Source organism: Sporosarcina koreensis, assembly GCF_042655825.1.
GTDB lineage: Bacteria > Bacillota > Bacilli > Bacillales_A > Planococcaceae > Sporosarcina > Sporosarcina koreensis.
The window spans coordinates 172353-227807 of the sequence record NZ_JBHSNP010000010.1; the positions used below are offsets into that span (position 1 = coordinate 172353).

At 43.6% G+C, this 55455-nt stretch carries 71 protein-coding genes (2 of these 71 running past the window's edge); 51 read left to right on the forward strand and 20 right to left on the reverse strand.

From position 1 onward, the window contains the following. Both ACFPTP_RS05975 and ACFPTP_RS05980 read left to right on the forward strand, forming a co-directional pair. Positions 1–348: the 3' end of a BCCT family transporter gene (locus ACFPTP_RS05975; RefSeq protein WP_381443120.1), read on the forward strand. It extends 1128 nt beyond the left edge of the window; only the last 348 of its 1476 coding nucleotides appear in the window; the start codon falls outside the window, past its left edge; the stop codon is at positions 346–348. A gap of 53 nt (positions 349–401) precedes the next feature. Further along, positions 402–1058, forward strand: a complete 657-nt coding sequence (locus ACFPTP_RS05980) for a hypothetical protein (RefSeq protein WP_381442956.1) — start codon at positions 402–404, stop codon at positions 1056–1058. Positions 1059–1140: 82 nt separating this feature from the next. On the opposite strand, the gene ACFPTP_RS05985 is transcribed toward ACFPTP_RS05980, so the two are convergent. Further along, complete coding sequence (locus ACFPTP_RS05985) at positions 1141–1908, reverse strand: YheC/YheD family protein (protein WP_381442957.1); 768 nt, start codon at positions 1906–1908, stop codon at positions 1141–1143. A gap of 152 nt (positions 1909–2060) precedes the next feature. Here ACFPTP_RS05985 and ACFPTP_RS05990 point away from each other — a divergent pair, with 152 nt between their 5' ends. Then, positions 2061–2834 (forward strand): APH(3') family aminoglycoside O-phosphotransferase, encoded by a 774-nt coding sequence (locus ACFPTP_RS05990; protein WP_381442959.1) that lies wholly within the window; start codon positions 2061–2063, stop codon positions 2832–2834. Between the two features lie 126 nt (positions 2835–2960). Then, a complete protein-coding gene (gene uvsE / locus ACFPTP_RS05995; protein WP_381442960.1) occupies positions 2961–3926 on the forward strand; it encodes a UV DNA damage repair endonuclease UvsE in 966 nt (321 codons plus the stop codon). A 214-nt stretch (positions 3927–4140) separates the two neighbouring features. Here the strand turns inward: uvsE and ACFPTP_RS06000 are convergent, their stop codons facing one another. Then, complete coding sequence (locus ACFPTP_RS06000) at positions 4141–4887, reverse strand: class I SAM-dependent methyltransferase (RefSeq protein ID WP_381442962.1); 747 nt, start codon at positions 4885–4887, stop codon at positions 4141–4143. A gap of 251 nt (positions 4888–5138) precedes the next feature. Here ACFPTP_RS06000 and ACFPTP_RS06005 point away from each other — a divergent pair, with 251 nt between their 5' ends. Next, positions 5139–5912, forward strand: a complete 774-nt coding sequence (locus ACFPTP_RS06005) for a DUF2935 domain-containing protein (protein WP_381442963.1) — start codon at positions 5139–5141, stop codon at positions 5910–5912. Between the two features lie 52 nt (positions 5913–5964). Here ACFPTP_RS06005 and ACFPTP_RS06010 read toward each other — a convergent pair whose 3' ends face one another. After that, complete coding sequence (locus tag ACFPTP_RS06010; RefSeq protein WP_381442965.1) at positions 5965–6414, reverse strand: hypothetical protein; 450 nt, start codon at positions 6412–6414, stop codon at positions 5965–5967. Positions 6415–6569: 155 nt separating this feature from the next. Here ACFPTP_RS06010 and ACFPTP_RS06015 point away from each other — a divergent pair, with 155 nt between their 5' ends. From ACFPTP_RS06015 to ACFPTP_RS06095, 17 genes are all read left to right on the forward strand, one after another. Then, positions 6570–6950 carry an SET domain-containing protein gene (locus ACFPTP_RS06015; RefSeq protein ID WP_381442966.1) on the forward strand — a complete coding sequence of 127 codons (381 nt, stop codon included), beginning with the start codon at positions 6570–6572 and terminating at the stop codon, positions 6948–6950. A 312-nt stretch (positions 6951–7262) separates the two neighbouring features. Continuing rightward, positions 7263–8219 (forward strand): threonine ammonia-lyase, encoded by a 957-nt coding sequence (locus ACFPTP_RS06020; RefSeq protein ID WP_381442968.1) that lies wholly within the window; start codon positions 7263–7265, stop codon positions 8217–8219. A gap of 30 nt (positions 8220–8249) precedes the next feature. Next, positions 8250–8846: a hypothetical protein gene (locus ACFPTP_RS06025; protein ID WP_381442969.1), complete on the forward strand. Its 597-nt coding sequence runs from the start codon at positions 8250–8252 to the stop codon at positions 8844–8846. A gap of 169 nt (positions 8847–9015) precedes the next feature. After that, positions 9016–9615: a hypothetical protein gene (locus ACFPTP_RS06030; RefSeq protein ID WP_381442970.1), complete on the forward strand. Its 600-nt coding sequence runs from the start codon at positions 9016–9018 to the stop codon at positions 9613–9615. A 95-nt stretch (positions 9616–9710) separates the two neighbouring features. Beyond that, entirely contained in the window at positions 9711–9869 is a 159-nt protein-coding gene (locus ACFPTP_RS06035; protein WP_381442971.1) for a hypothetical protein, read from the forward strand. A 120-nt stretch (positions 9870–9989) separates the two neighbouring features. Next, a complete protein-coding gene (locus ACFPTP_RS06040) occupies positions 9990–10529 on the forward strand; it encodes a hypothetical protein (protein WP_381442973.1) in 540 nt (179 codons plus the stop codon). A gap of 72 nt (positions 10530–10601) precedes the next feature. Then, entirely contained in the window at positions 10602–11012 is a 411-nt protein-coding gene (locus ACFPTP_RS06045) for a DUF6843 domain-containing protein (RefSeq protein WP_381442975.1), read from the forward strand. Between the two features lie 406 nt (positions 11013–11418). Beyond that, entirely contained in the window at positions 11419–11820 is a 402-nt protein-coding gene (locus ACFPTP_RS06050; protein ID WP_381442976.1) for a hypothetical protein, read from the forward strand. A 152-nt stretch (positions 11821–11972) separates the two neighbouring features. Beyond that, positions 11973–12263 (forward strand): DUF5316 domain-containing protein, encoded by a 291-nt coding sequence (locus tag ACFPTP_RS06055; RefSeq protein ID WP_381442978.1) that lies wholly within the window; start codon positions 11973–11975, stop codon positions 12261–12263. 94 nt (positions 12264–12357) lie between these two features. Then, positions 12358–12843 (forward strand): hypothetical protein, encoded by a 486-nt coding sequence (locus ACFPTP_RS06060; RefSeq protein ID WP_381442979.1) that lies wholly within the window; start codon positions 12358–12360, stop codon positions 12841–12843. Between the two features lie 150 nt (positions 12844–12993). After that, positions 12994–13344, forward strand: a complete 351-nt coding sequence (locus ACFPTP_RS06065) for a DUF1428 family protein (protein WP_381442981.1) — start codon at positions 12994–12996, stop codon at positions 13342–13344. Between the two features lie 109 nt (positions 13345–13453). After that, positions 13454–13912, forward strand: coding sequence for a hypothetical protein (locus tag ACFPTP_RS06070; protein WP_381442982.1), 459 nt, complete (start codon positions 13454–13456; stop codon positions 13910–13912). 67 nt (positions 13913–13979) lie between these two features. Further along, positions 13980–14420, forward strand: coding sequence for a hypothetical protein (locus ACFPTP_RS06075; protein ID WP_381442983.1), 441 nt, complete (start codon positions 13980–13982; stop codon positions 14418–14420). 161 nt (positions 14421–14581) lie between these two features. Further along, positions 14582–14779: a hypothetical protein gene (locus tag ACFPTP_RS06080; RefSeq protein ID WP_381442984.1), complete on the forward strand. Its 198-nt coding sequence runs from the start codon at positions 14582–14584 to the stop codon at positions 14777–14779. A 695-nt stretch (positions 14780–15474) separates the two neighbouring features. Continuing rightward, positions 15475–15789: a hypothetical protein gene (locus ACFPTP_RS06085; RefSeq protein WP_381442985.1), complete on the forward strand. Its 315-nt coding sequence runs from the start codon at positions 15475–15477 to the stop codon at positions 15787–15789. A 78-nt stretch (positions 15790–15867) separates the two neighbouring features. Next, on the forward strand, positions 15868–16059 hold the full coding sequence (locus ACFPTP_RS06090; protein ID WP_381442986.1) for a DUF6366 family protein: 192 nt from the start codon (positions 15868–15870) through the stop codon (positions 16057–16059). A 230-nt stretch (positions 16060–16289) separates the two neighbouring features. Next, on the forward strand, positions 16290–16628 hold the full coding sequence (locus ACFPTP_RS06095) for a hypothetical protein (RefSeq protein WP_381442987.1): 339 nt from the start codon (positions 16290–16292) through the stop codon (positions 16626–16628). Between the two features lie 125 nt (positions 16629–16753). On the opposite strand, the gene ACFPTP_RS06100 is transcribed toward ACFPTP_RS06095, so the two are convergent. From ACFPTP_RS06100 to ACFPTP_RS06115, 4 genes are all read right to left on the reverse strand, one after another. Next, positions 16754–17284 (reverse strand): GNAT family N-acetyltransferase, encoded by a 531-nt coding sequence (locus tag ACFPTP_RS06100; RefSeq protein WP_381443121.1) that lies wholly within the window; start codon positions 17282–17284, stop codon positions 16754–16756. Between the two features lie 395 nt (positions 17285–17679). Further along, positions 17680–18084, reverse strand: a complete 405-nt coding sequence (locus tag ACFPTP_RS06105; RefSeq protein ID WP_381442988.1) for a YuzC family spore coat inner layer protein — start codon at positions 18082–18084, stop codon at positions 17680–17682. A 65-nt stretch (positions 18085–18149) separates the two neighbouring features. Continuing rightward, entirely contained in the window at positions 18150–19349 is a 1200-nt protein-coding gene (locus ACFPTP_RS06110) for an iron-containing alcohol dehydrogenase (protein ID WP_381442989.1), read from the reverse strand. Between the two features lie 236 nt (positions 19350–19585). Then, the gene (locus tag ACFPTP_RS06115; RefSeq protein WP_381442990.1) at positions 19586–19834 is read right to left on the reverse strand and encodes a hexameric tyrosine-coordinated heme protein; all 249 of its coding nucleotides are present in this window, start codon (positions 19832–19834) and stop codon (positions 19586–19588) included. A gap of 142 nt (positions 19835–19976) precedes the next feature. Here ACFPTP_RS06115 and ACFPTP_RS06120 point away from each other — a divergent pair, with 142 nt between their 5' ends. Both ACFPTP_RS06120 and ACFPTP_RS06125 read left to right on the forward strand, forming a co-directional pair. Further along, entirely contained in the window at positions 19977–20375 is a 399-nt protein-coding gene (locus ACFPTP_RS06120; RefSeq protein ID WP_381442991.1) for a VOC family protein, read from the forward strand. A gap of 121 nt (positions 20376–20496) precedes the next feature. Further along, a complete protein-coding gene (locus ACFPTP_RS06125; protein ID WP_381442992.1) occupies positions 20497–20946 on the forward strand; it encodes a DUF4362 domain-containing protein in 450 nt (149 codons plus the stop codon). Positions 20947–20996: 50 nt separating this feature from the next. Here the strand turns inward: ACFPTP_RS06125 and ACFPTP_RS06130 are convergent, their stop codons facing one another. Further along, complete coding sequence (locus ACFPTP_RS06130; RefSeq protein ID WP_381442993.1) at positions 20997–21629, reverse strand: CPBP family intramembrane glutamic endopeptidase; 633 nt, start codon at positions 21627–21629, stop codon at positions 20997–20999. A gap of 172 nt (positions 21630–21801) precedes the next feature. Here ACFPTP_RS06130 and ACFPTP_RS06135 point away from each other — a divergent pair, with 172 nt between their 5' ends. Further along, positions 21802–22104 (forward strand): hypothetical protein, encoded by a 303-nt coding sequence (locus tag ACFPTP_RS06135; protein ID WP_381442994.1) that lies wholly within the window; start codon positions 21802–21804, stop codon positions 22102–22104. Positions 22105–22157: 53 nt separating this feature from the next. Here ACFPTP_RS06135 and ACFPTP_RS06140 read toward each other — a convergent pair whose 3' ends face one another. Then, the gene (locus ACFPTP_RS06140; RefSeq protein WP_381442995.1) at positions 22158–22694 is read right to left on the reverse strand and encodes a hypothetical protein; all 537 of its coding nucleotides are present in this window, start codon (positions 22692–22694) and stop codon (positions 22158–22160) included. A 114-nt stretch (positions 22695–22808) separates the two neighbouring features. Here ACFPTP_RS06140 and ACFPTP_RS06145 point away from each other — a divergent pair, with 114 nt between their 5' ends. The 10 genes from ACFPTP_RS06145 (at position 22809) to ACFPTP_RS06190 (ending at position 28753) form a co-directional block, all read left to right on the forward strand. Further along, on the forward strand, positions 22809–23312 hold the full coding sequence (locus tag ACFPTP_RS06145) for a GNAT family N-acetyltransferase (RefSeq protein ID WP_381442996.1): 504 nt from the start codon (positions 22809–22811) through the stop codon (positions 23310–23312). A gap of 36 nt (positions 23313–23348) precedes the next feature. After that, a complete protein-coding gene (locus ACFPTP_RS06150) occupies positions 23349–23579 on the forward strand; it encodes a hypothetical protein (protein WP_381442998.1) in 231 nt (76 codons plus the stop codon). Between the two features lie 38 nt (positions 23580–23617). Further along, positions 23618–24130 (forward strand): hypothetical protein, encoded by a 513-nt coding sequence (locus ACFPTP_RS06155; RefSeq protein WP_381442999.1) that lies wholly within the window; start codon positions 23618–23620, stop codon positions 24128–24130. 455 nt (positions 24131–24585) lie between these two features. After that, positions 24586–24969: a hypothetical protein gene (locus ACFPTP_RS06160; protein ID WP_381443000.1), complete on the forward strand. Its 384-nt coding sequence runs from the start codon at positions 24586–24588 to the stop codon at positions 24967–24969. A gap of 26 nt (positions 24970–24995) precedes the next feature. After that, on the forward strand, positions 24996–25250 hold the full coding sequence (locus ACFPTP_RS06165; RefSeq protein WP_381443002.1) for a hypothetical protein: 255 nt from the start codon (positions 24996–24998) through the stop codon (positions 25248–25250). A 60-nt stretch (positions 25251–25310) separates the two neighbouring features. Continuing rightward, a complete protein-coding gene (locus ACFPTP_RS06170; protein ID WP_381443003.1) occupies positions 25311–25598 on the forward strand; it encodes a hypothetical protein in 288 nt (95 codons plus the stop codon). 133 nt (positions 25599–25731) lie between these two features. Continuing rightward, complete coding sequence (locus ACFPTP_RS06175) at positions 25732–26187, forward strand: hypothetical protein (RefSeq protein ID WP_381443004.1); 456 nt, start codon at positions 25732–25734, stop codon at positions 26185–26187. A gap of 58 nt (positions 26188–26245) precedes the next feature. Continuing rightward, positions 26246–26926, forward strand: coding sequence for a DNA alkylation repair protein (locus ACFPTP_RS06180; RefSeq protein ID WP_381443005.1), 681 nt, complete (start codon positions 26246–26248; stop codon positions 26924–26926). A gap of 116 nt (positions 26927–27042) precedes the next feature. Beyond that, positions 27043–28074, forward strand: coding sequence for an ABC transporter permease (locus ACFPTP_RS06185; protein WP_381443007.1), 1032 nt, complete (start codon positions 27043–27045; stop codon positions 28072–28074). 1 nt (position 28075) lies between these two features. Further along, a complete protein-coding gene (locus tag ACFPTP_RS06190; protein WP_381443008.1) occupies positions 28076–28753 on the forward strand; it encodes an ABC transporter ATP-binding protein in 678 nt (225 codons plus the stop codon). An 89-nt stretch (positions 28754–28842) separates the two neighbouring features. Here the strand turns inward: ACFPTP_RS06190 and opuFB are convergent, their stop codons facing one another. After that, positions 28843–30360 (reverse strand): osmoprotectant update ABC transporter permease/substrate-binding subunit OpuFB, encoded by a 1518-nt coding sequence (gene opuFB, locus ACFPTP_RS06195; RefSeq protein WP_381443010.1) that lies wholly within the window; start codon positions 30358–30360, stop codon positions 28843–28845. Next, positions 30353–31303 carry an ABC transporter ATP-binding protein gene (locus ACFPTP_RS06200; protein ID WP_381443011.1) on the reverse strand — a complete coding sequence of 317 codons (951 nt, stop codon included), beginning with the start codon at positions 31301–31303 and terminating at the stop codon, positions 30353–30355. Before ACFPTP_RS06200 ends, opuFB begins: the two co-directional genes overlap by 8 nt. A 186-nt stretch (positions 31304–31489) precedes the next feature. Here ACFPTP_RS06200 and ACFPTP_RS06205 point away from each other — a divergent pair, with 186 nt between their 5' ends. The 3 genes from ACFPTP_RS06205 to ACFPTP_RS06215 all read left to right on the forward strand — a co-directional run bounded on the left by ACFPTP_RS06205 (position 31490) and on the right by ACFPTP_RS06215 (position 33948). Next, the gene (locus ACFPTP_RS06205) at positions 31490–31963 is read left to right on the forward strand and encodes an S-ribosylhomocysteine lyase (RefSeq protein WP_381443012.1); all 474 of its coding nucleotides are present in this window, start codon (positions 31490–31492) and stop codon (positions 31961–31963) included. Positions 31964–32133: 170 nt separating this feature from the next. Continuing rightward, complete coding sequence (gene aspA / locus ACFPTP_RS06210) at positions 32134–33549, forward strand: aspartate ammonia-lyase (protein WP_381443014.1); 1416 nt, start codon at positions 32134–32136, stop codon at positions 33547–33549. A gap of 147 nt (positions 33550–33696) precedes the next feature. Beyond that, the gene (locus ACFPTP_RS06215) at positions 33697–33948 is read left to right on the forward strand and encodes a hypothetical protein (RefSeq protein ID WP_381443015.1); all 252 of its coding nucleotides are present in this window, start codon (positions 33697–33699) and stop codon (positions 33946–33948) included. Positions 33949–34036: 88 nt separating this feature from the next. Here the strand turns inward: ACFPTP_RS06215 and ACFPTP_RS06220 are convergent, their stop codons facing one another. The 4 genes from ACFPTP_RS06220 to ACFPTP_RS06235 form a co-directional block, all read right to left on the reverse strand. Beyond that, positions 34037–35584 (reverse strand): solute symporter family protein, encoded by a 1548-nt coding sequence (locus ACFPTP_RS06220; RefSeq protein WP_381443016.1) that lies wholly within the window; start codon positions 35582–35584, stop codon positions 34037–34039. A gap of 14 nt (positions 35585–35598) precedes the next feature. Continuing rightward, positions 35599–35961 (reverse strand): DUF485 domain-containing protein, encoded by a 363-nt coding sequence (locus tag ACFPTP_RS06225; RefSeq protein ID WP_381443018.1) that lies wholly within the window; start codon positions 35959–35961, stop codon positions 35599–35601. A gap of 431 nt (positions 35962–36392) precedes the next feature. Next, positions 36393–36767: a DUF2500 domain-containing protein gene (locus ACFPTP_RS06230; protein ID WP_381443020.1), complete on the reverse strand. Its 375-nt coding sequence runs from the start codon at positions 36765–36767 to the stop codon at positions 36393–36395. A gap of 78 nt (positions 36768–36845) precedes the next feature. Next, positions 36846–37226: a VOC family protein gene (locus tag ACFPTP_RS06235; RefSeq protein ID WP_381443021.1), complete on the reverse strand. Its 381-nt coding sequence runs from the start codon at positions 37224–37226 to the stop codon at positions 36846–36848. A gap of 107 nt (positions 37227–37333) precedes the next feature. Here ACFPTP_RS06235 and ACFPTP_RS06240 point away from each other — a divergent pair, with 107 nt between their 5' ends. The 4 genes from ACFPTP_RS06240 (at position 37334) to ACFPTP_RS06255 (ending at position 41696) form a co-directional block, all read left to right on the forward strand. After that, entirely contained in the window at positions 37334–38875 is a 1542-nt protein-coding gene (locus ACFPTP_RS06240) for a DEAD/DEAH box helicase (protein ID WP_381443023.1), read from the forward strand. A gap of 17 nt (positions 38876–38892) precedes the next feature. Continuing rightward, positions 38893–39681: a YqhG family protein gene (locus tag ACFPTP_RS06245; protein WP_381443025.1), complete on the forward strand. Its 789-nt coding sequence runs from the start codon at positions 38893–38895 to the stop codon at positions 39679–39681. 139 nt (positions 39682–39820) lie between these two features. After that, on the forward strand, positions 39821–40447 hold the full coding sequence (locus ACFPTP_RS06250; RefSeq protein ID WP_381443026.1) for a hypothetical protein: 627 nt from the start codon (positions 39821–39823) through the stop codon (positions 40445–40447). A gap of 40 nt (positions 40448–40487) precedes the next feature. Further along, positions 40488–41696, forward strand: coding sequence for an RtcB family protein (locus tag ACFPTP_RS06255; RefSeq protein WP_381443027.1), 1209 nt, complete (start codon positions 40488–40490; stop codon positions 41694–41696). A 179-nt stretch (positions 41697–41875) separates the two neighbouring features. Here the strand turns inward: ACFPTP_RS06255 and ACFPTP_RS06260 are convergent, their stop codons facing one another. Both ACFPTP_RS06260 and ACFPTP_RS06265 read right to left on the reverse strand, forming a co-directional pair. Further along, positions 41876–43528, reverse strand: a complete 1653-nt coding sequence (locus tag ACFPTP_RS06260; protein WP_381443029.1) for an alkaline phosphatase — start codon at positions 43526–43528, stop codon at positions 41876–41878. Positions 43529–43811: 283 nt separating this feature from the next. After that, positions 43812–44156 carry an ATPase gene (locus ACFPTP_RS06265; protein WP_381443031.1) on the reverse strand — a complete coding sequence of 115 codons (345 nt, stop codon included), beginning with the start codon at positions 44154–44156 and terminating at the stop codon, positions 43812–43814. 187 nt (positions 44157–44343) lie between these two features. Between ACFPTP_RS06265 and ACFPTP_RS06270 the strand changes: the two genes are divergently transcribed. The 5 genes from ACFPTP_RS06270 to ACFPTP_RS06290 all read left to right on the forward strand — a co-directional run bounded on the left by ACFPTP_RS06270 (position 44344) and on the right by ACFPTP_RS06290 (position 49545). Continuing rightward, entirely contained in the window at positions 44344–44715 is a 372-nt protein-coding gene (locus ACFPTP_RS06270; protein ID WP_381443032.1) for a nuclear transport factor 2 family protein, read from the forward strand. A gap of 12 nt (positions 44716–44727) precedes the next feature. Then, entirely contained in the window at positions 44728–45696 is a 969-nt protein-coding gene (locus ACFPTP_RS06275; protein WP_381443033.1) for a phosphotransferase enzyme family protein, read from the forward strand. Positions 45697–46292: 596 nt separating this feature from the next. After that, positions 46293–47711, forward strand: a complete 1419-nt coding sequence (nhaC, locus tag ACFPTP_RS06280) for a Na+/H+ antiporter NhaC (RefSeq protein WP_381443035.1) — start codon at positions 46293–46295, stop codon at positions 47709–47711. Continuing rightward, positions 47708–48574: an MBL fold metallo-hydrolase gene (locus ACFPTP_RS06285; RefSeq protein ID WP_381443036.1), complete on the forward strand. Its 867-nt coding sequence runs from the start codon at positions 47708–47710 to the stop codon at positions 48572–48574. The genes nhaC and ACFPTP_RS06285 overlap by 4 nt, the downstream gene beginning before the upstream one ends. A 68-nt stretch (positions 48575–48642) precedes the next feature. Further along, a complete protein-coding gene (locus tag ACFPTP_RS06290; protein WP_381443038.1) occupies positions 48643–49545 on the forward strand; it encodes an acetamidase/formamidase family protein in 903 nt (300 codons plus the stop codon). A gap of 289 nt (positions 49546–49834) precedes the next feature. Here ACFPTP_RS06290 and ACFPTP_RS06295 read toward each other — a convergent pair whose 3' ends face one another. Further along, complete coding sequence (locus ACFPTP_RS06295) at positions 49835–50011, reverse strand: hypothetical protein (RefSeq protein ID WP_381443039.1); 177 nt, start codon at positions 50009–50011, stop codon at positions 49835–49837. A gap of 171 nt (positions 50012–50182) precedes the next feature. Here ACFPTP_RS06295 and ACFPTP_RS06300 point away from each other — a divergent pair, with 171 nt between their 5' ends. Next, entirely contained in the window at positions 50183–51829 is a 1647-nt protein-coding gene (locus ACFPTP_RS06300) for an FAD-binding dehydrogenase (RefSeq protein ID WP_381443040.1), read from the forward strand. 63 nt (positions 51830–51892) lie between these two features. After that, the gene (locus tag ACFPTP_RS06305; RefSeq protein ID WP_381443042.1) at positions 51893–53479 is read left to right on the forward strand and encodes a M2 family metallopeptidase; all 1587 of its coding nucleotides are present in this window, start codon (positions 51893–51895) and stop codon (positions 53477–53479) included. Positions 53480–53524: 45 nt separating this feature from the next. On the opposite strand, the gene ACFPTP_RS06310 is transcribed toward ACFPTP_RS06305, so the two are convergent. After that, positions 53525–53749 carry a hypothetical protein gene (locus tag ACFPTP_RS06310; RefSeq protein ID WP_381443043.1) on the reverse strand — a complete coding sequence of 75 codons (225 nt, stop codon included), beginning with the start codon at positions 53747–53749 and terminating at the stop codon, positions 53525–53527. A gap of 132 nt (positions 53750–53881) precedes the next feature. Here ACFPTP_RS06310 and ACFPTP_RS06315 point away from each other — a divergent pair, with 132 nt between their 5' ends. Together ACFPTP_RS06315 and ACFPTP_RS06320 are read left to right on the forward strand one after the other, a co-directional pair. Further along, positions 53882–54337 (forward strand): DIP1984 family protein, encoded by a 456-nt coding sequence (locus ACFPTP_RS06315; RefSeq protein WP_381443044.1) that lies wholly within the window; start codon positions 53882–53884, stop codon positions 54335–54337. Between the two features lie 478 nt (positions 54338–54815). Continuing rightward, positions 54816–55016 (forward strand): cold-shock protein, encoded by a 201-nt coding sequence (locus ACFPTP_RS06320; RefSeq protein ID WP_252501850.1) that lies wholly within the window; start codon positions 54816–54818, stop codon positions 55014–55016. 65 nt (positions 55017–55081) lie between these two features. On the opposite strand, the gene ACFPTP_RS06325 is transcribed toward ACFPTP_RS06320, so the two are convergent. Further along, positions 55082–55455 carry the end of an MBL fold metallo-hydrolase gene (locus ACFPTP_RS06325; RefSeq protein WP_381443046.1) on the reverse strand. 442 nt of this gene lie beyond the right edge of the window, so the window shows 374 of its 816 coding nt (coding positions 443–816); the start codon falls outside the window, past its right edge — the gene reads right to left on this strand; it ends in the stop codon at positions 55082–55084.

Here is a 55455-nt window from a genome sequence, read left to right on the forward strand (position 1 = left end):
CTGTCCGCATTAGTGACAGAAACGGTGACATTCGGCATGTTTGAACATTATCCGCTTGGAACAGCCCTATCCTTCATTACCGTGTTTGTCATTGCCATATTTTTCGTAACATCCGCGGATTCGGCAACATTTGTACTTGGCATGTTCAGTACGGGGGGACAATTGAATCCTTCAAATGTTGTCAAAATCGTTTGGGGGCTTGCATTAGCTGCCATGGCCGCCATTGTCATGTACTCCGGTGGCATAAAAGGCTTTCAAAATATGCTTATCATATCGGCGTTGCCTCTCTCCCTTATTATCATTTTAATGGTCGCATCGTTTTATAAAATCATTCAGCAAAAAGAGTGATGCGCTACTGCAAGGTGACAGCAAATTAGAAAAAATCATAAGGTGGGGTCGTAGTGAACCTATTAAACGTTAGAAGAGGACAATTTGTTTATTACCATAATAAACTGCATAAAGTATACTCTGTAAATCCATTTTTCAGGAAGTCTGTGCATCTTATTCGGCTTGAGGATTTGGAGCAGCGGCTCGTAACTGCGAAAGAAATTACATTGTACAGACCGAAGCATTTGGATAGTTTCACGTTCAATTATCAGCGATACACGCTTCATAAAGAAGTGAAAGCAAAAGTCGGTGATTATATTTTAATTATTAATCCTAAACCTGATTCCATTGACCATCACCATCTTCACGCGATTGAAACTGTCTCTTCAATAGAAGCGAACGGTGTCATTAGCAATAAATCGAATGGAATCAGACATAGCGAGTATTGGGTAATGGTGCCGGGGCTGGAAGAGGGTGCGACCATCATTGACCGTGCATTGCCTGACGGGGATGAACCAAACGAGCAAGCGAAGGGGCAGGAACCCCAACCTCCAGTTCATATCCCTAAAATCGGCGATGTTTATCAAAAAAATAATAGTGATCCCGTCGTTCAGGCGATGGTCGTTGCAATTAAAGGGGAGACTGTCTATTTAGGTGGGGATATTGAAGTTCATATGGATAAATTGACGAAGAGTGGTGTGTGGAGCTTACATACACAGGTGCATTTGTAAGGTGTTTAGGAGGTATGGGGTTGATTAAAAAGAGGAATGCACGTATGAGTGATGTGCATTCCTCTTTTCGTCAAGCATGTGCTCAGGGCTCCCTTTGCATTTTCCGTATCGCAACAATCCGTCGCCAAATTGCTTTATCCTCCATTTGCGCAAACCCGCCGATGCCTGGTGTTGTGTTCACTTCAAATAAAATAGGTATCCCTTCCCGATTGATCCCGACGTCCATCCCATATTCTCTGTTCGGCAATACGGAATAGATGGTTTGTGCAGCCGCCAATGCAATGTCTTCTATTTTGTTAACTATTTTCTTTTGATTCCTGACTTTCGTCTGTGATAAAACCTCGGGAACCGTCATGACAACAGCGCCTCTGTGGAGATTCACAATCCCGCTTTCTGACACGGGACCTATTGCGGTCGTCCCGTACATCCCGCCGATCACCCAGATGTTGTTCAGTTTTTGAATATGGACCCGAATCGCGATAGGCTGTCCATTTTGGGTGCAGCTTTGGATATCTTCCTGAATAATATAGCGACCGCTTTCTCTGCCAAATGCGATAAATGGATGAAGGAGCTGCCGAAGTTCATTTACTTTCGTTATGAATTTTTGAATCGGTGTCCCTTGAAGGGTAAATCCATTTATGTAGTAACCCGCGCTGTTGCTTTTACGAATCTTGAAAATCGCTCTGCCCTGTCCTGTTGTTTCATGTTTCACGAAGACAGATGGGTGGCGGTTCAATAAATCATCCAGATTCTCCTCACTATATACGACCGTTTCCGGAATATGCTTTGCGACGAATGGATCTTGCTGTAACAATACATGTTGCTCCCATTTCCCTAATGATTTCTTCATCTGATCTGCTTCCTCCTTTTGTGACGTCGTTGTATTTATTCTATGCAACTGAAATCACTGTTTCTGGATTTTTAGGAAGGAATGTGAAAAGTCATAGTTGTTAGTAAAGGTGACTGTAGTGTAATGTGGAAATTATAAGGGCGGTGATTCATTTGATAGAAATTCCTTCAAGTTTAGCGGAATTGACAGACGGATTTTCGTGGGAGCCGATTACAATTGGCCATTCGGAGGCGATGACCTTCTTGTTAAAAGGCCAGCATGGGAATCAATACTTAAAAGTGCAGTCGGTGCATGCTGTTGAACGTCTCTATGTCGAAAAGGAAAAATTGGAGTGGTTGGAAGGAAAGCTGCCTGTGCCGCGAGTGCTTTTCTACGGGACGGACGAGATAAATGAATACTTGTTGATGTCTGAAATAAAAGGCGTGAATGCAGCGGATCCATCACATCGAGATAGTTTGCCAGCCATGTTGAAGTCGATAGGAGCCGGCCTTAAGACGATTCATCGTGTGCGCATCGACAACTGTCCTTTTATTCAAAGCCTGGATGTGAAAATGAAAGAGGCGAAAAATAGGGTAGAGCAAGATTTGGTCGATGAAGAGGATTTTGATGAGGTGCGAATCGGTCGGAAAGCTAGTGAACTCTTTGAAGAGCTCGTCTCCAAAAGGCCGTTGCGCGAAGAGCTCGTTTTTACGCACGGCGACTATTGTATGCCAAATATTATTGTGGAAAATCAAAGAGTGAGCGGCTTTATTGACTGGGGCAGGGCTGGGGTTGCAGATAAATATCAAGATATTGCTTTGGCGATACGGAGTATTTCCAGTAATTTCGGCAAGGAATTCGTCCCTTTCTTTCTCGCAGGCTATGAAATAAAAGACGTAGATGAATCTAAAGTAGATTACTATCAACTAATGGATGAGTTTTTTTAACATCAACCTTTATCGGCGGAATGTCGGTACAGGTTGGTGTTTTTTTGTGGAATCCGATAACGAATGGCGCTGTATATTTGTCCAGTTAAGGAAGAGACTAAAAACACTGGAGAGAAGAGGTGGAACATGACAATTGTAAGACTCGGATACGTGGCGATGAGCATGGAGCTGAAAAATGCATCCCCTTCAAAAACGATGACGTATGCGCAATTTCAAAAACAAGAGGACCGTGAAGCCGCAATCCGCAAATTGGAACGGATTGCAATGGAGAATTTGGAACACACACATCGCTTACTAAAACATAATCTTTTTAATGAAATCCATTTTTATCGCTTCAGCTCGCGGCTTGTTCCTTTAGCTACCCATGACGAACTTTCCGGTTGGGATTATATGCAGCCATTGAAAAAGAAGTTCCGTGAGATCGGAAACTTTGTAAGGGAGCATACGATGAGGGTTGATTTTCATCCGGACCATTTTGTCGTTTTGAATTCCCTGAAAAGGGACGTTCTTATTAATTCAGTGAAAAACTTGAAGATGCACTATTTGTTTTTAAGAGGAATGAAAATAGATCCAATTCATCGCTGTGTTCTCCATGTCGGCGGAAACTACAAAGATACAGAGCAATCATTGGAGCGTTTTGTCACGAATTGGAGTGATGTTCCGCTGCCCATTCAACAGATGATCATGCTGGAAAACGATGATACATCGTTCACACTTGAGGATACGCTCTATCTGTGCGAGAAGTTGGGCATTCCGCTCGTGTTCGATTACCATCACCATCTGGCGTTCCACCGAAATGAAAATTGGGAAGATGATTGGGACCGTGTGGTGGGGACATGGAAGACCTCTCCGCTTCCGATTAAAATGCATATTTCCAGTCCGAAAAGCGAGGAGAAATTCCGCCACCATGCGGATTATGTTGATGTGGATATGTTTTTCAGGTTTCTCAATGAAATCAAAGGGTCCGTACCGCATATAGATTGCATGATTGAGGCGAAACGGAAGGACGATGCTCTGTTTTCCTTAGTTGAAAAGATCAAAGGAAGGGAAGGCATCGAAATGATAGACGGCTCGTCATTTTATTTGCATTAACGTGGAGTTTAAGTGAGTTATCGGTCATTTCCCGAGTTTTATCGATCATTTCCCCACACTTATCGATCATCTGCGGACAGTTATCGGTCATTTCACGATAGTTATCGGTCACTTTCACAATTTTATCGTCATTTCGTGACCTTTGACCTATCTCGGCGTGAACAATAAAACAGCAATGCCAGCCGTCAATATTGGCCAGCACTGCTGTTTTTTCTTATTTCTTCTTCAATTTAATCCGATACGAAAGGCAAGCGGATAACGGTGCCGTCTCCACGTATGTCCAGTTGTCGAAATCCATGGCGCCGCCGGGGAAGATGGCGGTGATCGTCAATCCTGCCTTTTCGCAAAGCGAGCTGATTTCATCGACTGTGTAGCAACGCAGCGATTGCGTGACAATTTCATCGGGATTCTCTTTGTGCCACCAGCTATCGACCATTCGGCTTTCTGTTTCGTCGAATGAATAAATCCTTTCTGCATCATCGATTTTCATTTTTTGGCCAGCCGCAATCGTGCGCCAATAGTGCGGATGGTAAATGTCGATGAGCAGTGAACCTTCATCTGTCACCCAGCTTTTCATTCGCTCGAGCAGCTTGAGCTGGTCGTCGTCTGATCCAATGCCGAAGCCATCGAAATAGCTCACGACGTCGAATGGCTTGGAAAACTCGTATGTGTAGAAGTCACCTTCATGAATGTCGATCGATTTCGGTGAACGGCGTCTTGCCGCTTCGACCAATTCTGGTACAAGTTCCAGCGTCGTCATCGAAATGCCGCGGGCGTCCAACGTCCGGGCGATGCTGCCGACGCCTGCTCCGATATCGAGCATCGTTTCGAATTTGCCGCCGATTTGCTCTTCGATTTTATCGGCATCTGACTGCAAGTAGCTTGCCATTCCCGCTTCCGCGTCGCGTAACCATTCAAATTGCTTTTTATAAAAGGGGATAACCCATTGGTTTGTTGTCATGTTAATTCCTCCTGTAATTTTATTTTCATTACAGGCGGCGCTTTAAGTTCCGGATGCCCATGTACAATCGCTCCTCTCGACTACATTGTACAGAGAGAGGATAAGAGTTTCAACTGACTTTTTAGAATGTTTTTGATTATCAACCAAGGGCTGGGTCCTCGATAAGTTCATAGTGCATAGGACAAACAGGCGTATGAATACAATCCTATTGGGCGATTATGCCTGATGAATGAACGGAAGGGGTTGGGTTGATGGCGTATACGGATAACTATGAAAGGGATGCCTATGGGATTATCGCTTTTTGGTTACGGAATGATTATGACCATGGCCGGTTTTTCGACAGGGAAATAAGCCATTATGAAACGGAATTGGCCCGGGCGAACCTGAACAATATTCAACGTCTGGGAAAGGTTTGGGAAAAGGCGGCGAAGAAGCAAGGTGATATTGGTACGCTCCTTAACGAGGCGCAGCATGCGACACGTGAATTCCACAGTCTTCTCGCCTATACAATGGATAAGTCCCTGCACTGTGAAGTGATCATTTCCACGCCGGTGTCGCTTTTGGATCATATGGTGCGGGAATCTGAAGAGTCACAGAGAGTTTTTAAGTTGATTGAAAGCGGCGCTACAATCTCCCCCTCAGATGCAATCATCCACGAATCCGTCTTTTGGTTGCGGCAAATGGCGGATCATTTAGGCTATATCCGACATTATTTGGATATATCAAATTACGATTTGAATTTCCAGGTGACCATGATGATGCAAAAATTCGAGCGGCTGTTGATGCAAGCAACCGCGCTGCAAACGATGATCCGTACCCCGAGGAATGAAACGCTGCCAGTCCTCACACAATTCAAAAATATGATTATTAAAGAAGCTAAGAGTTTAGAGGCATTCAAATTGGAACTGGATGATTTAGTTAAGAAATGCGCTGCAGTTACAACGTCACCACCGGATTTATTGGAACATATCGCTAGAGAGGCCCATCATCTTTGGAGGAACTTGGAGGAAGAGAGAATCACATAACAGTAAACAAGACCCCATTTCGCATAAATGGGGTCTTCCTATTTGTTAAAAATTAGTATCCGTAATATCCACCCGAAGGACATGGATAATAAGGCATCATTGGTTGGTGGTGAATACCCCACGGGTACCATTGGCCGCTTTCCATATACTGATCGTGTCCATATTGCCATTGGGTGCCGGCAGGTTGCCATGGAAAAGACGGAATGGCATAGACCGGCCCAAAGTCGTTATGTTGTTGATTTTGAATTTGTCCATACTGCCATGGGCTGCTTTCTTGCATCTGGCCACTTCCTTGGACAGCTCCAGGTTGCCAAGGAAAAGCCGGAATGGCATAGATTGGACCAAAGCCGTGTTGTATTTGATTTTGACCGAACAACGCTGGGTGTTCGGAGCTTTCTAGCTGTTCAACTCCTCTATATTGCCCTGCCATGGATGGAATAGGGATGTTAAGGTCTGGCCCCACACTGTTTACATCATAGAACGAACCATATTGAGTAGTCATCTTAATTCTCCTTTCATACTACCCATAGTATTCACCTAGTGTATATTTGGGTATCGGTTCTAGAAATCATTTAGGTTGTGGGCAAATAAAGTACTCGCTGAGCCGATACATGTTATAGTTAGAAAGTAAAATTTACAAGTGAGTTGGTGAACAGCATGATAGAAGTCAAAACATCTTTGATTAGTGATGGTGAATTCAATAGAGGCGTATTTGCGACATGTGATATTCGCAAAGGGACGATGGTGCACGAAGCGCCAGTCATTGCCTATCCGAACGACCAGCACCCGCATATCGAGAAGACGATCATCGCGGATTATGCTTTTGAGTATGGCATTAATCATTCCGCAATCCTTCTCGGGTATGGAATGTTATTCAACCATTCGTATGAGCCGAATGCAACGTATGAAATCAGTTTTGAAAAGCATACGTTTGACTTCTATGCGTTTACAGATATAAAAGCGGGCGAAGAGATTTTGATCAACTATAATGGCGACGTGGATGACAAAGAGCTGCTATGGTTTGACCAGAAGTCATAAAGAATTAATTGAGGAAACGCAGGAATCGAAATGATTCTTGCGTTTTTTTGATGCCGAAAATTGCGGAGAGAATTTATTTCGATCATTTTCTGCGGTTTATCGGTCATTTCAGGGAAGTTATCGGTCATTTCGAGAGAGTTATCGATCACTTTCACAATTATATCGTCATTTTGTGACTTTTGATCCACTTGGTTATGCCCTCCTATTTGGTTGCGGGCTTTAATTCTGACAGACTCCTTACTAGTATTTCAAACTTGGGAATTGAATATGTTATACTCATTGGAAAGTTCAAACAAATGGAGGATAGGGAATATGATTTCTTTCAAAGACATAAAAGATGCCAAAGAGCGAATCAGTGATATCGCCTATGTGACGCCGATTTTACAGTCAGAACAACTCTCTAAACTATGTGGGAATCAGATATTCTTAAAATCAGAGCACTTGCAAAAGACAGGGTCATTCAAATTACGAGGGGCAAGTAATAAAGTCATCCATGCTGTTGAAAACGGCGCGAAGTCTGTGACGGCAGCTTCATCGGGGAATCACGGCCAAGCGGTTGCCTATGTTGCCAATAAATATGAGGTTCCAGCAACGATTGTTGTTCCTGAAACGATCAGCAATTGTAAGATGAATGCAATCCGGGCTTACAACGGCAATGTGGAAATGTGCGGGACTACATCTGAAGAGCGATTGCCGAGGGCACAGGCGATTGCTGCTAATGAAAATGGCGTATACATTCCCCCTTATGACGATCCGTTCATCATGGCCGGTCAAGGAACAGTCGGGTTGGAAATCTTGGACCAGGTGGAAAATGTGGATGCCATCATTGTCCCTGTTGGCGGGGGAGGACTTCTGGCTGGAATCCTGACGGCAATCAAAGAAACGAATCCGAGAATAAAAGTGATCGGTGTTGAGCCTGAGTCGGCCAACGATACGTACTTGTCCTTGCAGAACAAGAAAATAACCGCAGTTGCCGCGCATACCATTGCGGATGGATTACGAACAAGCCAGCCGGGGGAATTAACTTTCCCGGTACTGATGAAATACCTCGACGATTTGGTCCTTGTCAGCGAAGATGAAATCCGCCAGGCCTTCAGTTTCGTTTTGGAACGTACGAAACAACTGATCGAACCATCAAGTGCTACAACGATAGCCGCTGCGATGTTTAATAAATTGGACATCCAAGGTAAAAACATTGTAACCGTCATCTCCGGTGGAAACGTAGACGTGGACAAGGTTCATCAATTTATTGAACATGCTGCACACTGACCAATACCAAAAAGAAAGGAGTTAGCGTCCTTGGCCACTTCTCCTTCTTCATCAACTGATCATCCGAAGTCCGGTCGCTCCCCGAGGCCAGGTATCACTTTGATTGGGATCCTGATGACACTGTGGTGCATCGCGTTTGCGGTGGTCAATATCATTTTCGAGCGTACAAACCATTTCGCCGAAGGTGCATTTGCCGAGTACGCGGCTGGCATCACGGTGATGAACTGGCTTGTCGTCGGCTTAAAGGCACTTGGCGCGGCTGTAGCGTTGCTGTCGATTGTGAGATTCCCGAAGCTTCAACTACCTGCCCTTATGACCGTGTTGTTGTGGGGAGCTTTCGCCACGCTCGGCTTATATGCCCTTGGCAGCGTGGCGCAAGCGGTGGGTATGCTCACCGGAATTTCGGGAACTGCCGACCAAATCGACCTAATGGGGGTAGGTTACGTAGTTATGTTCCTGTTTGCCGCGGCTGGCTTTGGTTTCCTGGCTGTCTCGTACTCGCGGCGTTACGGCACGCGAAAAGGCTACGCCATCCTCGGAGTAGTCGGCGCGCCCGTGTTGCTTGGTTTGATTCTGATAGCAATCCCCATGCTATTGGTCGCCCTCGGACTTATGCCTGCATACTGATATTGAAGTGAAAATGAAGCTCAAAGGCTGTCCCATGCTCGTGCGTGGCAGTCTTTTTATTTTTGATCCTCATGTTGTTTTGAGAATTATCGAAACTTTTTATGAGTGAAATCGTACAAGTATTTAAGAATAGTATGGTTACTGTGGTTATGTATGAGGAGGGGATCTTATGATTTCAAAACAAGACATCAACAAGCCAGTGAAAGCGGATAATCTTATTGTTTTTACATTTTTTCTGCACCTTTTGTTACTGTTAGTTGCCAGCTCTGTACCGGAAGGAAGTTTCTTCTTTTGGATGACCATCAATCTGACAGTGGAGGCTTTCATCATGTTCCGCCTCCTCTTATTGTGGAGGCGTTATAGTAAGCACGAACCGAGGCGGTACAATTCTCTCCAGTTGTATTGGATCCTTACCGGACTTTCCATTTTTGCAATGATGCCTTTTGTTAGGGCGACATATGGTTCGGTAGCTTTTTGGCCTTTCCTGTTTGGTACAGTATTTTTATTCCTATTGAGCCATTTATGGAAAGAGAAGATTGCTTCAGTATTTGTGAATCCCCGCAAAACGAAGCACCTCATCAAGTGGCCGAAAGCGCTCGCCATCATTGTTATCATAGGACTGGTCATCATGACGGTGCTGCGCTTCACACCGGCCCATCCTAACTTGGGGCATAGTATTTTCATATATATGATAGGGGGTTTCATGGGCTTTTGCGCGACTCCTTTTTCACTTGACCAAGAACGAATCGAAAAGCTGATGGACGAATAAGAAAGTCGAAAGGCATGACATATGAGCAAGGGAATGGATTCCCTATGGCTTAAATGGTATTTGTGAGATTTCGTAAAGAAAAAGGGGGGGGAGGTATGGAAGCTATTGGAATTGTTTTAAACATAATACTATTCGTCTTAGCCATTTATTTACTATCAAGAGTCGCTGAATTTATCAACCATACAAAAAATAAATTAAATGAAATGGATAAGAAGTTGGAAGAAATAGAAAAGCTCATAGCCAAAAAGGGTTGATTACACGACCGGAATCAGTAAGCAATCAAGCGCAATTCTGAAACAAGGTCTTGCTCCCGTTCTACAATCAGGCCATGTTGCGAAGTGAATTGTAAAGAAAGAGTATTAGGGGGACGGTATATGAAAGGGAAAGCGGTGGTATTATTTTTGTCATTAATGATCATCATTGTTTTCACTTACTACAAGTTGAATTATCGGGATTTAGATGAAGCTATACGAGAATCGAATGTCCCGGTTGATGAAGTTTTCCACACGATTGACTTTAATGATCACCTAATTATGTTTTATGGCAGTTATGGTGATATTTTATCAGTAGCGACAATTGAAAAGAACCTTCTTGGTTTTCGGTGGGTGTTTGGAACAGGAAGTAAGCAATTCAACGAAGAGGATAGAAAGCTGACCCGCACGTTTAGTAACTTAGAGCCAACAAGGAAAAAGTCGGATGATCATGAACTCATATCCCTGACATTCGGGGTCATTAACGACCCTTTGATTGAGACGCTTGAGATAAAGTATAAAGATCAAGATTTCGCCAAAGCAACAATCATCGAAACAGGTAAGGGACGAATATGGTATTGCTTTTCAGAGACCCCTGTTAATTATGATCCCGACGTAAAAGTCCATTATAGGAACGGAACTGTAAAGACAGGTTGGGAATGAATTAACGGAAGCGATTGTAGAATGGATCTTCTTTACACGAATGGGTTGTGAATCAGTGAATGGAGTAATGATATGGGTAAGAAAATATGGATATTGTGTAGTGTAGTTTTGACCGCAGCCCTCGTATGGTGGATATGCAAGCCAACAAATGACACTACTATTGTTTATCATTTACCTGAAGGTTTAAAAGGGTGTGTGAACATATATTTCAATCAGCCTAAAGAGAAAGAACTGGAGATTGTAGATGATACCTTGCTATTTGTAGTGCCTAAACAAGGAGATATTCTAACTTCATCACCTTATAAGTTTATTACAGATTTAGGGTGGCACAGAGAAAAAGCTTTTTATGTAGACGAAGATGGAAAGCCGGTAAATGAAATTAATACTGCAGAATTTCCAATCGGCGGATACATTTCGAACGGTAATCCGTTATCCGAAAGGATGACTAGAACGTTTGATCCGAATCAAGAACAATGTTATTGACGTAGTATTCTTATTCAACTAATGGAGCATTTAGTTCAATAAGAATGCTGAAATGGGGAGAATTGAAATGAATTTATACATTGAACATTATGTTACATTCTTACTCTTAATTTCATTTGGATTTTTTTATATTATTACATCGGTGTTGACAGGAGGAACAAATGAACCGTATAGAGATTTACTAATAACTATTGCTGTCGTTCACTTTGTTATGTCTAAACTGATAACTATAAAAAAGAATGAAGATAAACAAGAGAAATAGCTTATTGAACGGGTGCTTTACTTGAAGAAGTTGAGTTGCTTGGGGGCTCAATTCTTATAACGTGGCAGATTATTTGAAAAGTGTATAGAACAAATAAGTAACTTATTTTACCTTAGTCAGTCTAATGATACGAGGAGGGATAACGTGAAAGTACCAAGATTATTTTTTAGTTTGGTTTTTTTCGTAATATTAACTGCTTATGGATGTTCTAATTCATCAGGTACAGGTGAATTAGAAGAAGTTCATAGCACTGGAAATCCTGATGCAAAAGAGATTTTAACATTAGACCCAGAAGCCGACATATTTCAGTTTGAAGGTGTGATTTATAAGACTGGAATTGATTGGGTTGAAGAACTGACTCTAACAAAAGTCAAGCAGGTAGGGGAAATAATAACAAGAAATGATGCAAATACGGATTTCGAAGACGAGATGTCGAATAAACTTCCTGTTGGTGCAAAGATTTTTTCCACTAAAGAAAGAGGAGATATTTTAATTGTGGAATCTGAAGGAGAAATCAAAAAATATCTTGCAATCGTTGAAGGATAAACAAACTGTCTTGTTGAATTAACGGTCGCATTACTTGAAGATCGTTAAGCTGTATAGACGGCTCAATTTTCTTATTCAACTAAAGGTGTAGTTCAGTTCAATAAAGGTAATTATTTTCTTACGCAGTCATCTTGAAACCCAGGAGGAATTAAATGAAATATTTATTATTTGGAATTCTTCTAGCTGTGGTGGGTGTCTTAGCGTCTATTGTGATATGGGATATTGAAATGGTTACTACTATTACAGGTGGAATCGGATTGTTTTTTATTGTGATATCACTCATTTCCTCAGGTGTATTAGTAAGTGGAGATAGAATGAGGGCTAATTTAGCAACTGAATCAGCCAAAGATAATAAGCAAAGAAATAATGTTAGTTTTAGTTCAGTTCTAATTGCAGTTCCGAGTATTGCGGCAGCAATTTTGTTTTACTTTTTATTGAACTAACAGGTGCTTAATTCAAGAGCTAAGCTGCTTTGACTGCTCTTTTTTCTTATTCAACTAAAGGGTAGTTCAGTTGAATAAATATGGGGGGAATTAATTGAAAAAGCGCATTTCAATAACATCAATTATTTTATTAGGTACATTCGTTATATTTCTTGGTTTCATTTACCTTAGTAATCCTATTGTCTTAAACGGAAGTAGTTCAACTTATGAAGATATCAACGGAGAAAAAGATATTATCATTCATTTTTACAACGAAGGAATTGGTAGGGTGCTTCTAAAAGAAGTATTAATAAATAACCAAGTTGACAATACAAAGGTCGAATTAGGAATAAGTTATGACACTTCCCAACTTGTTCAAAGTGGGACGGATAATAAACTAATAATGTTTGGTGAATTAGATAAAGAATACGTAAATTCCAGGATACCGAGTGAAGAAATACTAAGTATTATCAACAAAAAAGAAATGACTCCTATTCATTATGGCATTCGAATTAAGGACTATGAAAAACCAATTGAATCCATAACCATAAAATACAAGTATTTAGGGTTCCCGGTCTCCAAAGAGTTAACTTTTAATTAGGGATTATAAATATTGTTGAACTAACGGATGCTTTACTTGAAGATCATCGGGCCGCCCTAGAGGTCATTCTCTTAACGCAGCAGGAAAGTTGAAGAAGAATATCGAAATTTATTAAGACGATTTGGAGATTAGGATAGAAAGGTGGCTTTTATGTACAGCGTAATCTATTTGTACCCAGTTCCAAAACAGAGTAAGGAGGAGTTCATTGAAATAAACAAAAGAGCCTCCCTAATTTATAAGGAATTTGGTGCTATTGAAGATGATACTTTTCAGAGTACTAATATAGCACCTATGTATGGTTGTGAAGGGATGAAAGCTTCCGTTGTCTTGCATGAAAACGAGACTATGATGTTGTCGATCTCTACATTTAATAGTAGAAATCATCATGATATGGTTATGGGAAAAGTTGATAGGGATAAGGAAATTCTTGAACTATACAATAAAATGATTAACATAATTGATATTAATCGCGTTGTTAGAGGCGAATTTGAAAAAGTATAATTAGTTAATCGTTATAAAACTTCTTATTCAACAATTGGGTGATTAGTTGAAGAACATGGGTTGCTTAGTAGGCAGCTCTTTTTTCATATTGATCTAAAGGGGTTAAGCAATGAATAAATTATTTTCACGACAACCAATTCAAGGAGGAGGTATATTGAAAAAAGCAGCTTTCACTTTTATTTTGCTGGTCTTCTTATTAACTGCTTGCCAAGCAAATGAACCCAAAGCAATTACACTGGAAGAAGTGCTATCTTCATTTGAAGAACAGCAATTATCACTAACAAAAAGCAAAGTTAAGAACGACCATATTTTTGGAATGAAACTTAATGGGAGTAGACCTTCTGCTTATGAATTAGACGGAAGAAAGTTATTAGTGTATATCTATGATTCAAGTGACGAACGTGAAAAGGGATTGGAAGATTGGCGTGAAAAAACAGCAAGCATGGATACGGTCTCATATAAAGTATATGAAGTTAATAATGTGTTACTTTTTTATGTGTATGTTGATGATCTAAATAGTGAAATAGACAGTAAAATACAAAATGTTGTTAATGGATTAAGTCATTAATTAATTTTCAACGAACGTGGCAGTTTAGTGGAATAGGTTGTCTTTAGAAACAAGAAGGGGGGAGTATATGAAAAAGGTTTTAATTTCTTTATTAGCAGTAGTTGTGTTAATAGCTGGGGTTTATATTGTTTCTAACCTTAAACCACCTAAACCAAATATAACTATTGAAGATAATACAGTAGAAGTGGCACAAGGATCTTATTGTTGGGGTGGGCTTATTAGCGGTCAATGTGTTGATATGATTTCTCCACCGGAACTTATTAAACATCACGAACTTAAACCAGTTGCTGTATCACCTGGAGCTGAATTAAAAATAGAATTTAATCGTAAACCACTAGAAAATACGTTGGTCGCATCTATATGGTTTAGTAACGATGAAGTAGAAGATGCCCCATTAAATGACAATGTATTAGTAGTACCACAAGAAAAAGGTGTTTATATTTATAGTGTTTCTGCACGTTGGGAAAAGGGAAGTTCGGGTTATGCCTTTGTAATTGAAGTTAAGTAATTTTTTTTACTAATAGATGCTTTACTTGAAACCGTTCAGCTGCTTAGACAGCTCTTTCTTTTTATTCAACTAACGCAGCAGGTTAGTTGAATAATGATTTCTAATAAGGGAATCAAATGCAGAGTTTTTTTATATGTAGAATTTACTAGGGGGGGATGAGTTTGAAAAGATTTATACCGTTGGTTATTGTGGTGTTATTCACTCAATTACTGGCAATGATTATGTGGGGTGAATATGTTCGGTTAAGTAATATTAAGATGGGATTTGCTATTGTAGGAACACAAATCCAACCAACTTTATGGTTCGTTTTTGTTATAGAAATCATATTATTAGTTATTTGTTTTAAGAAAATTGAGTAATTTTATTAATCAACTAACGGGTGCTTTACTTGAAGATCGTTGAGTTGCTGGGGGCTCAATTCTTATTGAACTAACGAGGCAGTTTGGAGGTGTCGTGGTATGTGGGTTGCAGAGCTAATAACTACGGTAGTTGAAGTAATCGCAGGTATTTACGAATCGAAGAGAAAGAGGAGAGGTAGACGTTTGAGAGAGGGAAAAAGGAGTGTCTAATACGGACACTAGATTGAATACACAGTTCGATAATATTGTGAAGAAATGTACAGAAGCTAACAGGTGCTTTACTTAAAAAAGGAGTAAAGCCTTTTTCATCTTTAACTAAAGGTTAGTTGAACAATGATAAACAACCACAAAGGAGTGAAGATATGGCGATCTTGCAATTTATCTTTTTCTACATGGGATGGCTTTTCATGCCTATCTGGTGCATTATATTTTGTTTGAATTTGGTTTCGATATTGAAAAAGGTAAAACATGAAGAAAAAACTACGGCCAATACAGTTTGGCTTATCATATCGTTTACTATTATTATGTGGAGCATTGCATGGCTAGCAGTAGGCTTCAATTAAACGGGTGCTTTTCTTGAAGATCGGGGCTGTTTAGACGGCTCTTTATTGTTGTTCAACTAAAGGGGAGTTTAGTTGAACAACAATTTGTAATACTAATACGTATTTCCACCTAATATCTCAAGGGGGGACAGTGTGAAATATAAAATTACAATAGCTTTTTTATTATTGAATTTATTTTTTATTGCTGGCTGTTCAGATTATCAAGAGGAATTTACTTTCACGGGAACAGTAGAGGAGATACTTGTTGAAGAAGAAATGTTAGTTATTAAAGAATATGGCGGAATTAATAAAGGTAGAAAAGACGGCAATATATACGAAATACCTGTTGATGATGTAGAGAGATATAGCATGGGGCAGAAACTTGAAATAACAGTCTTTTCTAATACTACTGCCGATGTTTGGGATCTGAACAATATGAAATTCGATATTAAAACAGTCGAAAATTAAATATCTTCTTCAATTTGCTTAAAGATCGTTGGACTGCTTAGATGGCTATTTACTAGTAAACTTCAAAGGGGTGGGAAATTGAACAGAGATGACGAAACTCCCGAAGATAGGAGAGAGAGACTAAGACAGAGGGAATTAAAACATCCTTCAAGCAGTATTCACGGGAGCAACCTTTCTGATTTGGTGGGCGGTTTAGGTTGGAAGGGTACTGGGATCATAATTGTGTTATTAATATTAGGCCTTGTACTATATTTTGTTTTCTTCCACTAACGGGCGCAGTTGTCAAAAGCATTGTGACTAAAAAAGTGTGCAATATTATTTGTTTTTAGAGAGAGCGAGGGAGTATATTGGGCATCGGGTTAATCCTATTAGGAATTCTCATATTCGTTTTAAGTTTATTAACCCCTATAAATATTTGGACGGCGTCATTAGTTTCCATTGTTCTTATTGTTTTGGGGGTAATTCTATATAAAAAAAGAAAGAGTAAAGGGAGATTATAAGTGCGAAAAGTGTTTTATTCTCAACTTGTATGCCAGTTTCTCCTTCTTTCGGTGATCGCGGGTTGTTCTTCAAGTGCGGACTGGAACTCAGCATTTGTAGTATGGAATGGCTATATGTATGAGGTCAGCAATGAGTATGTTGATGAAACAGATGAAGAGATTGGGCAAGTGACTACGTATTCGGATAGGGAAAGAACATACTCTGGAAACTTTTCGAACAAGTACAGCAAGGGAACTAAGTTTTATTCAATTAAAGGTATAAATACGGATGAAGCGATAGCTGTTGAAGAGGGTGAAAGGTATCGAAAAGCAATTAACAATGGAAAGTATGGGGAATGATTTATACAGCAATTAACAGTAGAAAAAGCAAATGAAAAACGCACGGGTTCATTACGTCTGTGCGTTTTTCACTTACATATTTTCTTGTTGGAATTTGCGTACAACTCACTCTACAATCGTGTCCTTTACTTGAAGAACTCACGTTTAAGAATACTCATTCTTAAACGATCGATATACTCCCCATTTCTTAATCGATCTTGTCTTAAGATTCCTTCTTCAACATAACCCATTCTTTTGTAAGACTTAATTGCCTTTTCATTATCAACTTCTACTCTAAGCCAAATTTTATTAAGCGTTAATTCATTAAAACCCCACACCAACATTTCTTTCATCGCAGATAATCCATAACCTTTACCCCAATATTCTTTATCACCTATAGCTATCCCTAATTCAGCGTGTTTATTTAATGTATCAATGTTCTTTAAGTCGATCCAACCGATATGTTTACCCCAGTCAGTTAAAATTGCTTTCTGTTCATATCCATTCGCTTTATCAATGCACAATTTAATCCAATTTCGAGTTTCTTCTCTGCTAAAGGGTGGATATTTCTCTGGCATATTTAGATGTTTTGTTACTTCTTTATCTAAACACCATTGATAACGCTCTTCAGCATCATCTACGGTTAATTCTCTTAATTGGACTTTTGGCAATTCAATTGTTTCCATTTTCAATCGTCCTCCCGTTTATGCGATAACTTGTTCCGCTATCTCGCTCCGTTTGTTGAATAATTTATCTACTAATAATCTATTTTAACACATAACATCTTCTCCTCTTCGGAGTATTCATTTATTTCAAACAAATTATTTTTACAGTACCATTCTCTCCAACCAATTAACAAGGTAATTAGCAATAGCACATAAATTTATGCGATGTTGCAAATTTGTTTACCAATTATAGTGCGAATTCTATTAAAAAACCGCCTTAAACATTGATATAACAACAAAAACGGGGACACCAATTCATATGCGAATTGCGTCCCCAAATGCTATGTTTTTTATTGTTTTCTCCCCATCAACCGAACCCGTTATCCTTATGACTGGCTTCCTTTTATTCACCAACTCAGCGCCATCCGCAACACGCAGCAGCTGTTTTGGGCATCGCTGTTCGAGAAATCGATCCGGATGCCGGACGGTGTGTAGTTGAGCGTGTATTTGATCGTTACACCTGTCGAGCGGACGAGCCGCTCCACCTCCTTTTGATCCGAACGCTGCGCGGCGTCCATGAGCCGCCTTGCAAAATCATCTGAAGCAGTCAGTGTACCGATGAATAGATTCGCTTGATTCAACACTTGTTTGAAGCGGTTGGCCGATTCGCTGAACTTCCGTGTATTTACCGGCGGATAGGGGCTTCTTCCGTTTTGCGGTGTTGGTGTGGGCATCGCCATATATCCCGGGTGGACTGGCATGTAAGCTTGTTGCCGGGAATCAAAGCCATAGGGAAAAGAAGAATAATACATAGGCAACCTCCGTATTTCTTCGATGCCTCAGTATATGCCCCTTGCGGAGGACGCGTGTTTTTCCGTCAAGCCCCGATTGTCCGGATCAGCTTATCCATATCCTCTTTACGTAAAATCTGTGGCACCGGATAAAGCGGATTCGCTTCTTGGATTGCACGCTCTGCCATGAGCGGGATGTCGCTGTCGAGAATGCAGTCCACTCTCGACGGGATGTCCATCTTTTCATTCAAATCCTTAATTGCTTGAATGAATTTCGTTGCCTTCTCCCTAGTAGAGTCTGAAGGTTCGCAAACGCCTGCTGCATCCGCCAATTCTGCTAAGCGTTCGTGGACGGATTCCCCGTAATAATCGAGGACATGCGGCAGGATGACGGCATTGGCGAGACCATGCGGCACATTGTAAAACCCGCTCAGCGTATGGGCGATGGCATGGACATTGCCGACATAGGCGCGTGTGAATGCCATGCCCGCAAGATAGGCGGCCTTTTGCATATTCGTGCGCGCGGCGATGTTTTCTCCATTGGAATAGGCTTCGTAAAGATTTTCAAAAATGAGCTTCACAGCATCGATGCTCCATTGCCTCGTCTGCTTCGTGTTGCTTTTCCCGATATATGCTTCGACCGCATGCGTCAGTGCGTCCATCCCGGTTGTTGACGTAATAGGCTTCGGAAGCTTCACGGTGAGCAGCGGATCCAGCACCGCGAAATGCGGAATGAGTGCGGTGTCCATGAGGGCGTATTTTTCATGGGTCTCACTGTTGGAAACGACGCAGGCCAGTGTCGCTTCACTGCCTGTCCCAGCCGTTGTCGGAACAGCGAACAGTGGCGGCATCTTTTTATTCACCTTCAATATGCCCTTCATTTGAGGAATCGTTTTATTTGGTCTCGCCAATCGCGCACCGACCCCTTTCGCGCAATCGATCGGGGATCCTCCGCCGAATGCGACAAGCCCTTGGCAGCTGTTTGCTTTGTATAGCTGCAGCGCCTCCTCGATATTATCGATTGTCGGATTCGGGACCGTTTTGTCGAATATGACAAACTTGATTCCTTTATTCCGTAGTCCATCAAGGAAGCTGTCCATTAACCCGGTTGCTGCGATCCCTTTATCCGTCACAATCAAAACCGTTTCAATGCCTTCATGTTGAATGAACACCGGAAGCTCTGCCAAACTATTTATCCCATCGATCAGTTGAGGCTCCCGCCATGGCAGGAAAAAGGCAGTCGCTTTCATCACCTGCTGAAAGCTTCGGCAATACAATTTGTACATGCTGCTTCACCATCCTTCAAGTAGATGTAACATTCTAACTATTATACCTTGAAATGACAGTAATTTGCTAGAAACTATTTTGCCAATATAGCGTGTGAAAAAGTTATCGATCATTTCCCGAGTGTTATCGTTCATTTCCCAAACTTTATTGTCATTTCGTGACCTTTGACCTACCCTGTAAACCAGATGAGGCACCCGAACAACTTGATATTGTTCGGGTGCCTCACCGGTTAGTCCTAATAGTACTGCGGCGTCCACGTCCGCCAGTAGTTGTTTGCAGCAGCGATTGTTTGGAAATGAATTGCGATAACTTGTGATGCTGCGATCAAACTATCCGTATCCCTCGAATAGACCGGACGCAATAGCTTCCTTATTTCTTCTGAAGGCTGTGTAACTTCGACCCCTTTTTGCGCAAGCTTCACCGCTAATGCATACCCGTCTTCGGGCGTTTGTGTGAGCAGCGTTTGCAGTTGGTCGTTTGACATGCAGACCACCTCCCAGAATATTTACTAATGCAACATATGCATAGGCAATCCGGTGGGTGTCTATCTTAATACTAAGCAACTTGAATGATACAATGAAAAGGCGTGAACAGTTGAAAATTTATTAACAGAGAGGAAGTTAACGATGAAAAGTGTAACCCCATTTTTAATGTTTCAAGGCGGCGTTGCAGAAGAAGCTATGAATTATTACACATCCCTCATTGAGGATTCGGAAATCAAGAGCATTTCCCGATTCGGAGCCGAAGGACCGGGCAAAGAAGGGACGGTTGTGCAAGCGGTATTCACGTTAAAGGGGCAGGAGTTCATGTGTATCGACAGCCATGTCGATCATGAGTTTACATTTACTCCGTCCTTTTCGATTTTTCTTACATGTGATACCGAAGAGGAGATCGACAGCCTTTATCATAAAATGATTCAAAATGGTACAGCACTCATGCCGATCGGCAACTATGGGTTCAGCAAAAAGTTCGGATGGCTGAATGATCAATTCGGAGTATCGTGGCAGCTAAACTTACCGGAGTAATCTATGTAGAATAACGTCGTAGAGGCTATTCCCGAAATGGGAATGGCCTTTTTCAGGGATATGGAGCGCGGTTGTCACATATAGTGTAGGCGAAGCACAAGTACGTCATTGGAGGAATCAGATGCCGAAAAAGTTGTATTTCCTTTTGTTGCTTGGCTTAAGCCTACTAGCCGGCTGTTCGTATGACAGCGAAAAAGCGGTCAAAAATGGGGACGTTATCAATATGCACGGTCCAGTTTTCAATTTTGATCGATTTACACAATTCTTGGATCGTGTAGAAGCGAAAGAGACAGCCTCCGTCCGGATCACCAACTACACGCTAGACGGAAACCCGACGTTGTACAATTTGTCTTTCGATGGTTCTGTATTCGATTTGGAAATCGATCGGTCGAAGAATAAAGACCGGGGGGACAGCCCTCGTAAATTGAGCATGTCCTGTACGGAGCTTGTGGCGGATGAAGGGCAGCAATTATTCATCTACACGCTGGAAGGGTGTGAGCAAGGGACCGCTGCCGATAGTTTTCTTCTATTAAATATCTTGAAAGAGCAAATTGAAGACCATGAGCATTAGACGTTATGGAAGTGTCGCCGCACTTCCTATTTTTAATGGATATAAGTTACCTAAACCATCATGATTCCTAAATCGGCAAGGCTATGGCTGATAATCGAAGCTGTAATGGATTTCAATTTGAATCGAAGATAAGCCCAGATGATCCCGGCAATAAATACAGGAAAGACCGCAATGACATTGAATGGAAAGTTGAAAATGAAAATGAGTGAAAGCAGATGATACAAACTATAGAAAAATGATGTAATCACCATCGTTTGACGAGCGCTCACCTTTTCTAGGAGGCGATTGTACATAAACTCTCTCCAATAGTATTCTTCTAACAATGGATTGATGGCTATAAGAAAAATCATTAGCCAAATGACTAAGTTACCGGTGAAATTCCACTCCGCCAATATAAGTTTTAACTCGGTTACATTTAAAACAGAATCTTTCAGTATTGTAATCCCGCCAAAAATAGCAAGGAAAAAAATGATTCCGCTAGTGAGACCAACCCATAGTGATTGGACGCTGAGATGCTTTTTCAGGTTTATTCTTTGACGACCACCTATCATGTAGATAATCAGTGGGACGAACAATAGCCACCCATAGAACAATAAAAAGGTGATCGGGACGTTATTGAAGATGATTAAACCAATATAAATCATGATTGTGGGACCTACCAACAAGGGTATTCGTGTTTTCATAGTTCCTCCGACTATTCCGTATTTCCGTAACAAGGGCTTGCTCAATATCTCTATTTAAGCAGATAATAATGAATGTTACACCACCTTACTTAAATAATGTAAGGAAAATGAAACCTTTACTGGTTAACACAGGTCATCTTTACAAAGGGGGAATTATAAAGGAGGAGAAATGATGGTCGGTTTACTGAATATCGGCAGCCTTGTGCTCGGCCTTGTTGCCTGGATACTGCCGGTTGTAAGTCTCATCCGGGTTACTAAACATTGGGCCGCTCTTTCCATTATGAGTTTGAGTGCTTGTGCGATTTCGCTGTTTTTCCAGATTTATTACACCTATCATCTTGTACAAATTGAGGATTGGGCTGCATTGATGGATACGATGGGGGCAGTTGTGGTCGCGGGAACGGTACTACTTATCGTTACTCTTTTGTTAAATGCAATTACGCTGATTGCCTATCGCGGGAAGAAAGCGAAGTAGGATTAGCCTTGCGGGATTAGGCACCCGAACAAATGTAAGGGTGCCTCGATCGATTAGTCCTGCTCACCATGCAACAGGCTCTTCAATTCATCTTTATTCAAATGGTACGTAATTTTTGCGATTTTTCCCTCGTGGACAATCGCTATTCCTGATAGCTCGATCTCCTCCATCTCTTTATCTTTCTCATAATCCAACGTAACTGTAAAGTTGTAGTTCGTTGGCGTCACTTCGTTCTGCTCCACTTCGATGTTTTTCACCGTTAACTGATAGCCGTGTCTGTCAGCTGTAATGTGAAACAAGGAAGCCTGCGCCGTCATGATAAATTCTTCATATCCCCTTTCCGTGAAATACGGGCCATATTTTTCTTCTAGATATTCGTTATATTTATTAATGAACCCCTCTTCTTCCTCAGATCCATACGGTTCTTCCAGTAGACGGATTACTTCCTCGTCCGGTGCATTCAAATTAAGTTCCAAGACGGTTTTAATAACTTTTATGTTCTCATCCACTGGCTCGGGCTTTGAGCACCCTGCCATAAGCACGCAACATAGAATAAAAAATACGGAAATGCATGATGTCCATCGACGCATCCTTCCACCCCTTTCAAACAACACTTGTAATTTTTATACGCATCACGTGGAAGAATAGTTTCATTTTTGACGGAATATTGAGATGATGAATGTGAAGAGTTGGGAGGAGTTTGCATGCGTCTTGAGAGACCTTCCTTGAAGTGGGAAAAAGAACATATTGCGTATATGAGGGAGTGGGACGATGGCCGTTTGAAGCCTAGCAGCTTCTTTTTGAACGAGGGCGTGCCTTACGAAGTTTATTTGGAAGAATTGGCGGTAAAGGAAGCGGGGCAGGGCGAAAGGGTGCCTAATTCAAATTACTTCCTAGTCGATGACGATGACCGGATCATCGGGATGGTCAACATCCGGCATAGCTTGAATGACTATCTGCGCCAAGTCGATGGCCACATCGGCGCTAGCATACGCCCATCGGAACGGCGGAAGGGGCATGCGACCTATTTGCTGTCCGAGGCGTTGAACATCACGGATCGGCTTGGCATCCGTTTTGTGTTGGTCACTTGCAATGAAGATAATATAGGTTCAGCCGCCGTCATCTTAAACAATGGCGGCGTCGAGGACGAGAGCTTTACGGAACCGCATGGCAATGTCATTCGGAGGTTTTGGATTGAACGAGGATAATAGAAATTTTGGAGTTGAAAAAAGGAGGTGTGAAATGTGGACTTATTACTCTCGATTACGATTGGTTTCATAGTAGTCGGATTTATTGTTCTTGCATCTATGAAAAAAGGTATGGAAAGCAAGCTTGCTTTTATAACAGCAAATACGGAAGACGAGGAAAGCTCAACAAAAGCTAAATCCATAATTTGGTGGATAGTGAGTGCCACTGCTTGGGGAATAGTGAGTATGATTCTTATTGTTTGGTCGTTTCATGACCACTTTGGATAATCGTTGATTTCAAACAAAAGAGCATTAGGGGGAAGTTCATGAGGTTTTTACATTTGTTGTTAATTTTATTACTGACCTTATTAGCAGGATGTTCCTCTGCTTCACTTTTGGATGCAATTAATAAGGAGGGAAGAATCAATGTTGAAATCTTGTTTCAAGATGATATAGATAAAGTTGTTATTTTCTTGAATGAGGATGATGCGGGTCAACCAATGTTAAGCCTAAATACTTTTACTAAGGAAGATTCAAGGTATAGATACAATTCAGGTACAGGGGAACACGCTCAAATCGTTGATCTAACAAATCAATATGAAATTATTAAAATAACCCCCGTCGGACACAGTTCGATTATAGCTTTATGGGGAGGAGTGTTTAACTATCCCAATGCAACAACAGTTAGCTATGTATTGAAAGATGATGAGGATAATGAAATATACAGCTCAGAAGTTAAAATAACGGACAATATTGTATACGAGAAATTACCGGATGGTATTTATGAAAAAGCGGAAAGTTTTCACTATAAGACTCTAGATGGAAACCATAATGAATAGTTGAATGGTGACACTTCTCTATCGGGGAGGAATAACTGGGAGGATCCAACGATGAAGAAATATGGATTATTCTATACTTCTACAATCTTTATATTAACTGCGCTAAATATGTTTGCAATAATAATCATTTTACTCCCGTTGCTAGCTCAATGGATACAAGATATTTCTCCACTATTATACGTTAATATTTACCTAAGCCATTTACATTTATTTTCGATTTCCTTTAGTGTCTTACTTTCTATACCACTTACTTATGTACACTATAAAAAAAGTTTCACAGTAAAAATACAATTAATTACCGTATGTATTCAATTAATTTTATTGATCTGTTTAATTTTGGTTGTTTATTACAACTTCAATTATTTAAATGAACTTATGTCTCGTCCTACTTATGAATAATACTTTTCCTAATTGCGGCAGATTTGAATGTCTAATTTCATAAGGGGTGGCACTATTTGAGGAGAATTTTATTTCTTCTGTGTATTTTATTGACACTTACGGTTGGTTGTAACAAAGCTAAGGAAAATGAGGTAACAGTTTGGACAGAAGCACAGGGGATAGCAAACAGTATTGCTGAAGATGACAAAAATGCAGATATATTTATGTTTAATGACCGTGTATATGAGATATTTTCTTCAGATAGTAATGTTCATGATAGCAGTGAAGAGAAGGTTGGTGAAATACAAAAAGTATATTCGCCAGGCGACACGTTTCAAAATGGAATGGCAACTAAATTACCAATAGGTGCTATGGTTTATACTACATCGATTGGAAATAGTTTTCTTCTTGTGAATGTAGATGGTAAATGGGTCGAATATAAGTCTTTACCACAAGGTTAAACCATTTGTGTGAGGGGATTATTGAGATGGATATTTTTATACCGATTGGCTTAGGGTTTGTTATAAATTTAATAGTTTTTATTATTTCCAAGAGCCTCAAACAAACTAGTGATAGGTCATTACTAATATGCTTGTTTGCCTTTTTAGCAGTCCTTGTAACGTCCTTTATTATTGGTTCTTGGTTGGGAATGGGGATAGGCGTAATAAGTTTAGGTATGCTAATTTTTGTGATTTTGATTGGGCTTGTTATTGCAATTATTCCTCGTAAAAAAGTAATATAAGGTCTTCAACTAACGGTTAGCATAATAGAGGTTGAGAAGCTTGGACATGAGGTGGATTCAATGGAGAATGTTAAATGGATAAATGGAAGCCATCAAGAGGATAGCCGTATTTTTGATTCGGAGTTTGAAGTGAAAGAATGGACAGAAGCATTATATCCAGATTTTGTTGCCTATTTAAGTAATAAAAATAATGTAGGATATGCAACACCTGATGAAAAGGTAATTAACTATTTAGCGTCTCTTTTTCCTCAATGGGCTGCTTATAACAGTATGCAAATCGATGTCTGTACAGACAAAACAGAAATAAATGGTCAAATTATCTATAAAATTTGGACAGTGAAATTATAATAATTTTTCACTGAGGGTGCTTGAAGATCGTTGAGCTGTTTGGACCGTTCATTTTCTTGTTCAACTTAAGAAGCAAGATACTTTATGAAAGAAAACATAAAAATTGTTTTAAAAGAACAAAGGGAGGTTAGAAATGAGAAGAATAATTGGCTTATCTTTATTTTTGGTTCTAGGAGTACTACTTGCAGCTTGTTCTGAAAAAGAAGGAGAATTACCAAAGGTTGTGAACCAAGAAGCGATTGAAGAAGAAGGTGAATTAACAAGAGTCGATGTCCAAGAAGTGAATGAGAAATGGAATTCTGAGGACGTTGTGACAATCACTGACCCAGAAAAATTAGACATGATTAAAAAGTCTTTAGGAAATGTAAAGTGGGAGCCAAATGTAGAAGCGGAAATGGCAAGGGAAGAAGATGTAGTTTTTACGTTATTTTATTCTTTTGATAAGAATATGCCTGAGAGACTTTATGAATATCGAATTTGGTTCGAGAATAATGAAACAGCTACAATTATCAGTAATAAGGAAAGTGAAGGATATGGCAGGTTAGATAGGGAAAGTACTCAAAACCTTAAAAATGCCTTGGCAAACTAATGGGCGGTTTAGTGGTATGGTGTGTTTAAATAGTATGTAAAACGTGGAGTTGACGTCAGTGAAAAAGCAATGGAATCATAAGGGGATTGTCGAGAAGTTTGAAATGTGCCGGAATGTCGAGAATGCAGGTCCGATGAAAGCGTATATGAAACATCATTTTCCGTTTCTTGGCATTAAAAGTCCGCTGCGGAAAGAGCTGTTGCGAGAGCAATTCCAGGAATATGTGTTACCTGAAGCTGGCGAAGTTTTTGAAGAGGTTTGGAAGCTATATGAATTACCTGAGCGGGAATATCAATATGCCGCAATCGCTTTGCTAGAAAAGATGAAGAAACATTTCACGACTGATGATTATCCAAGACTATTGAAATTCATCGAAACGAAATCGTGGTGGGATAGTGTCGATTCGATTGCTCCGCATCTTGTCGGGCATGTCGTCAAATTGGACCGCGATTATGGGAAAGCAGTGATGCTTGAATGGTCCAAATCGGATAATATGTGGACAAACCGCTCAGCCATTTTGCACCAATTAAAGTTCAAAAAAGAAACGGATACGGAGCTGCTCTTTGAAATCATCTTGCAGCATGTGGAATCAAATGAGTTCTTCATTCAAAAAGCGATCGGGTGGGTATTGAGGGAGTACGCGAAAACAGATCCGGTTATTGTGAAGCGGTTTGTTGAAGAACATACGCTGAAGCCGTTAAGCAGGAGAGAGGCGTTGAAGCATATAGGTGAAGGATAATAAAGGAACGCATGCATAAATGGCATGCGTTTTTTATTTTGTGAAAAGGTATGTTCATGTTCCGTTAATGTTGGCGTTTTATTATAACGATATAACAAATAACGGAGGCGATTTTGATGAACATAGCATGGAAAGAAATGAAGAAGAATAAAGCGAAGTTTTTAATTCTCGGATCAATCATTTTCCTTGTCAGCTTTTTGACGTTCATTATTTCAGGCTTGGCAAATGGGTTGTCGCAAGATAATGCGGCACTTATCAAGGATATGCCGGCCGGTCAATTTTATTTGAATGACGATGCGAAGCAGACGTACAACTTGTCGAAAATAGATACCGATCTGCAAGAACAGATTATGGAAGAGAACCCGGGGGCAGTTGCATTTTCGGTCCAAATGGGATTTGTGAATGATGCGGAGGACAAGCAGCATAGTGTTGCTTTTGTCACGTCGACAGAGTCCGATGCCTTTGAATCGGTGCAGGAAGGCGAAATCATCTTGGACAGCTCCCTCAAAGACGAGGGCATTGCAGTCGGCGATGTGTTGACAAACAATCAGTTCAGCGGAGAATTCGTCGTCAAGGGATTTGTCGACAAAAAGAAATATAGCCACGCGCCAGTAGCCTATATCAACATAAAAAATTATCAGGAAATGTATCGTGTTATGGAGATGCAAGCCATTTTCATTCCCGGGAAAGACGCTCCCTTGTTCAGTGGATTGGAGTCGTTCTCGAATAAATCATTCCTGAACGCCATTCCGAGCTACAGTGCGGAACAAATGTCGCTCAACATGATCATCTGGTTCCTCGTCGTCATTAGCGGCATGCTGTTTGCGATTTTCTTCTATATGATGAACGTCCAGAAAATCGGTTTGTACGGCATCTTGAAAGCGATTGGCATGAAGACGATCGCATTGTTCAAAATGATTTGGATGCAAATGATTGCCATTACAATTGTGGCGCTTGCGCTCAGCGTTGGGCTAAGCCAATTGTTCAATGTATTGGCACCAGCGGGCATGCCGTTCCACTTGACGCTTGACACGGTATCGATGTTATCGGCAGTATTCCTCGTCGTCGGTTTTATCGGTGCAACGATTTCAGGCTTCCAAATTAAAAAAATCGAACCGCTTCAAGCGATTCAACAAGGAGAGATGTAAGATGGCCAATTTTCTCATAGAAGATGTCACAAAGTCGTTTACGAACGGTGAAGTAGAGGAGCAGATTTTAAAAGGTGTCAATCTTTCCTTGAAGGAAGGAGAGATTACGGCGCTTGTCGGTCCGTCCGGCTCCGGCAAGTCGACGATTTTGACGATAGCAGCGGGACTGCAACGGGCATCGGATGGGGAAATCCTATTTGAAGGGAAGGACATGACGAAGATGTCCCAAGAGGAAATCCGTCAAGTGCGGGCGACGGAATTCGGTTTCGTCTTTCAATCCTCTCATTTAGTTCCATTTTTAACAGTGGAAGAGCAACTATTGGTGATGCTCGATGTTTCTGAATCAAAGCTTAGCAAACGGGAACAGGTGCAAGAAGTCGGGAAAATATTAAAGTTGATTGAAATGGATCATCGGAAAGATGCCTACCCGGCTTCCTTGTCCGGCGGAGAACGGCAACGGGTCGCCATTGCACGTGCCATTATCCATCAGCCGAAGATCCTGTTCGCCGATGAGCCGACGGCAAGTCTTGATACGAAACGTTCAAAAGATGTGATGGAGTTGCTTCGCGAACTGACAAAAACATTGAACCTGACAACATTGATGGTCACGCATGACGAAGAGATGCTCCCCTATGCCGACCGGATCATTACAATGAGGGATGGCTATATTGTTGCGTAATGTTGTCTAGTGGGTTCCGATTCCCTTTTAGCTTAATAAGGAAAAATCAGCGGAGGTTGAGTCGAACCTCCGCTGATTGGTGTCTTCTTTTATTCCAATAATCCTGCGTCCCGTAAAAATGCGCGTGCGACGTCTTCCGGTTTTTCTCCTTCTGCATTCACCCTGTAGTTCATGTCCCGCATCTCGTCGTCAGTCACTTTGCCGGCAAGCCGATTGAGGATATCCTCGAGTTCGGGATATGTTTCCAGGGTTTCTTTCCGAAGGAGAGGGGCCCCTTGGTAGGGCGGGAACAGCTCCTTGTCGTCCTGGAGAACGTTGAGTTCATATTGCTGCAGTTCACTGTCCGTCGAATAAGCATCCATGAGATTAATATCCCCTGATTGGATTGCCTGGTAGCGGAGTTTCGGTTCCATCGTTTTGACGGAAGGGAAGTCGATTCCGTACAAGCTGCGGATGCCCCGGTAGCCGTCTTCACGGTCATTGAATTCGAGCGTGAATCCAGCTTTTACGGCAGTTTGGACTGCGATGAGATCGGAAATTGTTTTGACCCCGTATTGTTCCTCGAACGCTTTGGATACCGCGATTGCGTATGTATTGTTATACTCCATCGGCGGCAGGAGGACGAGATTGAATTGTTCGGCAAGCCCTTCACGCGCCTGCTCATATACTTCGTTCCGGTCATTGCTGACGGCCGTTTCTTTCAAGAACTCCGACAGCGCCGTCCCTGTGAATTCGGGATAGATGTCGATGCTCCCTGATTGTAAGGCGTTAAAGACGAACGATGTTTTGCCAAGTCCCGGCTTCAGTTCGACGGACAGGTCCGTCTCTTCTTCGATGAGGAGCTTGTACATGTTAATTAATATTTCAGGTTCCGCCCCTAATTTGGCGCCGATGACAAGCTGTTTTTCATGGCTTGCAGGGAAGAGGGGCAGGACGATAATCAAAACAGTCGCGACCACAAAGGCGGTTAGTGCAATGGAAGCTTGTCGGAACGAAAGCCCCTCGAATTTTCTCAGCAGCAAGTCGAATGACAAGGCGAGAAGGGCGGCAGGGATTGCGCCGAGCACGATTAGGGAAGGGCTGTTCCGGTCGATGCCGAGCAGGATGAGATCGCCGAGACCGCCGGCGCCGATCAGTGCAGCAAGTGTGGCGGTTCCTACAATCAACACCATCGATGTCCGGATGCCTGCCATGATGACGGGCATGGCAAGGGGCAGTTCGACTTTAGTCAGTCGCTTCCGTCGGTTCATGCCCATCGCGGTCGCCGCTTCGATCAAGGAAGGGTCGATTCCCTTAATGCCTGTATAGGTGTTGCGCAAAATCGGCAGCAATGCGTACGCAACGAGTGCGATGATGGCAGGGGCCTTGCCGATGCCGAATAACGGAATCAGTAGTCCGAGCAAAGCGAGCGACGGAATGGTCTGCAGTACGGCGCTTGTCCCTATGACTGTTTCTGCGATCCGCTGCCGGGACGTCAAATAGACGCCGACCGGAATCGATATGAGGATGGCGAAGAATAGCGCGATGAGCGAGATTTGGATGTGCTCCATCAACGCCCAAGCCAATTCGCCTTTCCTGTCTTGAAAAACGTTTAAGAAGTCACCCATGTGCTACTTTTCCTCCTTCTTGACCGCTTGCCAAATAGGCGATGACCGTCTGTCTTGAAATGGTGCCGATCGGCGTGCCTTTTTGCTGGATGAGGGCCCGGTCTGATTGGGATAGCACTTGGAGCACTTCATCCCATCCGGCATCGACGGACAACACGGGCAATTGGTCCGTCTCTGTCTTCATCGGTTCGATATGTTCGGACAGGACGAACGGTTTCGGGCTGCCGCTCTGGATGAATTTGCGGACGAATGGTGTGGCTGGCTTTACCGTTATTTCATCCGGGGTGCCAAGCTGTTCGATTTTGCCGTCCTTCATGATGCAAATACGGTCTCCGAGTTTCATTGCCTCCTGAATGTCGTGTGTGACGAAGACGATCGTTTTTTGAATGGAACGTTGCAGCTGCAGAAGGTCCTCCTGCAACTTTGCCCTGCTGATTGGATCAAGTGCGCTGAATGGTTCATCCATTAAAATGATATCGGGATCTGCAGCGAGGGCCCGGACGACGCCGACGCGCTGCTGCTGGCCGCCGGATAGTTCATGAGGCTTCCGGTGCCGGTATGTATTGGGATCAAGTCCTACCATTTCAAGAAGTTCCGTCACACGATGATGGATTTGGCTTTTATTCCAATTCTTCAGCTCAGGCACGATTGCAATGTTTTCCTCGATCGTCATATGGGGGAACAATGCAATCTGCTGCAATACGTAACCGATCCGCCACCGCAATTCATGGATCGGATATTCGCTGACCTTCTTGCCGTCGATCCAAATCGTCCCGTCCGTCAGCGGAATGAGGCGATTGATCATTTTCAATGTTGTTGTCTTGCCGCATCCGCTCGGCCCGATCAGCACAAGAAATTCCCCTTTGGCAATCTCCATATTGATTGAATCAACAACAAGCGTTTGATTGTCATACGATTTTGTTACACGGTCAAAACATATCATCGAATCCACTCCTTCATTTCACCATCGTGACACAAAAAAGCTTTTAATGAAAATAATTAGCAATCGATATAGGAAGTTTATTATTGCATCTTGCAATCTATTCAGAATTTTGATAATCTGAAATAAACCAAGTAAATCAATAGGATATATTTGATTGCGCGGATGCGAGGAAAAGGAGTGGTGGATATGTCGACGACAGAAAAGAAGATGAATGTGGAAAGCTTCAATTTGGACCACACGAAAGTGAAAGCACCGTTTGTGCGTCTAGCTGGGGTGAAGGAAGGGATCAATGGGGACGTCATCCGCAAGTATGACATCCGTTTTTGCCAGCCGAATAAGGAGCATCTTGAAATGCCCGCGATTCATTCATTGGAGCATATGATGGCGGAGTTCAGCAGGAACCATTCTGACAGAATCGTAGATATCAGTCCGATGGGATGCCAGACGGGTTATTATTTGGCGCTCATCAATCACGACGATTATGAAGACGTTCTCGATCTATTGGAAAAGACATTGAATGATGTCTTAACTGCGGACGAAGTGCCGGCATGCAATGAAGTCCAATGCGGGTGGGCTGCGAGCCATAGCCTGGAAGGTGCCAAGGAAGCGGCGAAAAAGATGTTGGAAAAGCGTTCTGAGTGGACGACCGTATTTGAATAAAGCATCTATAAACGGGGATGGATTTTTCTCTCGGATATAACCAAAAAAACCATAGCATTCCTTCGATAAAAGGCGTACGATGTACATGATGCCAGGCAGAATAAATCTGCTCAGGTGATATTCATCGTACGCCATATTGGTGATATACATAACGAGAGGAAAAGGGACAAATGACTTTATTATCCGGAAGAATCGAGAAAGATTTTTTAGGGGAAAAAGAAGTACCCAATCATGCATACTACGGAATTCAAACGATACGGGCGACTGAAAACTTTCCAATCACGAAGGAGCGCATGCACCCGGAATTGATCCGCGCAATCGGGATTGTGAAGAAAGCGGCAGCCATTTCGAATGTGCTCGTCAATGACTTGCCCGAGGAAGTGGGTCTTGCCATCGTTGGAGCTGCAGACGAGGTAATCGAAGGAAGGTTGACAGACCAGTTCATCGTCGATCCGATCCAAGGGGGAGCGGGCACTTCATTCAACATGAATGCAAACGAAGTGATCGCGAATCGTGCGCTTGAAATGATGGGGCGTGAAAAAGGTGATTACGGCTTCATTAGCCCGAACAACCACGTCAATATGTCCCAGTCGACGAATGACGCATTCCCGACAGCGATTAAAATTGCGACGCAACAGATGGTCAATCAATTGCTCGAAACGATGGAGCTGTTTGTGGACGAGCTGAAGGCGAAGGAAAAGGAATTTGACGGCGTCATCAAGATGGGCAGAACGCATTTGCAGGATGCCGTTCCCATCCGATTGGGCCAGGAATTCAGCGCGTACCGCAGTGTCATCGAGCGCGATATTGAGCGGATCGGCAGGACAAGGGTCCATCTTTCCGAAATCAATATGGGGGCAACGGCAATCGGCACCGGGCTGAATGCGAATGCGCAATATATTGAAACCGCAGTGGAGCATCTCAGGACGATCAGCGGCTTGCCATTGAAGTCTGCTGGCAACCTGATTGATTCGACACAGAATACGGATGTATACACGGAGCTCTCTTCAGCTTTGAAAATATGCATGATCAATCTCTCGAAAATGGCAAATGATTTGCGGCTCATGGCGTCAGGTCCGAAAGCCGGCTTGAATGAAATCAATCTTCCGGCAAGGCAGCCGGGATCCTCCATTATGCCGGGGAAAGTGAATCCCGTCATGGCGGAAGTGATGAATCAGATCGCATTCCAAGTGATCGGAAACGACCATACGATCAGCCTCGCTTCCGAAGCTGGCCAATTTGAATTGAACGTCATGGAGCCTGTCCTTGTCTATAATTTATTGCAATCCTTGACGGTCATGAACAACGGCATCGAAGTGTTCCGCAAGTATTGCATCAGCGGCATCACTGCGAATGTTGCGCAAATGCAGGACTATGTGGATAGAAGCATCGGTACGATCACGGCACTCACGCCATTTATCGGTTATGAAATGTCATCGAAGATTGCCCGCGAATCGTTCGAAACAGGCGTCCCGCTCAAAGAACTTTGTCTGCGTTACAACGTACTCACGCTCGATGAACTGAACCGCTTGCTCGACCCGTATCAAATGACGGAAATGAAACGGGAAGGCGTCACGCATTATTGATCCATCACAATAAAAATCACTCGGAAAACGGTAAAATCCGTTTCCGAGTGATTTTTGCTTTCATTCAAACAATCAATTTAATGCTAGGTCTGGATATTTTGAGAGTTGTGTTATAATTGAGATAATAAACTGGCGGGGAGAGGTATTGTGAGCGGGATAGATAAAAGAAACCGATTAGGCGAGGAACCATTTACTTATCAAATAACGAAAAATGGGACAGTAATCATTAGCTATGGAGGCAGGCAAATTAAAATTGTAAAAGGTATGGAAGCAGACCGTCTCGTCGCAAGGATTAGAGATGTGGAAGATATTCCAACTGAAGTACAGTTATTGTTAGCGAAAATCACGGGCAACTTTAAACGAGGTAATGAGATGCTTGGGAAAAAGGGATTGGATTAACTCGTGTTCGAACACCAAACTGGCATTTAGTAAAAGCCCTCAGAAAACCGAGGGCTTTTTCATATTCGTTCAAACAATCAATATTGGCTTAGCCTTCAATTCCACGGAATCCAGTTTCCGCTTTGAAACGGACTTCCGCATAGGCGACTTCGTCGGCTTCTTGGCGTTTCGCCCCGACGTACGTGCCGATGATCGCGGCAATGAATCCGGCTGGGATGGAAATGATCGCCGGATTGACGAACGGGAAGAGCGGTTCGCCGACGAAGAATGCAGCACCTTCAACCGGATTGATAATGTTCGGGCTGACCGCAACGAGGACGAGGGCAGTGATGAGCCCTGTCAGCATTGAAGCGACCGCGCCTGTCGTATTGAATTTGCGCCAATAGATCGTGAACAGGATTGTCGGAACGTTTGCCGATGCCGCGATACAGAATGCGAGCGACACAAGGAACGCGACATTCAGCTTTTCCGAACCTAATGCAAGCAAAATAGAAACGACAGATACTCCGATTGCTGCAAGACGGGCTGCTCTGACTTGCTGCTTTTCCGTCACTTTGCCTTTCTTGATGATTTCTGCGTAAATATCATGTGCGATAGCAGATGCACCGGAAAGCACAAGCCCTGCAACGACTGCGAGAATCGTTGCGAATGCAACAGCCGCGACGAATGATTCAAGCGGATCGCCGCCGAGAACACCCGCTAGCATCGGAGCGGCCATATTGCCCGCCGCGTTTTCCGCAACGATTGCGTCACGACCGACGAATTTGGCAGCGCCGAATCCAAGGAAAATCGTCATGACATAGAAAATCCCGATGATCCACACTGCGTACACGACGGAAGAACGCGCTGTTTTTGCGTCTTTCACCGTGAAGAAACGCATGAGGATGTGCGGTAGACCCGCGGTTCCAAGAACGAGTGCAAGGAGCACCGAAATGAGTCCTATCGGATCTTTATAGACGACGCCGGAATGTAGGAATGACTCCCCGTGTGGCGTCGCTGTCCGCATGATATCGAACATGCCGACAAAATTGAAATTGAATTTCATGAGTACGAGGAATGAAATGACAATTGTCCCGACCATAAGCAGTATCGCCTTTATGATCTGCACCCAGCTCGTAGCAGTCATTCCGCCGAATAATACATAGATCAACATCATGAAACCGACGATAAGGACGGAAATCCAATAGGGGATTCCGAAGAGCAACTTAATAAGCGCGCCTGCGCCGACAAGCTGTGCGAGCATATAGAAAAGGACGATTGTAATCGTGTTAAGCGCAGCAGCTCCACGGACTTTCTTCGCTCCGAAACGTGAACCGATCATATCGGCCATCGTGTACTTGCCGAGATTCCGAAGCGGTTCCGCGATTAAAAATAGGACGACGAGATATGCGGTCAACCAACCGACGCTGTAATAGAAACCGTCAAAGCCGTTCAATGAAATGGCCCCGGCAATTCCTAGGAAAGAGGCGGCGGACAAATAGTCTCCTGCAATGGCCATCCCGTTCTGCCAGCCGGTCAGCGATCCGCCGGCTGTGTAAAACTCGCTCGCCGTCCGTGTTTGCTTAGCTGCCCAATAGGTAATGTAAAGCGTCAAAGCGATAACTGCAAAAAAGATTGAATAGGACCATAAACTCATAATTCATTCCCCCCTTATTTTCTGACGTGTTTTTCGAGCAATTGCTCGACGTCTTTATCGAAATCTCTAGCCTTTTTCACATAAATCTGTGTAAGCACCCAAACCATGACGAACATCCCGAAAGCATAGACCCACGTCCATGTCATATATCCAATCGCCCGCGCTTCAAGGATTGACGTATAACCCGTCAAAATTGGAAGCATCAAGTAGATTGCAAAAAAAGCGATGACATAAGGCCTGAAAAAGTGTTTCTTCTTTTTGACCAATTGCTTGAACTCCTCTGTTTCGATGAGCCGTTCATAATCGAGCAGACCATCTGTCTTTTGCGTGAACCCCCGCTCGACAGGCAAGTCTGCCTTCTTCATCTTCACTGTCATTCCTTCATCCCCTTTGCCTCAAAATTGTACGCCACGCTGTAGTTTACGAGAGTCGATCCCCACATCGCCCCTGACCATTTTAGAAGACTGCCAGCATGTCATATTGTACAACGTAACAAAATAACAGAAAATAATCAATAATATATTAACAAAACTATTAGAAAACTTTTGTGACAGGTAGAAAGTAGGAATGAAGGCCATTTTCAGAATCTTTCCGGTGCCTGTGCAACGAACTATTCAGATAATACACTACAATTGAATAATGTTTTTCTTGGATATTGGTGTATCAATGGGAGAGAGGAGATTCGTGAATTTTTATGAATTTAGTTGAATTGTCATAAATGTGTCTTGCACAGGCACCGAAAAAAAGGCACCGAAAAAGTCAAAAAAAAACCATCCTTAAGTGGGTCACTCGAAAGGATGGTTTTTGTTTATTCTGCTGTGCCATTTCGTTCAAAACCCAAATACCGTGTCCCTTGGAATGTGAGGATGCCGAGGTCGCCTTCGGCTAGCATGCCGTATTCGTTCCCGTACATTTGCAGCTCCATACGGTCGCCGCTTTCCACTTGGAATGTGACGTAATAAGTCGTGCGTGCGGAAGAGTCGCCGCCGCCGCCCCTTGTATTCGTTCGCTTCGTTTTTACCTGCGCAGGAACAGTCAAGCGCGGAGAATTGTTATTCGCAGACCATTGGCCGAAGCCTTTTATAATAATAAAAATGAATCCGCCTATGACGAGCGCAAAAATGAGGAACCCCAAAATCGGCATAACACCAAACATAAAATCATCAAACGGAGAAAAACCCATTTCGCCACCACCTAATTTATCGATTGCTAGTTTACTATACGGAAAAAAGTATGAATAGTTTCAAGCTGGCGATAATTTTCATGGCCGATTCACATGTTGATCAACAAGAATAACATTGCCATCGGGATCTTCAAGCGTGAAACTTGCAACGCCTTCACTTGCTTCATCCGCTTCGGTGAGCAGTTGAATCCCTTTTTCCTTCAGCTCCTTTTGAAGGTCTCGGATATCCGTAAATGAATCGAGGTTTTCCGCATTTTGATTCCAGCCGGGATTAAACGTAAGAATGTTTTTGTCGAACATTCCTTGGAAAAGTCCGATGATGCAGTTTTCATTTTTCATGATAAGCCAGTTTTGTTCAAGATTCCCCCCGAATGTTTGGAATCCAAGGTTTTCATAAAATGCTTTCGATGCGTGAATATCTTTGACGGTCAGACTTACAGAGAATGCTCCAAGTTTCATATTTTCTTCCCCTTTGCCAGTTTGTAAAATTCGGACGCTTTGAACTAACTATATCACATAGAAATTCCGTTTTTGGACAATCTAACAAGAAAATATCGGATGAGGGGATGTTTATGCAAATCGAATGGTCGTCCGATTGGAAAGAGGGCTTTGCCGAACGGTTGGAAAACCGCCAGGCCTGGGATAATTGGACGTTATACAAAATGTGCTATGACGTGGAAAAATCGAAATTGATTACAGACTTCCAAGGTCTTCAATCGCCGAAATATTTACCCGGGCTAAAGCCTTTTCCCCATCAATTGGAGGCGGCGGAAACGGTCATCGAGCGGATGAACGGGAAAGCAATTCTTGCGGACGAGGTCGGTCTCGGGAAAACGATTCAAGCCGGTTTGATCCTCAAGGAGTACTTAATTCGCGGCCTTGTGAAAAAGGCGCTCATCCTCGTCCCCGCTTCACTTGTCAATCAATGGATTGAGGAGTTGAATCAAAAATTTCATATACCGGTGATCCAATATAAAAAAGCCTATGATTTGAACTTCTGCAACATCGTCATCGCGAGCATCGATATGGCGAAACGGAGTCCGCATAAGGAAACGATTTATGGCCAGGATTTTGATTTAATCATTATCGATGAGGCGCATAAGCTGAAGAACCCGAAAACAAAAAACTACGAGTTCGTGCAAAACTTGAAGAAGAAGTTCTGTCTGCTGTTAACGGCAACGCCGATTCAAAACGATGTGTTCGAGCTGTTCAATTTAATTTCCTTATTAAAACCTGGGCATCTCGGAAATTTCGAGACGTTCCAGTCAGTGTTCTCTGCAAGTAAACATAATGTGGAACATGACGAGTTTCTAAAGGAATTGATCAACCAAGTGATGGTGCGGAATTCAAGGCATGATACCGGCATCGAATGGACGAACCGCCGTGTGCAGATCATTCCACTTGAGTTCAGCGAAGAGGAAAAAGAAGTGTACGATATGATTTCAGAGCTGAAAAATGTATCTTCCGTCTTTTCAGGTGCCTTCTCGATGATCACATTGCAAAAGGAAATGTGCAGCAGTAAAGAGGCGGCTTTCCTGACGTTGAATGAAATGCGGAAAAAATGCACGCTGCAGGAGGAGAATGCCTACATCGATGAGTTGATCGGGAAATTATCCATGCTTGAAATCAACACGAAAGCGGAAAAGGCGTATGAAATCATTACGCAAGCGAATGACGAGAAGGTCATTATCTTTACGGAATATCGTGCGAGCCAGACGTATTTACAAAACTTCTTATATGAAAAAGGAATTGTCAGCGTCCCGTTTAACGGGCAATTCAGCAAAAGCAAGCGCGATTGGATGAAGCAATTATTCAAGGAGAAGGCGCAAGTGTTGATTGCCACGGAATCCGGGAGTGAAGGGATCAACCTTCAATTTTGCCATCATGTCATCAATTACGATTTGCCGTGGAACCCAATGAAATTGGAGCAGCGGATCGGCCGTGTCCACCGGTTGGGGCAAGAGCATGATGTTAATATATACAATTTGGCAATCAAACATACAATTGAAGACCATATATTGGAGTTGTTGAATTTGAAAATCGGCGTCTTTGAAAAAGTCGTCGGTGAGTTGGATGATATTTTATCGGAATACAAATTGTCGATTTAGATGCGAGGAGGATGCGCATGTACCCACAGCAGATCCATCAGTATGTACGGCAGTTTTTCATTGAAAACAATTGTGATGTTTTGCGGGAAAATGAGCACTTCATTCATGTTCAATTAACGATTGAGATGGATAAGAAAATAATGAATCGTCCATTCTACTGGAAGTATTTGGACAGCACGGGAGACGAGCCGAATCCGGCACAATTGACATTGATCACCGATAAAAGCAGGCTCACTGAAAGCATTGCCGGGGAAGTCGTGCATTACGGTTCGCCCCGGCTTAACCAATTGTTCCGGGTGACGAGGGAGCTCGGTTCATTTGTCCAGATGTACGAAAAGGCAGGGGGCGGGACTGGCGGGCAAACGATACTGACACCTTGGGTAGGAGTGAATTATAAAATCACCTATTCCAGTGACCGGACAAGAGAGATCCTGTATTCGTTAGGCATTAATCTGATAAATGGCATGATCATCAAAGACTTTCAGGAATCAATTAACGGGTTGGATCTGGAAAGTGCAATATCGCCGAACACTTTCCATTTGCCGTATATCATTAAACCGCTGCGTGCATTGGAGCGATTGGATACGGTAATCGAGAACCTTATCACACAAGATGATCATACATGGGCGGAAGAGGCAAAAGTCAGGCAGCAGCGGGACATTCGCGTGTTGGATTATTTTTACGAGGGAATCGAAAATAAGCCCGAAACATACGAGAGCGAGAAAAAAGCGATTGAGGCGCAGTATGAAACCAAAATAAGAATTGAAGTAATCAATGGCGGGTTGTTTTATTTAACGTCGATTTGACGTTTGAAGAAATGCCGTTTATGGTGTCTGTTATGGACGTCATAAACGGCATTTGTTGTTTAGAAATAAAGGTTTTTACGGCATTTTGTCGAATAAATGTATAAGGCGGGCATAGTTTAAACAATAGGAGGCATACATAATGGATCGAGAAGAATCACGACGTCTGGCATTCAAGGTACCAGACCTCCGGAAAAAGGAATTGCGGTCAAAACTGACAGCTTCAGAACAGCAGGAACTGGATAAAGGGAGAGCCGTCATGGCTGAGACATACCCGAATCGCACATCCGAGCAATATGCGGATAAGGTCAGATTAATGGCCATCAGAAACTTCACAATCATTGACACTACACGCAAGGCATCGCTTTTTCAAAAACTGTTCAAAGAGGAAAATCCAAAAGAGTATAGATTGCGGTTCCTGAATGAGGAAGAGGATGTGGCGGAGTATACATTTCCTTTCTCAGTAGGCCTTGAGCTTCGTCAATTCATGGAGGATGTCGGACTTGGTCTTGAATGGCCGAAAATGTTGCCGGTTGATGACGGCATGTCCTATACGGATCCATTGGAAGAGGATGACAAGGAATGGTTTGAAGCTTTCCCGGATCCTGCTTGGTGCGCCGCAAAACTGGACGAGGCGAAAAACCTTGAGGAGAAGGCCGCTGCCCAAAGCGAAGGGATGGCGCAGGCGATCCTGTGGATCCAGACGCATTGGGAGAATGGGTATAAAATCTACGCGGACATTGACCCATGGGAAGAGGACGATCTATGAGACATGAATGGAATGAGTGGTAGAAAGGGCGAGCGCATTCATGAAGAAGAAAATTTTTGGTGTGCATGATGATAATACACTGCGACAATTTAAAAATTGTTTGCGGACGGGGCAGGTGGCAGGCGGCGTTCTGTGCGCCGATGGGCATTACGGATATAGTCAGCCGGTCGGGGGCGTGGTAGTGTATGATGGCCAGATTTCGCCTTCGGGAGTCGGGTATGACATCGCTTGCGGCAATAAGGCAGTCCGGACGAATTTGAAGTGGACGGAGATCGAGAAGGATCTTCCGCGTCTTATGGATGAAATTGCGTCATCCATTTCGTTTGGCGTCGGAATGAAGAATAAGCAGCGGGTGGATCATGAGGTGTTCGATGATTCGGATTGGGCGGTGTACGTGGAGATCGGCAAGCAGGAGCATGACCGTTTGAAGAAATTGGCGAAGGACCAATTGGGGACAGTAGGTGCCGGGAATCATTTCGTCGATTTGTTAGTAGAGAAAGAGACGGATGCTGTTTGGGTCGCCAATCACTTTGGCAGCAGAGGGTTCGGCCATAAGACGGCGAGCGGCTTTTTGAACTTGGCAAACGGACGGGAGTTTGATGATCGCGCGCCGGGTGAAAGCATGGAGCAGGCGCCGACGTTGATCGATTTGGACAGTGAATTGGGCGATCTTTATTACCGTGCGATGACATTGAGTGGGAAATACGCATATGCCGGCAGAAATTACGTGATGGACGAAGTGCTTTCGATCTTAGGCGCGGATTCTGAATTTGAGGTGCACAATCATCATAACTATGCTTGGAAAGAAACCCACTTCGGCAAGGAGTACTTTGTCGTCCGAAAGGGAGCGACCCCTTCGGCTCCGGGGCAAATGGGCTTTATTGGCGGTAGCATGGGGGACATATCCGTCATCGTTCGCGGCAAGGATAATGAAGCGAACGCCGATGCCTTTTACAGCACGGTCCACGGCGCGGGAAGGATCATGAGCCGGACCGAGGCGGCTGGCCGGATGAACTGGAAGACGCGTACGCGGAGGGGCGGAAAAATCACTCAGGAGCGGATGGATCAAGCCATTAAAAAATATGGCGTGGAACTGCGCGGCGGAGGAACGGATGAAAGTCCATTCGTCTACCGCAAATTACGGGACGTACTCGACGCACACAAAGACACGATCGACGTCCTCCACGTCTTAAAACCGGTAGGCGTCTGCATGGCCGGCGCCAACGAGTTTGACCCATATAAAGATTGATGAAAAAACCGAATTTTTTAGGTGCCTGTGCATGAAACAATTCTGATTATGCGCTACAATTGTATATTTAGAAACGAAGAAGTCAGCCATTATTAACTTTCAATGGCTGACTTCTGTTTATTTATCCATTTCGTTGAATTGTCATAAATGTGTGCTGCACAGGCACCCAAACAATTCCGTCATTTTGATAGATCTAATGCTGACTCCGATATATAGAAATCTTTGTCGTTATAGACGGTTACTCCGTCGAGCGTTTTTGTGTATGACTGGTTTTTCTTCGTGACATGGGCCACGTTTTTATTCACAGGGAGTTCGATCCTGATATTATTCTTTTCTGCAATAAATACAGGGTTGTGCTCATCTGTGACGTCAATTCGTGTCTGATAGCCTTTGTCCTCAAATGCCTCTCTTGCGTTAACGAAAAGCTTGTCCGTTATTTCATTCAGGTCAAATCCAAGGAAAGACGCCATTGTCTTCGCGATGTCGGTGTTATCGATCAATCCAGACGGTTTGGATGGTCCGTAGGCGTAAAGGAAGACATCCTCCCCGGTGTGTCCGCCAGTTGTAAAACCGATATTAGCACGGTTTGCGAGCATTTTCGTCATATCCGCTTTCAACGATTTCGATTCTTTCAGAGCTTTGATTTCCGCTTCTGTCAGATTGTCCAATCCGTATAATTCCGCTACTTCTTTCATATTGGAGAGATCGTCTTTCAATTGCTTCAATGCTCCTTCGATCGTCATCGAAGCTTTCTTCAATGGATCGATGTACGCGGAAACCGGAGTTGCAGGGTAGCTGGAATTTGTGTTGAGATTCCCCATCGTAATCCCGCTGTTGCCATGGTCACTTACTGCAATGACCATCGTATTTCCGTCCTTTTTCGCAAATTCCAAAGCTTCATGAACCGCGTCGTCGAATGCTAATACTTCACTGATGATGCCGACCGGGTCATTTGAGTGTGCTGCCCAATCCACTTTACTTCCTTCAACGAATAGGAAGAAGCCGTCTTCATCTGTGGAAAGCGTGCCGATTGCTTTTTTCGTCATTTCAGCGAGTGTTGGTTCATGATTGCCCGTTGCTTTACGGTCAAAATCATATGCAAGATCTGAAGAAGCAAATGATCCCCAGATTTTGTTTGAATTTGAATTCAACAGCTCATCACGTGTTTCGACAAAGTCGTATTCTTTCTCACCGAGCACCTTTGTCAAATCTTCACCGTCAACACGCGAGTTTTTCGTAGTCCCTGGCAATAAAGATTCTTTTCCTCCCCCAAGCACAACATCAATTTCCTGATACACTTGTTGCTCAGCGATGTCTTGGTAGTTGCTGCGGTGTGTTGCGTGGGAGGAGAAGCCTGCAGGCGTTGCATGTTGAATTTCGGATGTGGCAATGATGCCTGTTGCCTTGCCTTGCAGCTTTGCACCTTCCAATACATTCGCAACCGGTTTAAAGGCATCCTCTGGATCGACCGCTTCTACACCGGGTGTATTTACAAGTGCAGGAAGAAGGCCAACAATTTTATCATTGCTCTTATTCCCCGTAGCTAGTGCCGTTGCGGCTGGCGCAGAATCGGTGATCGCTGATTCTGCGGAATGCGTCCGTACTCCACCGACTACGATTTCATCCAGTGCAAGGTTCTCACCTTTATACCATCTTGCAAGCGTTGTTGCACCAGCACTCGTTCCATCCATCACCATCATAATGACGTTGGTTGGTTCATTCTTCTTGTTCTTCGCTTCAGTCATACTATTGTAGCCGAGACCTAGTGTGGACAAAGCTACAACGGCCGCCATTGAGATGACAGCTGTCTTCCTTCTAAATACGTTCTTCATGTTGAATCCTCCTCAGTGGAAGTAGTGAACTCACCAATTATCATATAGATGCATTATTAATTTGATATGAATTTCAGGTAAAGGATTTGTTAAATATATTAAAAATGTGAATTCTTACTCATTTACTTTAATTCTTCTGAGAGAGAGGACTTATCGGTTGTGTGGAGAATATTACTAATGAGCTATTTATATACCTATAGACAAAAAAGAGAGGGCTTATCCCAGAAAGACCCTCGGAATTGCCCTCTCAAGCATTCTAATTATGTGATTGATCATGATACGCTTATCGAATCTGCGTTAATTCTGAGTTTAGTACACGTTGTGCAGGAATGATCCTATCTGCAGCTGTTAGTCCCCAAACAGAGAACAAGCCACCGTTTTGATTCGGAAGGATTTCCACTTCATACTCAAATGGTGTCCCTCCTAAGTTCCGAGTAATAAAATCAGAAGCATTAGCATTTACGCTAAAGTTCGTGGATGAAATTAGTTGTCTTGTCCCATTAAGTCTGAAGACTCGAACAACACCAGTGAGTCGTCCACCCGTAAGATTGAGGATTTTGACTCGAACTCTAGACGCATTTGCCGGTTGGTTCCCGGTATTTTCAATCGGTCCAGTAGTGAAAGGCATTTACAACACCTCCCTCCATTAGAGAATGGCATAATCTGCAGATTATAGAGTCATTGTATTCGGACCTCGGACAAGTGAATAAACGAATGTATCGTAATAGTTGAAAATACCAAATGTGTTTCTGAAATGGATTGTGCATTTGTAACGAATGGATAAAATTTAAAAGCTAGATGAAAGGATGTTGAAAATGAACGTATATAAAGATCATGCAGTGAACTTTCTTCAACTGATTGTTGCAGGGGAGATTGACGAGGCATATGCAAAATACACAAGCCCAGAGCTGCGCCACCATAACCCGTATTTTCCTGGAGACGGGGAGTCATTGAAGAATGCGATGAAAGAGAATGACGGCAAGAGTCCGAACAAGACGCTCGAAGTGAAGCAGACGATTGAAGAGGGGGAGAGGGTGATGGTTTATTCCCATATCAAACAGAACCACGAGGATCTTGGAGCTGCAGTTGTCCATATATTCCGCTTCCATGAGGGGAAGATCGTTGAAATGTGGGATGTCGGCCAGCCTGTACCGGAAGAATCGCCGAATGAAAATGGGATGTTTTAAGCAAGGTGTGACATGGAGATAGAGAGAAATGGTTTAATCCAAAAACTAACAGATCTATTGATCGATGATCTAGTTGAAATCGCTCCAGCCTCGGACGGTTATCATAATCAAGTGTTCATCATTACACGCAGTACTGATCGGATTGTCGCGCGGCTCAGTTCTCGAAGCGACAGGACACTTGAGGATATTGAGACAGAGCTCGATTGGATTGCCGCTTTGGATGGGGCTGGTGTCCGAGTGGCGAAGCCGATGAGCATTCAGGGATACGAGCAGATAATCGAATTGGAAACCGAAGAAAGCACCTATTGGCTCGTTTTTTTCCAACATACCGAAGGACGGCCAGTTGATGTTTCGGATGTGAATGAATGGAATGAGGAACTTTTCCATGAATGGGGCAGCCAAATCGCCTGTATGCATAGTGCAGACACAAACCGGATCGCTCGTCCCGTATATTTGGAAGTTGGCGCTGCCAAGCCAATGCCTGATTGGTTGAAAAGTAGACATGAGCAGCTCTTCAATCAAATGGTGAAATGGGAAAGACGTCCGGACACGTTCGGGCTTGTCCACAATGATCTCCACCAAGGCAATTTTCATTTGAATGAAAATGGGCTGGTTTTCTTTGATTTTGATGATTGCACCTATCATTTTTACGCGCAGGATTTGGCGGTCTCCCTCTACCATGCTTTATGGACGGGGACAGCATTCAACCCTGACTCGGAAAGCTTTCCGGTTGATTTTCTGACTGCCTTTCTAAAAGGATATGCGAAAATCAGGCGCTTGACTTTAGATATGTATGACCAGCTTCTCATTTGCCTGCAAATGCGTGAAGTGTATTTGTATGCGCTATTTGTCTCTGAGTGGAATGAGGATGAAATGATGGATTGGCAGTTTGATAAACTGCAGGAGTTGGAGATGAACATCAAATCGAATACGATCCCGTATTACGAAGAACTTGAACAGGTGAAGGATCTTTTTGAATAAAAAACCCTCCGAAGGAATCCTTCAAAGGGCTTACAATAGTAGATATCCAATCTTCTGATAATTAAACATTTAATTTCTCGAAAACTCGAGAAGGTGCCTGTGCGACACACAGTTCAGATAATGCACTACAATTGCATATTAAAAAAGTGGAAGTCAATCAAATCAATAGTTGGTTGGCTTCTTTTTGCATTAATATACTTTTGGTTGAATTGTCATAAATGTTTGTCGCACAGGCACCAACGCAATTCTGAATAGAAAGTTTTTTATTTCCAGTTAAATAAATGACTTGACTTCTAAGATGAGCATGATAAGATTCATAGCAATTACTTTTACGTAGAAGTATTTCAATTGCATAGATCCTGAGAGATGGTGCAGTAATTCGATTGTGTGCAGCAACAAGAGACTGAATGGGTGGTGTGAATTCAGGCAGCAATCAGGGTGAAGTACGCCATCGGTATTTCTCAATTTGACATGAAGTGGATGGCCGATTTAGCGGTTCATCAAGTAGGGTGGTAACGCGGAGAACTCCTTCGTCCCTTTCCAAGGGATGGATGGGGTTTTTTTATTTTTATTTTTCGGAGAAGGAGATGTCGTACATGAAAAAGGAAATGACTTTTACACTTTCAATTATCCCAATATTGGCATTACTAATTGCGGCAGCTTCATCGATTTTCATTTGGAAAGCTGGGATGCATATCCCGTTACTGGTTGGGGTGTTTGCTGCTGCGGTCATTGCAAAAATTTGTGGTTGGAGCTGGGAGAAAATCGAGAAAATGATGGTGAATGGGGTATCCCGGGCATTGCCCGCCGTTTTTATCTTGCTGATCATCGGTATCATTGTTGGAACTTGGATTGCGAGTGGCGTGATCCCGACGATGATTTACTATGGCTTATCGATCATTGAACCTTCGTTATTTATTCCACTCGTGGCGCTCATTACGGGAATTGTTTCAATTACATTAGGAAGCTCATTTACCTCCATTGCGACAATCGGCATTGCTTTCATGGCGATTGGAGAGGGGTTGGGATTTGCCCCAGGGCTTGTAGCCGGGGCTGTCATTTCGGGGGCATACTTTGGTGATAAACTCTCGCCGTTGTCCGATACGACAAACATCGCTCCTGCAATGGCTGAGACGGATTTGTTCAGCCATATCAAGCATATGCTTTGGGACACGATTCCCGCTTTTGTCATTGCAATTATTTTATATTGGGTTGTTGGTCTTTCAGGTGTCACAGCCCACACCGTGGATACTGTCGGCATTGATTTAATCAAAACAGGGCTGGAAAATGTCTTTACCATTCATCCGCTTCTCCTGTTGATGCCTATATTTACAATCATTTTGATGATGATGCGTGTACCGGCCATTCCGGCGTTGACCATTGTAGGACTTTTAGGGGCCGTACTTGCAGTCGTCGTTCAGGGCTCTTCCATTTCCTCGATTGCGCAAGTGATGACGAGTGGATTTTCAGTCGACTCGGGGATAGCTACTGTGGACTCTTTATTGAATAAAGGCGGTCTTTTATCGATGTTGGGGACAATCGGGCTGTTAGTCATCGCTACTGCATTAGGCGGGATTTTAGAAGAAACAGGAGCGTTTGAAGTGGTCACAAGAAAAATGATCGCGGGTGTCCGTTCGACGGGAACGTTAATCAGCACGACCATTCTTTCGACTTTTGTCGTGGCATTCGCAAGTGGTGCACAATTTTTAGCAATTATTTTACCAGCAAGAACATTTGTCCATACGTATAAAGAGATGGGAATCGATACGAAAAACCTTTCCAGATGTGTTGAGGCGGCGGGTACTGTAGGCATTAACCTTGTACCATGGAGTGTTCCGGCTATTTTTGCAGCAAGTACTCTAGGGGTCAGTCCAGGACAATTTATCCCATATGCATTCTTTGCGTTTTTAGTTCCGCTAATCAATATCGTTTTCGGTTTCACCGGCTGGACGATTACGAAGAAGATCTATCGAAGGAAAGAAGAAATAAAAACTGAAGGAGCCATATCGTTATGAGCAAGGTCATTTTACATGTGCTAGGAACGGCCCAAGATGCCGGACTGCCACACCCGAATTGCTTCTGTGAAAACTGTGCAGAAGCTATAGAAAATCCTGAGTTTAGGCGCACTGCAGCGTCATTAGCCATTGTGCTGCCTGAAGGGAAGGCTTGGCATTTGATCGATGCAACGCCAGATATGAAAGAGCAGATGGCTAGGGTGCAGATGAAGCATAATCTGCAAGGGCAACTCATGTCGAGCATCTTTTTGACACATGCCCATCTTGGCCATTATCCTGGATTATTATTTTTAGGAAGAGAAGCGATCGGTGCAAATAAAGTTCCAGTACTGGCAGGAGCGAAAATGAAAAATCTGCTCGAAGAACAAGCTCCCTGGAGCCAATTAACAAAACTCAACAATATTGACCTGCAAGAAATGCATGATGGCCAAGCGATTGCTGTCTCGCCGGATGTAACCGTTACACCTGTTGAGGTCCCGCACAGAAATGAGTTCTCTGAGACATTTGCGTTTTGGATAACAGGGACGAAGAAGAAAGTTTTGTACATTCCGGATATCGATCGATGGGAACAATGGGGCAAAGATATTTATGAATCGTGCAAGGATGCGGACATCTGCTTGCTTGACGGCACATTTCATTCCACCAAAGATCTTGAAAAAATCGGCCGTGATTATCGGGAAATTCCACATCCGGTCATGACAGAAACGATGGATCGATTACAAGATCTAGTGGAACAAACTGACATTTATTTCATCCACCTCAATCACTCGAATCCTGCGATTAATCAGGAGGGAACGGTTCGGAAGACGCTTGAAATGAAAGGCTTTCATATTCCGGAGGAAGGTATGGAGTTTGTTCTATGACATTGGTATAAATCTACAAAGTCTAGTATACTCATGGAAACTATTTTTCATCGAGAGGGGACAGATTGATGACAAAGATCGGATACGACAAAGGCATCATATATGAATTCAATAAGGCGCAAAAGCCGATACGGACAGTTCCGGCAGGATCGACGGTGACGATTCAGACGTACGATTGTTTCCAAAATCAAATTCAATCCGCAGATACTGAGGTAACTGCGATCAATTGGAATAAAATCAATCCGGCGACGGGTCCGCTTTACGTCGAAGGCGCGATGCCGGGCGATGTGCTGAAAGTGAAGATCGAGCGAATCGACATCGGTGATCAAGGCGTCATGGTCGTCGGGCCGGATTTAGGTGTGATGGGACATGCTTTATCGAAAATGGAGTCGAAAATTTTGCCGATCCAAGATGGCCATGTCCAGTTCAACGACCTGCAGGTCCCTGTGAATAAAATGATCGGTGTCATCGGAGTTGCGCCTGAAGAGGAAGGTGTGAACTGTGGGACGCCTGGCGCGCACGGCGGCAACATGGATAATAAAATGGTGACGGAAGGCGCGACGTTGTACTTCCCGGTGTTTGCGGAAGGCGCATTGTTCGCGCTCGGCGATCTCCATGCCGCGATGGGCGACGGAGAAGTGAGCGTATCGGGCGTTGAGGTTGCGGGCGAAGTGACAGTGACGCTTGAAGTTATCAAAGACGTGTCATTGCGTCATCCGATGCTAGAAAATGAAGAGGCCTTTACTCAAATCGTATCTGCTTCGACGTTGGACGAAGCAGCGAAAACGGCGGCAGTGGAAATGATTGAACGCATTGCAGACAAGTCATCCCTTCCGGTAAGCGAAGTGACGATGCTCATGAGTGCAGTCGGGCAATCGGAAATCTGCCAAATCGTCGACCCGCTGATGACAGCAAGATTCGTCGTTCCGAAATGGGTTCTCAATCAATTAGGCGTTTCTTTTTTTAATTGACTTTTTTCGGTGCCTGTGCAGCACACTATTCAGTCAATACACTACAATTGTATATTCAGAATAGGTGGATGTTGAACTGTAAGTAGTAAATAGAAACTTTGCTTCATAATTATTCTGTCCGTTGAATAGTCATAAATGTTTGTCGCACAGGCACCGAAAAAAATCAGATAATGCACTACAATTGCATAAAAAAATACAAGACTCCAATCAAATCAATGCCTGGTTGGAGTCTTCTTGTATTTATATGCTCACTGTTGAATTGTCATAAATGTACCGTGCACAGGCACCATTATTTTCGATCATCCCGCCGCTCGTTTCGGGCTTTCCCTTCAAAATCCTCCGCGAATTCCTGTGTGCGGTTTTCTCCTGGATTGTTCGTATTGCTGTTTGTGTTGTGCGCCTCTTTGTACGTGTCAAAGCTATTATGCGTTCTTTCATTCATCGTCTTCTTATTATTTTTATTCACCGACTGCTCACCTCCTCTACGTACTATGCGCGTCGGCGGGAGAAGTATACGCTATTCGTCAAGGAGTTCTCGTTAATGGTGGAAGAGTTCTCGTTGCAATGAAAAGAAGGGATTGGAAATGCATATGGCGAAAGATGGATTGTGGGATTTACTGACATTGGGGGATGGGATATGAATTATGACGTCATTGTAGTGGGAGCCGGCCTTGCCGGATTGGTGGCGACTTCGGAAGTGATCAAAGCCAGGAAAAAGGTTCTTTTATTGGACCAAGAGCCGGAGTCATCCATGGGCGGGCAAGCATGGTGGTCGTTCGGCGGATTGTTTCTAGTCGATTCGCCGGAACAACGGCGGCTTGGCATAAAGGATTCGAAGGAACTCGCTTGGCAGGATTGGATGGGAAGCGCAGGATTCGACCGACTCGACGATGAAGATCAGTGGGCCATGAAATGGGCGGAAGCGTATGTGGATTTTGCCGCGAATGAAAAAAGGGATTGGCTTCATTCGCTTGGCGTCCGGTTTTTCCCTGTCGTCGGGTGGGCGGAGAGAGGGGGCTATTTAGCCGAAGGGCATGGCAATTCGGTTCCGCGGTTCCATATTACGTGGGGGACGGGTCCAGGGCTCGTGAAGCCATTCGAAGAAATGGTCCGTGGGGGAATCGCCAAAGGGCTTGTCGACTACAAGCCGCGTCATCAGGTGGATGAATTACTAACCGAAAACGGGGCAGTTGTCGGTGTGAAGGGATCCGAACTCGAGCCAAGCGACGTCAAACGTGGTGAACGAAGCTCAAGAACCATCATTGGGGAATTTACATATAAAGCACCCGCAGTCGTCGTGACGAGCGGCGGAATCGGCGCGAATTTCGATCTCGTCAGGGAAAACTGGCCGGCGCGATTAGGGGAGCCCCCGAAACAAATGATTTCAGGCGTCCCGGCGCATGTCGATGGCCGGATGCTTGCGATAACGGAAAACGCAGGCGGGCGGATTGTGAATAAAGACCGGATGTGGCATTACACGGAAGGCATCCGGAACTGGAACCCGATTTGGCCGTTTCATGGCATCCGCATATTGCCTGGCCCTTCCTCCATCTGGCTGGATGCGGAAGGGAACCGTTTTCCAGCACCAAATTTCCCAGGATTCGACACGTTGGGGACGTTGCAGGCGATAAAGGATACGGGCTATGACTACTCATGGTTCATTCTCACCGAAAAAATGATCGAAAAGGAATTCGCATTGTCGGGTTCTGAGCAAAATCCGGATTTGACGGGGAAGAGCATCAAGAAGGTCCTATCGAGGGTGCTTCCCGGTCCACCGGCTCCAGTGAAAGCGTTCATGGATCATGGCGAAGATTTCATCGTCGCGGAAACGCTGGAGGAATTGGTGGCCGGCATGAACCGGGTTGCGGGGAATGACTTGATTGACATAACGAAAATCGAGCGACAACTGCTAGCAAGGGACCGGGAGATGGATAATACGTTCACGAAGGACCTGCAAATTACGGCGCTCCGCGGGGCGAGGAATTATATCGGCGACAAGCTGATCCGGGTTGCGAAGCCGCATAAGATCCTTGATCCGAAAAACGGTCCGTTAATAGCAGTTAAGCTCAATATCCTAACCCGAAAAACATTGGGCGGGCTTCAAACGGACTTGTCAGGACGAGTGTTGAATGAAGCAGGAAATCCTGTGCCGGGATTGTATGCTGCAGGAGAAGTCGCTGGTTTCGGTGGCGGAGGAGTACATGGATACCGTGCATTGGAAGGGACCTTTTTAGGGGGCTGCCTATTCAGCGGCAGGATCGTCGGTCGAACGCTGTCGGAATAAAGAAGGAGAATTGTCTTTCCATAGCGAATAAAAAGATTATGACAGAAAAAAGGGGAAGAGAAGATGACAGTTGAACAGTTTTTGGAGGAGCAAAATAAAGTAATCAAGGATTTGCATCTGACGAGCGCGAGCAGTTCATGGATGGCGGCGACGACCGGGGAAGACGAGTGGAATCAGAAGACAGCAGAGGCGCAGACTGCATTTAATTTATACCTTTCGAATTCGGAACGTTTCGAGCAAGTAAAGGCGTATCTTGCTCAAGGTGATTTGACGGCAGTGCAGCGACGCCAGCTCGAAGATCTTCATACGGGCATGGCTGGAAAGCAGATCCCCGAAGCGGACTTAAAGGAAATGGTGGAACGGTCGACGGAATTGATCGGCATTTTTAATACTTTCCGTGCGACGATTAACGGTAAACCCGTGTCGGAAAATGAAGTACGGCAAATATTAATCAAAAATAATGATTCAGCTGAACGTGAAGAGGCGTGGCATGCTAGCAAGCAGATCGGAAAGGAAGTCGAGGAAAAGCTGTTGACGCTCGTCAAAAAGCGGAACGAAGTCGCGCGTTCATTAGGCTTTGAAAACTATCACCAAATGAGCTTCGAACATCAGGAACTCGACCGAGATGAAATCTTTTCGATCTTCCATAAGCTGAAAGAGCTTTCCGACGAACCGTTCCGTGAAATGAAGCATGAGATGGACAGCGAACTGGCGGAGCGCTTTGGCATTTCGATCGACGAGCTTCGGCCATGGCATTATGCCGATCCGTTTTTCCAAGAAGCGCCGCCTTCTAAGGAGCTGGACTTGGACCCGTTCTACGAAGGGAAGGACCTTGAGCAGCTGACAATCGATACGTTCAAAAGCATGGGCATGGATATTACGGATATGCTCGCGAACAGCGATCTTTATCCGCGCGACAAAAAGAACCAGCATGCGTTCTGCACGGATATCGACCGGGAAGGCGACGTCCGCGTGCTATGCAATAATGTACCGTCCGATTATTGGTCCGTTACGATGCTGCACGAATTCGGCCATGCGGTTTATTTCAAATATGTTGATCCGACACTTCCGTACTTGTTACGAACGTGCGCACATACTTTGACGACGGAAGCGATCGCGATGTTGTACGGTCGATTCGGGAAAAATCCGGCTTGGCTGCACCAGTTTTTAGGATTGGATAAAGCCAAGGTGGACCAACTGACACCGCTCATCGAGGATTCGCTGCGCAGGCAAATGTTTATCGCAGGCCGCTGGATCATGGCATTCACATTCTTCGAGCGCGAGCTGTACGAAAATCCGGATCAGGATTTGAACAAGCTTTGGTGGAAGATCGTGCAGGACGTCCAATTCGTGAATCCGCCGGAAAACGTTGACTACCCGCATTGGGCAGCGAAAATCCATTTCACGCTCGTCCCGGTTTATTATCAAAACTATCTGCTCGGCGAATTGACGACGTCTCAGCTGCATTCCTACATTGAGAACAATATCTCAAAGGACATGTTCACGCCTGAAGTGGGCACGTATTTGATTGAAGAGTATTTCAAGCCAGGCGCGCTTTACCCGTGGAATGAAAAGATTGAGAAAGCGACCGGCGAAAAGCTGAATCCGCAATATTTCATCGATCAATTCGTATTGAAAGCGCTCGTGTAACTAAGAACGCCGAACGGGATAGTGAAATCTCGTTCGGCGGTTTTATTATCGTTTTTTCTTTTTCGCAAGCTCAGCGGCAGCCAGTTTCTTTTTATCCACCACTTTTTCGAACTCGACAAACACATAATAGACGTTTTCTTTTATTTCTTCAATCCTCATCACTTTGCCTTTTCGCCCTTTCAGCGTCACTTGATCATCGACGGCAGGGATGTTTCTGAGCACTTGATTGAGCACATAATTGTTTTTTTCATAGAAATGAATGGCATACATAATCCGAATCTCCTTTAGTAGTGTGATAGTTGGAATCCATTCATTTTATGTTTGTCCAAGAGATTTAGAACAAAGGACTTTTCGCTGGCGGTGTCGAATAAAGGATGTAACGGATTAAAGGGAGTGGTTACGATGAAGCTTGCGGAGGCATTGATTGCACGCGCGGATTTGCAAAAAAGGAACGAACAGCTGAAAAGGCGGATCAGTGTGAACTTAAAGATCCAAGAGGGGGAACAGCCTGCAGAGGATCCGAATGCGATGTTGGCGGAGCTCGAGGGCAATATGAAAGAATTGACGGCATTGATTCAGCGGATCAATAAAACGAATTGCTCCGTCCGATTCGATGAAACGCGCACGCTTGCCGACGCATTGGTCGAACGTGACCAGAAGTGGGACAAGCGGCTGATACTCTCGAAAATTGCAGAGGAAGCATCGATCCGGAACGACCGATATAGCCGAACGGAAATCAAGATTATGAGCACCGTTAACGTTTCGGCGATACAAAAGCAGGTCGACCAATTATCGAAAGAGTTCAGGGAGATGGACACGAAGATTCAAGGGATGAATTGGAGCATTGATTTACTATAGAGGTCACAGATTTTCAAAGGAAGATTATCGGGCGCGCCCGATAAAATCTGGACGCGCTTATGCCAAGGCATAAGTGATATACAAGTCGGTAGCTGCATCGCAAAGGTGAGTACAAACCCGCCAACTGGGCAAGTTGGACTAATGGTCGGTAGATGGGGCTATACCAAGCGGTTCAAATCCGTCATGAACAATTGACGCCCAGTACCGTGACATGAGTACAAGTAGAATGTAATTGTAACGACCATGTACTAATTTGCGAAGGCAGTGAGGGTGGGGTCGGGGGCTTGATTTGGAATGAAAGCATCTACATCTATAGAATTAAAAATCGTACTATTTGCTATTTCAGCAAAGGTCTGTTATCCTTAAGAAGAATTATTTTTGTTCTTTTTCAGATTGAGAATAGATTTTGGTATTCGTCTAAAGCATTTGAGCAAAGATAGTAACATTGTGTGGAGATCCGCACTAGGAGGTAACAATAATGGAACAAGGTACAGTTAAGTGGTTTAATGCAGAAAAAGGTTTTGGTTTCATCGAGCGTGAAGGCGGAGAGGACGTATTCGTACATTTCTCAGCAATCCAAGGCGAAGGTTTCAAATCTTTAGACGAAGGTCAAAGCGTAACATTTGAAATTGAACAAGGACAACGTGGCCTACAAGCTACAAACGTTCAAAAAGCTTAATAATGGCTTGAAAAAGACCCTGCTTACAGGGTCTTTTTTTGTGTTTTGAATTCGTCATCCGCTCGCTACTCTTTTCCTTCTAGTAAGATCGATTTAATAATATGAATTGAATTCCATTCGCCGAATGAAAAATAGGTGATTGGATATTTTTTCGGGAAAAGCCGTGAATGGATCTCACGCACGTCGTACCCTTTCTTACGCAGCGCCAGCGCGCTCTCACGAAGTTCCTGCAAATACGCAAGCTTCTTCTGCAACGCCATGCGCCCGTCCTTCACATACCCCGCATGGCAACAAAACAGTTCCCCGAAATCATACGACAACGTCTTTTCGATTGAGCTGATGATGGTCGGAATGCTCTCATCACGTAAAATGAGTTTTGTTTTTGGATGCACATATAAATCTCCGGAAAAAAGTTGTCCGGTCTCCTTATTCAGAAACG

Coding starts and splice junctions, on each gene's coding strand:
- ACFPTP_RS06165 (WP_381443002.1), top strand. CDS start 24,996: ATGGATATTTTTATACCGATTGGCTTAGGGTTTGTTATAAATTTAATA.
- ACFPTP_RS06155 (WP_381442999.1), top strand. CDS start 23,618: ATGAGGTTTTTACATTTGTTGTTAATTTTATTACTGACCTTATTAGCA.
- ACFPTP_RS06075 (WP_381442983.1), top strand. CDS start 13,980: ATGAAAAAGGTTTTAATTTCTTTATTAGCAGTAGTTGTGTTAATAGCT.
- ACFPTP_RS05985 (WP_381442957.1), bottom strand. CDS start 1,908: ATGAAGAAATCATTAGGGAAATGGGAGCAACATGTATTGTTACAGCAA.
- ACFPTP_RS06010 (WP_381442965.1), bottom strand. CDS start 6,414: ATGACTACTCAATATGGTTCGTTCTATGATGTAAACAGTGTGGGGCCA.
- ACFPTP_RS06220 (WP_381443016.1), bottom strand. CDS start 35,584: ATGAGTTTATGGTCCTATTCAATCTTTTTTGCAGTTATCGCTTTGACG.
- ACFPTP_RS06015 (WP_381442966.1), top strand. CDS start 6,570: ATGATAGAAGTCAAAACATCTTTGATTAGTGATGGTGAATTCAATAGA.
- ACFPTP_RS06070 (WP_381442982.1), top strand. CDS start 13,454: ATGAATAAATTATTTTCACGACAACCAATTCAAGGAGGAGGTATATTG.
- ACFPTP_RS06130 (WP_381442993.1), bottom strand. CDS start 21,629: ATGAAAACACGAATACCCTTGTTGGTAGGTCCCACAATCATGATTTAT.
- nhaC (WP_381443035.1), top strand. CDS start 46,293: ATGAAAAAGGAAATGACTTTTACACTTTCAATTATCCCAATATTGGCA.
- ACFPTP_RS06200 (WP_381443011.1), bottom strand. CDS start 31,303: ATGATATGTTTTGACCGTGTAACAAAATCGTATGACAATCAAACGCTT.
- ACFPTP_RS06260 (WP_381443029.1), bottom strand. CDS start 43,528: ATGAAGAACGTATTTAGAAGGAAGACAGCTGTCATCTCAATGGCGGCC.
- ACFPTP_RS06110 (WP_381442989.1), bottom strand. CDS start 19,349: ATGTACAAATTGTATTGCCGAAGCTTTCAGCAGGTGATGAAAGCGACT.
- opuFB (WP_381443010.1), bottom strand. CDS start 30,360: ATGGGTGACTTCTTAAACGTTTTTCAAGACAGGAAAGGCGAATTGGCT.
- ACFPTP_RS06000 (WP_381442962.1), bottom strand. CDS start 4,887: ATGACAACAAACCAATGGGTTATCCCCTTTTATAAAAAGCAATTTGAA.
- ACFPTP_RS06035 (WP_381442971.1), top strand. CDS start 9,711: ATGGAAGCTATTGGAATTGTTTTAAACATAATACTATTCGTCTTAGCC.
- ACFPTP_RS06315 (WP_381443044.1), top strand. CDS start 53,882: ATGAAGCTTGCGGAGGCATTGATTGCACGCGCGGATTTGCAAAAAAGG.
- ACFPTP_RS06135 (WP_381442994.1), top strand. CDS start 21,802: ATGGTCGGTTTACTGAATATCGGCAGCCTTGTGCTCGGCCTTGTTGCC.
- ACFPTP_RS06285 (WP_381443036.1), top strand. CDS start 47,708: ATGAGCAAGGTCATTTTACATGTGCTAGGAACGGCCCAAGATGCCGGA.
- ACFPTP_RS06175 (WP_381443004.1), top strand. CDS start 25,732: ATGAGAAGAATAATTGGCTTATCTTTATTTTTGGTTCTAGGAGTACTA.
- ACFPTP_RS06065 (WP_381442981.1), top strand. CDS start 12,994: ATGTACAGCGTAATCTATTTGTACCCAGTTCCAAAACAGAGTAAGGAG.
- ACFPTP_RS06045 (WP_381442975.1), top strand. CDS start 10,602: ATGGGTAAGAAAATATGGATATTGTGTAGTGTAGTTTTGACCGCAGCC.
- ACFPTP_RS06120 (WP_381442991.1), top strand. CDS start 19,977: ATGAAAAGTGTAACCCCATTTTTAATGTTTCAAGGCGGCGTTGCAGAA.
- ACFPTP_RS06190 (WP_381443008.1), top strand. CDS start 28,076: ATGGCCAATTTTCTCATAGAAGATGTCACAAAGTCGTTTACGAACGGT.
- ACFPTP_RS06265 (WP_381443031.1), bottom strand. CDS start 44,156: ATGCCTTTCACTACTGGACCGATTGAAAATACCGGGAACCAACCGGCA.
- ACFPTP_RS06185 (WP_381443007.1), top strand. CDS start 27,043: ATGAACATAGCATGGAAAGAAATGAAGAAGAATAAAGCGAAGTTTTTA.
- ACFPTP_RS06230 (WP_381443020.1), bottom strand. CDS start 36,767: ATGGGTTTTTCTCCGTTTGATGATTTTATGTTTGGTGTTATGCCGATT.
- ACFPTP_RS06170 (WP_381443003.1), top strand. CDS start 25,311: ATGGAGAATGTTAAATGGATAAATGGAAGCCATCAAGAGGATAGCCGT.
- ACFPTP_RS06205 (WP_381443012.1), top strand. CDS start 31,490: ATGTCGACGACAGAAAAGAAGATGAATGTGGAAAGCTTCAATTTGGAC.
- ACFPTP_RS06055 (WP_381442978.1), top strand. CDS start 11,973: ATGAAATATTTATTATTTGGAATTCTTCTAGCTGTGGTGGGTGTCTTA.
- ACFPTP_RS06115 (WP_381442990.1), bottom strand. CDS start 19,834: ATGTCAAACGACCAACTGCAAACGCTGCTCACACAAACGCCCGAAGAC.
- ACFPTP_RS06255 (WP_381443027.1), top strand. CDS start 40,488: ATGAAGAAGAAAATTTTTGGTGTGCATGATGATAATACACTGCGACAA.
- ACFPTP_RS06320 (WP_252501850.1), top strand. CDS start 54,816: ATGGAACAAGGTACAGTTAAGTGGTTTAATGCAGAAAAAGGTTTTGGT.
- ACFPTP_RS06310 (WP_381443043.1), bottom strand. CDS start 53,749: ATGTATGCCATTCATTTCTATGAAAAAAACAATTATGTGCTCAATCAA.
- ACFPTP_RS06235 (WP_381443021.1), bottom strand. CDS start 37,226: ATGAAACTTGGAGCATTCTCTGTAAGTCTGACCGTCAAAGATATTCAC.
- ACFPTP_RS06245 (WP_381443025.1), top strand. CDS start 38,893: ATGTACCCACAGCAGATCCATCAGTATGTACGGCAGTTTTTCATTGAA.
- ACFPTP_RS06300 (WP_381443040.1), top strand. CDS start 50,183: ATGAATTATGACGTCATTGTAGTGGGAGCCGGCCTTGCCGGATTGGTG.
- ACFPTP_RS06240 (WP_381443023.1), top strand. CDS start 37,334: ATGTTTATGCAAATCGAATGGTCGTCCGATTGGAAAGAGGGCTTTGCC.
- ACFPTP_RS06005 (WP_381442963.1), top strand. CDS start 5,139: ATGGCGTATACGGATAACTATGAAAGGGATGCCTATGGGATTATCGCT.
- aspA (WP_381443014.1), top strand. CDS start 32,134: ATGACTTTATTATCCGGAAGAATCGAGAAAGATTTTTTAGGGGAAAAA.
- ACFPTP_RS06225 (WP_381443018.1), bottom strand. CDS start 35,961: ATGACAGTGAAGATGAAGAAGGCAGACTTGCCTGTCGAGCGGGGGTTC.
- ACFPTP_RS06140 (WP_381442995.1), bottom strand. CDS start 22,694: ATGCGTCGATGGACATCATGCATTTCCGTATTTTTTATTCTATGTTGC.
- ACFPTP_RS06030 (WP_381442970.1), top strand. CDS start 9,016: ATGATTTCAAAACAAGACATCAACAAGCCAGTGAAAGCGGATAATCTT.
- ACFPTP_RS06040 (WP_381442973.1), top strand. CDS start 9,990: ATGAAAGGGAAAGCGGTGGTATTATTTTTGTCATTAATGATCATCATT.
- ACFPTP_RS06125 (WP_381442992.1), top strand. CDS start 20,497: ATGCCGAAAAAGTTGTATTTCCTTTTGTTGCTTGGCTTAAGCCTACTA.
- ACFPTP_RS06290 (WP_381443038.1), top strand. CDS start 48,643: ATGACAAAGATCGGATACGACAAAGGCATCATATATGAATTCAATAAG.
- ACFPTP_RS06270 (WP_381443032.1), top strand. CDS start 44,344: ATGAACGTATATAAAGATCATGCAGTGAACTTTCTTCAACTGATTGTT.
- uvsE (WP_381442960.1), top strand. CDS start 2,961: ATGACAATTGTAAGACTCGGATACGTGGCGATGAGCATGGAGCTGAAA.
- ACFPTP_RS06250 (WP_381443026.1), top strand. CDS start 39,821: ATGGATCGAGAAGAATCACGACGTCTGGCATTCAAGGTACCAGACCTC.
- ACFPTP_RS06305 (WP_381443042.1), top strand. CDS start 51,893: ATGACAGTTGAACAGTTTTTGGAGGAGCAAAATAAAGTAATCAAGGAT.
- ACFPTP_RS06145 (WP_381442996.1), top strand. CDS start 22,809: ATGCGTCTTGAGAGACCTTCCTTGAAGTGGGAAAAAGAACATATTGCG.
- ACFPTP_RS06275 (WP_381443033.1), top strand. CDS start 44,728: ATGGAGATAGAGAGAAATGGTTTAATCCAAAAACTAACAGATCTATTG.
- ACFPTP_RS06105 (WP_381442988.1), bottom strand. CDS start 18,084: ATGTATTATTCTTCTTTTCCCTATGGCTTTGATTCCCGGCAACAAGCT.
- ACFPTP_RS06020 (WP_381442968.1), top strand. CDS start 7,263: ATGATTTCTTTCAAAGACATAAAAGATGCCAAAGAGCGAATCAGTGAT.